This window comes from Halorubrum persicum, from assembly GCF_002727125.1.
In the GTDB taxonomy this organism is placed as follows: Archaea; Halobacteriota; Halobacteria; order Halobacteriales; family Haloferacaceae; genus Halorubrum; species Halorubrum persicum.
The window spans coordinates 1-48231 of sequence record NZ_NHOA01000145.1 but is presented as its reverse complement, the minus strand read 5'-3'; the positions used below and the strand labels follow the sequence as shown (position 1 = coordinate 48231).

48 protein-coding genes, 1 tRNA gene and 2 pseudogenes are annotated in these 48231 nt (G+C 69.5%); 27 read left to right on the top strand and 24 right to left on the bottom strand.

The genetic code is table 11. The features are described 5' to 3' along the window. Positions 1–67: 67 nt before the first annotated feature. The 4 genes and pseudogenes from DJ69_RS15680 to DJ69_RS19245 all read left to right on the top strand — a co-directional run bounded on the left by DJ69_RS15680 (position 68) and on the right by DJ69_RS19245 (position 2317). Entirely contained in the window at positions 68–703 is a 636-nt protein-coding gene (locus tag DJ69_RS15680) for a PH domain-containing protein (RefSeq protein WP_099256464.1), read from the top strand. Between the two features lie 4 nt (positions 704–707). Continuing rightward, a complete protein-coding gene (locus DJ69_RS15675; RefSeq protein ID WP_180271844.1) occupies positions 708–1379 on the top strand; it encodes a PH domain-containing protein in 672 nt (223 codons plus the stop codon). A gap of 241 nt (positions 1380–1620) precedes the next feature. Further along, entirely contained in the window at positions 1621–1980 is a 360-nt protein-coding gene (locus DJ69_RS15670; protein WP_099256462.1) for a hypothetical protein, read from the top strand. Between the two features lie 3 nt (positions 1981–1983). Then, positions 1984–2317, top strand: a pseudogene (locus DJ69_RS19245) (hypothetical protein). 243 nt (positions 2318–2560) lie between these two features. Here the strand turns inward: DJ69_RS19245 and DJ69_RS15660 are convergent. Further along, entirely contained in the window at positions 2561–4246 is a 1686-nt protein-coding gene (locus tag DJ69_RS15660; RefSeq protein ID WP_099256461.1) for a Na+/H+ antiporter NhaC family protein, read from the bottom strand. A gap of 242 nt (positions 4247–4488) precedes the next feature. On the opposite strand from DJ69_RS15660, the gene asd reads away from it, so the two are divergent. The 3 genes from asd to DJ69_RS15645 all read left to right on the top strand — a co-directional run bounded on the left by asd (position 4489) and on the right by DJ69_RS15645 (position 6510). Then, positions 4489–5535 (top strand): aspartate-semialdehyde dehydrogenase, encoded by a 1047-nt coding sequence (asd, locus tag DJ69_RS15655; protein ID WP_099256460.1) that lies wholly within the window; start codon positions 4489–4491, stop codon positions 5533–5535. 69 nt (positions 5536–5604) lie between these two features. Continuing rightward, entirely contained in the window at positions 5605–5811 is a 207-nt protein-coding gene (locus DJ69_RS15650; protein ID WP_099256459.1) for a hypothetical protein, read from the top strand. Positions 5812–5883: 72 nt separating this feature from the next. Further along, positions 5884–6510 carry a class I SAM-dependent methyltransferase gene (locus tag DJ69_RS15645; protein ID WP_099256458.1) on the top strand — a complete coding sequence of 209 codons (627 nt, stop codon included), beginning with the start codon at positions 5884–5886 and terminating at the stop codon, positions 6508–6510. 22 nt (positions 6511–6532) lie between these two features. On the opposite strand, the gene DJ69_RS15640 is transcribed toward DJ69_RS15645, so the two are convergent. Further along, the gene (locus tag DJ69_RS15640; RefSeq protein WP_099256457.1) at positions 6533–8515 is read right to left on the bottom strand and encodes a 3-hydroxyacyl-CoA dehydrogenase/enoyl-CoA hydratase family protein; all 1983 of its coding nucleotides are present in this window, start codon (positions 8513–8515) and stop codon (positions 6533–6535) included. Between the two features lie 126 nt (positions 8516–8641). Between DJ69_RS15640 and DJ69_RS15635 the strand changes: the two genes are divergently transcribed. Beyond that, a complete protein-coding gene (locus DJ69_RS15635) occupies positions 8642–9238 on the top strand; it encodes a DNA-3-methyladenine glycosylase family protein (RefSeq protein ID WP_099256456.1) in 597 nt (198 codons plus the stop codon). A 15-nt stretch (positions 9239–9253) separates the two neighbouring features. Here DJ69_RS15635 and DJ69_RS15630 read toward each other — a convergent pair whose 3' ends face one another. The 7 genes from DJ69_RS15630 to DJ69_RS15600 all read right to left on the bottom strand — a co-directional run bounded on the left by DJ69_RS15630 (position 9254) and on the right by DJ69_RS15600 (position 13951). Continuing rightward, entirely contained in the window at positions 9254–9610 is a 357-nt protein-coding gene (locus tag DJ69_RS15630) for a nuclear transport factor 2 family protein (RefSeq protein WP_099256455.1), read from the bottom strand. Continuing rightward, positions 9607–10812, bottom strand: coding sequence for a potassium channel family protein (locus DJ69_RS15625; RefSeq protein WP_099256454.1), 1206 nt, complete (start codon positions 10810–10812; stop codon positions 9607–9609). Before DJ69_RS15625 ends, DJ69_RS15630 begins: the two co-directional genes overlap by 4 nt. 68 nt (positions 10813–10880) lie before the next feature. After that, complete coding sequence (locus tag DJ69_RS15620; RefSeq protein WP_099256453.1) at positions 10881–11414, bottom strand: hypothetical protein; 534 nt, start codon at positions 11412–11414, stop codon at positions 10881–10883. 12 nt (positions 11415–11426) lie between these two features. Further along, positions 11427–12365, bottom strand: a complete 939-nt coding sequence (gene mch, locus DJ69_RS15615) for a methenyltetrahydromethanopterin cyclohydrolase (protein ID WP_099256452.1) — start codon at positions 12363–12365, stop codon at positions 11427–11429. 35 nt (positions 12366–12400) lie between these two features. Then, positions 12401–12745: a hypothetical protein gene (locus DJ69_RS15610; RefSeq protein ID WP_099256451.1), complete on the bottom strand. Its 345-nt coding sequence runs from the start codon at positions 12743–12745 to the stop codon at positions 12401–12403. A 54-nt stretch (positions 12746–12799) separates the two neighbouring features. Beyond that, entirely contained in the window at positions 12800–13321 is a 522-nt protein-coding gene (locus DJ69_RS15605; RefSeq protein ID WP_099256450.1) for a hypothetical protein, read from the bottom strand. Positions 13322–13399: 78 nt separating this feature from the next. Further along, positions 13400–13951, bottom strand: a complete 552-nt coding sequence (locus DJ69_RS15600; protein WP_099256449.1) for a hypothetical protein — start codon at positions 13949–13951, stop codon at positions 13400–13402. Positions 13952–14062: 111 nt separating this feature from the next. On the opposite strand from DJ69_RS15600, the gene DJ69_RS15595 reads away from it, so the two are divergent. Next, positions 14063–16732 (top strand): AAA domain-containing protein, encoded by a 2670-nt coding sequence (locus DJ69_RS15595; RefSeq protein WP_099256466.1) that lies wholly within the window; start codon positions 14063–14065, stop codon positions 16730–16732. A 12-nt stretch (positions 16733–16744) separates the two neighbouring features. Here the strand turns inward: DJ69_RS15595 and DJ69_RS15590 are convergent, their stop codons facing one another. Both DJ69_RS15590 and DJ69_RS15585 read right to left on the bottom strand, forming a co-directional pair. Next, positions 16745–17461: a DUF47 domain-containing protein gene (locus tag DJ69_RS15590; protein WP_099256448.1), complete on the bottom strand. Its 717-nt coding sequence runs from the start codon at positions 17459–17461 to the stop codon at positions 16745–16747. A 105-nt stretch (positions 17462–17566) separates the two neighbouring features. Next, the gene (locus DJ69_RS15585; protein ID WP_099256447.1) at positions 17567–18610 is read right to left on the bottom strand and encodes a phosphoribosylaminoimidazolesuccinocarboxamide synthase; all 1044 of its coding nucleotides are present in this window, start codon (positions 18608–18610) and stop codon (positions 17567–17569) included. A gap of 195 nt (positions 18611–18805) precedes the next feature. Between DJ69_RS15585 and DJ69_RS15580 the strand changes: the two genes are divergently transcribed. Further along, on the top strand, positions 18806–19396 hold the full coding sequence (locus DJ69_RS15580) for a tRNA (cytidine(56)-2'-O)-methyltransferase (RefSeq protein WP_099256446.1): 591 nt from the start codon (positions 18806–18808) through the stop codon (positions 19394–19396). 7 nt (positions 19397–19403) lie between these two features. Here the strand turns inward: DJ69_RS15580 and DJ69_RS15575 are convergent, their stop codons facing one another. Next, positions 19404–20918 carry an ATPase domain-containing protein gene (locus DJ69_RS15575; RefSeq protein WP_099256445.1) on the bottom strand — a complete coding sequence of 505 codons (1515 nt, stop codon included), beginning with the start codon at positions 20916–20918 and terminating at the stop codon, positions 19404–19406. A gap of 89 nt (positions 20919–21007) precedes the next feature. On the opposite strand from DJ69_RS15575, the gene DJ69_RS15570 reads away from it, so the two are divergent. Then, positions 21008–22492, top strand: a complete 1485-nt coding sequence (locus DJ69_RS15570) for a PAS domain-containing protein (protein WP_099256444.1) — start codon at positions 21008–21010, stop codon at positions 22490–22492. Between the two features lie 23 nt (positions 22493–22515). On the opposite strand, the gene DJ69_RS15565 is transcribed toward DJ69_RS15570, so the two are convergent. Further along, positions 22516–23577: a hypothetical protein gene (locus DJ69_RS15565; protein ID WP_245851738.1), complete on the bottom strand. Its 1062-nt coding sequence runs from the start codon at positions 23575–23577 to the stop codon at positions 22516–22518. A 138-nt stretch (positions 23578–23715) separates the two neighbouring features. Between DJ69_RS15565 and DJ69_RS15560 the strand changes: the two genes are divergently transcribed. The 8 genes from DJ69_RS15560 to DJ69_RS15525 all read left to right on the top strand — a co-directional run bounded on the left by DJ69_RS15560 (position 23716) and on the right by DJ69_RS15525 (position 31253). After that, positions 23716–24240 (top strand): transcription factor, encoded by a 525-nt coding sequence (locus DJ69_RS15560; protein WP_095637752.1) that lies wholly within the window; start codon positions 23716–23718, stop codon positions 24238–24240. Further along, entirely contained in the window at positions 24240–24935 is a 696-nt protein-coding gene (locus DJ69_RS15555) for a DUF2110 family protein (protein WP_099256443.1), read from the top strand. Before DJ69_RS15560 ends, DJ69_RS15555 begins: the two co-directional genes overlap by 1 nt. 3 nt (positions 24936–24938) lie before the next feature. Continuing rightward, positions 24939–25706 (top strand): DUF5803 family protein, encoded by a 768-nt coding sequence (locus DJ69_RS15550; RefSeq protein WP_099256442.1) that lies wholly within the window; start codon positions 24939–24941, stop codon positions 25704–25706. A 68-nt stretch (positions 25707–25774) separates the two neighbouring features. After that, positions 25775–26470 (top strand): competence/damage-inducible protein A, encoded by a 696-nt coding sequence (locus tag DJ69_RS15545; RefSeq protein WP_099256441.1) that lies wholly within the window; start codon positions 25775–25777, stop codon positions 26468–26470. 221 nt (positions 26471–26691) lie between these two features. Continuing rightward, positions 26692–27852, top strand: a complete 1161-nt coding sequence (locus tag DJ69_RS15540) for an ATP-NAD kinase family protein (protein ID WP_099256440.1) — start codon at positions 26692–26694, stop codon at positions 27850–27852. 208 nt (positions 27853–28060) lie between these two features. Then, the gene (locus tag DJ69_RS15535) at positions 28061–30283 is read left to right on the top strand and encodes a CDC48 family AAA ATPase (RefSeq protein WP_099256439.1); all 2223 of its coding nucleotides are present in this window, start codon (positions 28061–28063) and stop codon (positions 30281–30283) included. Positions 30284–30360: 77 nt separating this feature from the next. Further along, a complete protein-coding gene (locus DJ69_RS15530; protein WP_099256438.1) occupies positions 30361–30894 on the top strand; it encodes a DUF5815 family protein in 534 nt (177 codons plus the stop codon). A 143-nt stretch (positions 30895–31037) separates the two neighbouring features. Beyond that, positions 31038–31253, top strand: a complete 216-nt coding sequence (locus DJ69_RS15525; protein WP_099256437.1) for a hypothetical protein — start codon at positions 31038–31040, stop codon at positions 31251–31253. 25 nt (positions 31254–31278) lie between these two features. Here the strand turns inward: DJ69_RS15525 and DJ69_RS15520 are convergent, their stop codons facing one another. Continuing rightward, positions 31279–32316, bottom strand: coding sequence for a S66 family peptidase (locus tag DJ69_RS15520; RefSeq protein ID WP_099256436.1), 1038 nt, complete (start codon positions 32314–32316; stop codon positions 31279–31281). 158 nt (positions 32317–32474) lie between these two features. Here DJ69_RS15520 and carB point away from each other — a divergent pair, with 158 nt between their 5' ends. After that, positions 32475–35696, top strand: a complete 3222-nt coding sequence (gene carB, locus DJ69_RS15515; protein WP_099256435.1) for a carbamoyl-phosphate synthase large subunit — start codon at positions 32475–32477, stop codon at positions 35694–35696. A gap of 33 nt (positions 35697–35729) precedes the next feature. Here carB and DJ69_RS15510 read toward each other — a convergent pair whose 3' ends face one another. Next, positions 35730–36299, bottom strand: coding sequence for a nitrous oxide reductase accessory protein NosL (locus DJ69_RS15510; protein ID WP_099256434.1), 570 nt, complete (start codon positions 36297–36299; stop codon positions 35730–35732). 105 nt (positions 36300–36404) lie between these two features. Between DJ69_RS15510 and DJ69_RS15505 the strand changes: the two genes are divergently transcribed. From DJ69_RS15505 to DJ69_RS15495, 3 genes are read left to right on the top strand one after another with little or no spacing between them, the layout of a single operon-like run. Continuing rightward, entirely contained in the window at positions 36405–38546 is a 2142-nt protein-coding gene (locus DJ69_RS15505) for a NosD domain-containing protein (RefSeq protein ID WP_099256433.1), read from the top strand. Continuing rightward, complete coding sequence (locus tag DJ69_RS15500) at positions 38539–39396, top strand: ABC transporter ATP-binding protein (RefSeq protein ID WP_099256432.1); 858 nt, start codon at positions 38539–38541, stop codon at positions 39394–39396. The genes DJ69_RS15505 and DJ69_RS15500 overlap by 8 nt, the downstream gene beginning before the upstream one ends. Then, positions 39393–40256 (top strand): copper ABC transporter permease, encoded by an 864-nt coding sequence (locus tag DJ69_RS15495; protein WP_099256431.1) that lies wholly within the window; start codon positions 39393–39395, stop codon positions 40254–40256. Before DJ69_RS15500 ends, DJ69_RS15495 begins: the two co-directional genes overlap by 4 nt. A 134-nt stretch (positions 40257–40390) precedes the next feature. Here the strand turns inward: DJ69_RS15495 and DJ69_RS15490 are convergent, their stop codons facing one another. Continuing rightward, positions 40391–40738 (bottom strand): DUF7471 family protein, encoded by a 348-nt coding sequence (locus DJ69_RS15490; RefSeq protein WP_099256430.1) that lies wholly within the window; start codon positions 40736–40738, stop codon positions 40391–40393. A gap of 113 nt (positions 40739–40851) precedes the next feature. Here DJ69_RS15490 and DJ69_RS15485 point away from each other — a divergent pair, with 113 nt between their 5' ends. Both DJ69_RS15485 and DJ69_RS15480 read left to right on the top strand, forming a co-directional pair. Beyond that, entirely contained in the window at positions 40852–41355 is a 504-nt protein-coding gene (locus tag DJ69_RS15485) for a winged helix-turn-helix transcriptional regulator (protein WP_099256429.1), read from the top strand. Between the two features lie 168 nt (positions 41356–41523). After that, on the top strand, positions 41524–42186 hold the full coding sequence (locus tag DJ69_RS15480; RefSeq protein WP_099256428.1) for a DJ-1/PfpI family protein: 663 nt from the start codon (positions 41524–41526) through the stop codon (positions 42184–42186). Positions 42187–42222: 36 nt separating this feature from the next. Here DJ69_RS15480 and DJ69_RS15475 read toward each other — a convergent pair whose 3' ends face one another. From DJ69_RS15475 to DJ69_RS15445, 8 genes are all read right to left on the bottom strand, one after another. Then, the gene (locus DJ69_RS15475; protein WP_099256427.1) at positions 42223–42696 is read right to left on the bottom strand and encodes a universal stress protein; all 474 of its coding nucleotides are present in this window, start codon (positions 42694–42696) and stop codon (positions 42223–42225) included. A gap of 72 nt (positions 42697–42768) precedes the next feature. Next, positions 42769–43071, bottom strand: a complete 303-nt coding sequence (locus DJ69_RS15470) for a hypothetical protein (RefSeq protein WP_099256426.1) — start codon at positions 43069–43071, stop codon at positions 42769–42771. Further along, entirely contained in the window at positions 43068–44108 is a 1041-nt protein-coding gene (locus DJ69_RS15465; protein ID WP_245851736.1) for a helix-hairpin-helix domain-containing protein, read from the bottom strand. Before DJ69_RS15465 ends, DJ69_RS15470 begins: the two co-directional genes overlap by 4 nt. Positions 44109–44366: 258 nt before the next feature. Continuing rightward, a complete protein-coding gene (locus tag DJ69_RS15460) occupies positions 44367–44759 on the bottom strand; it encodes a hypothetical protein (RefSeq protein ID WP_099256425.1) in 393 nt (130 codons plus the stop codon). Beyond that, positions 44749–45279 (bottom strand): hypothetical protein, encoded by a 531-nt coding sequence (locus DJ69_RS15455; RefSeq protein ID WP_245851735.1) that lies wholly within the window; start codon positions 45277–45279, stop codon positions 44749–44751. The genes DJ69_RS15460 and DJ69_RS15455 overlap by 11 nt, the downstream gene beginning before the upstream one ends. Positions 45280–45418: 139 nt before the next feature. Next, positions 45419–45946 carry a hypothetical protein gene (locus tag DJ69_RS15450; protein ID WP_099256423.1) on the bottom strand — a complete coding sequence of 176 codons (528 nt, stop codon included), beginning with the start codon at positions 45944–45946 and terminating at the stop codon, positions 45419–45421. A 25-nt stretch (positions 45947–45971) separates the two neighbouring features. Further along, positions 45972–46112, bottom strand: coding sequence for a hypothetical protein (locus tag DJ69_RS18555; protein WP_180271843.1), 141 nt, complete (start codon positions 46110–46112; stop codon positions 45972–45974). A 172-nt stretch (positions 46113–46284) separates the two neighbouring features. Next, positions 46285–46358, bottom strand: a tRNA-Tyr gene (locus DJ69_RS15445). 140 nt (positions 46359–46498) lie between these two features. Between DJ69_RS15445 and DJ69_RS15440 the strand changes: the two genes are divergently transcribed. Together DJ69_RS15440 and DJ69_RS15435 are read left to right on the top strand one after the other, a co-directional pair. Then, on the top strand, positions 46499–47407 hold the full coding sequence (locus DJ69_RS15440) for a hypothetical protein (RefSeq protein WP_099256422.1): 909 nt from the start codon (positions 46499–46501) through the stop codon (positions 47405–47407). Positions 47408–47523: 116 nt separating this feature from the next. Further along, positions 47524–47646 (top strand): annotated as a pseudogene (locus tag DJ69_RS15435) (FAD-dependent oxidoreductase); the annotation flags it as partial. Between the last annotated feature and the right edge of the window lie 585 nt (positions 47647–48231).

Below are 48231 nucleotides of genomic sequence, written 5' to 3'. Positions count from 1 at the left end.
CAGCTTATCTGAACACTACCTTTCTGATAGCCCTAATTTATATTTAGATCGATATTAATCGTGGCATATGGTACCGTCACCCGATTGGCTCTCGCTCGATGAGGGGGAGGACGTCGTCTGGAGTGGACAGCCGCGGCTGCGACGGATCGTCTCGAACGTCGTGACGTTCGTCGTCTGGTCGCTGGCGGCGTTCGCGGCGGCGTTCGTTCTCACCGCCGTGCTGAACGTCGATCTTCCCGTCCCGGATCGGGCGGTGTGGGCCGTCGCCGCCCTCTGGGCGCTGCTTCAAGCCGTCAGTCCCGTCCGGGCGTACCTGCGAACGAAGAACACCGACTACCTCCTCACCGACGAGAACGTGTATAAGAAGACCGGCGTCTGGTCGGAGAACGTCACCCGAATCGGCGTCGGCGACGTCCAGAACACGCAGTTGAAAAAGAGCTTCTTCGGGAACGTCTTCGACTACGGGACGATCCTCCTCAGCACGGCCGGCGGGAGCGGCGTCGAGATGTCGATCGAGGATCTCGACGACCCCGACGAACTCCGCACCGAACTCCGGTCGAGGATCTCCCGGACCAGCGACGGGAGCCGGGATGGACCCGGAGAGGGACACGGCGGCCTCGATCCCGAAACGGTCGGAACTCTCGTCGACGAGGCGACGGAACTGCGCAAAACCGCGGAAACCATCGAGCGACGCCTCCAATAGACCCATGGCAGACCCGACTACCCAATCCGACGCCCCCGGATCGACGCCGACCGACCAGCCGGTCCCCGAGTGGCTCTCGCTCGAGGAGGACGAGGAGATCCAGTGGATAGGCGAACCCGTTCCGGTCAGCATCGTCGGGACGGCCGTCTGGGGAGTGGTTCTCACGGTCGTCCTCATCGGCTTTCTCATCCTGCTCATGCTGCCGTTTTCGTGGCTCTCGCTGAAGAACACCGACTACGTGGTGACCAACAAGTCCCTGTACGTCAAGAAGGGAATTTTGGGAACGAACATCGAGAGCGTCGGCCTCGACAAGATTCAGAACACCGAGTACAGCCAGTCCTTCTGGGGGAAGCAGTTCGGCTTCGGCAGTATCGATATCAGCACCGCCGGAAGTTCCGGCGCCGAGATCAGTTTCCAGAACGTCGAGGACGCCCGCGGCGTCCGAGAGACTATCTCCGGGATGGTTAGCGAATACGGCGCGGAACACCGGCGGTCGAGTCCGACGGGCGACGAGACGACGGACCCGGCCGTCGCCGATACGGCCGACCGGATGGAGGAACTGGTGGAGGAGCTTCGCGGCACGCGGCGAGCCATGGAGCGGATAGAGCAGCACCTGAGCGAGGAAGGAGAAACGTCGGTCGACGACGCCCCTTCCGCCGAAGACGCGGGGGACTGAGCCTCCCGGCCGCGTTTCGGTGTGTCGGGGGCCTGTCAGGGGCCCGGGAGCGGACGCTCGCTGTCGGCTTGTCGGCACGCGGAACGCGGAGCGGTCTAGCGCGGCCGCTCGCGGATCGCGGAAATGTCGTCCGCGACACTACCGGGCGAGAATCTACTTGTGGGCGTGGTGAAAGTGAACCGAAGATCAGCGACTTCGGCACAGCAGTACATTCATTACTTCAGCACACTAAGTACTGGATATGCCCGTTCGTATCGAGGAATTCGAAACAGGCGACCTACCAGACGGCCCGAGCGTCCCCGAGCAGATACTCGTCCACCTGTATGCGAATCAAGACAAAGCGTTCACCCGGTCGGAAATTGCGACCGGAATCGATGAAGACCCGAACACAGTCGGAACCGCTCTCTCCCGGTTGAAGCAGCGAGATCTCGTCAGACACAAAGGAGAATACTGGGCGATAACCGAGGATCTGAATCGTGTACAGGATGCGTACGATCTCCATACAATAACGGAACAATTCGACGACGAGGACGGGGGCATCAATCCGGACGAATGGGACGCCGTCGCTCCGGACGAACCACACCCGAGTGAACGGGATTAATAAATGCAACCGGAGCGAGGAGATGTCGTTCGGAGTTCTGATCCGTTCAAACTGGGCGAAGAGCGCCAGCGTCCGTGGTTGATCGTCAACAATGACTCCCACCCGTTCGGCGACGAGCAGTTCCTCGCGGTTGCCATCTCGACCAAGGAGTACGAAGACTCTCTCTCTCTCGTTGGAGTCCGACGTGTGGGAAGTCGGCAGTGTTCCGCGCGAGTCGTTCGTCTCTCCGTGGGCAGTCCACTCACCGCGAAGCGAAGACCTGGTAGCGTGGCAGGGCCGTGTTACTGACGAATTCGTCGATGCCGTCGTTGACGAGATCGAGACGTATCTCCGGTAGATACGGAGTGTCGCCCGCGACACTAACGACCGGTCTCATCTCCGGCGGCGTGCCGCGTCGACCGGGAAACCCTCGTGGCGGGCGGTCGCCTGCGCGGCGACGGGCGGGTCGCGTCAGCGACCGTATGTGACGCGCCTGGGTTCTCCGCGCGGTCATCGCTCCCATCGGGGAGTACTCGGGCGGGGGCTGAGGGCGCGCGTCCCCGGATAGCCGCCGACCGTGGTTAAAAGGTCCGTTGCGCGGTCACTCCTCCTGTTCGGCCCCGCCGACGACCGGCCCGTCGCCGTCGTCCGCCTGCGGCTCCGAGACCGACACGGGATCGATCCCCCGCCGAGCGGCGTCGAACTCGGAGAGGAGGTAAACGAGCGCGACGAGCAGCAGGACGCCGATCGGGAGCAGCACGAACGGCGAGATCCCGAAGAATCCCCACACGAGCAGCAGCGCCACCGAGACCATCGCCACGGTGACCGCGTAGTAGATCTGGGTGCGGACGTGGTCGATGAGGTCCGCGCCCGTGAAGGTCGCTGACAGCACCGTCGTGTCAGAGATGGGTGAGCTGTGGTCGCCGAAGATCGCCCCCGAGAAGATGACGCCGACCATGACCGCGACGAGGGTGTGTCCCTCCGCGCCGCCCCCGGTGATCTCCCAGGCGATGGGGACGGCGATGGGCGTCATGATCCCCATCGTCCCCCAGGAGGTTCCCGTCGAGAAGGCGATGAAGCCGGCGACGATCAGCACGAGCGCGGGGAGGACGGGCTGCGGGACCGTTCCCACCGTCGCCTCGGCGACGTACTGCCCCGTCTCCAGCGCGGAGATGACCTCGCCGATCCCCCACGCGAGCACGAGGATGGACACCGCGGTGAGCATGATCCCGAAGCCGTCGACCGCGTACTCCGTCGCCTCGCCGAACCCGAAGATCCGGTAGGCCCTCCCGAGCACGAACCCGGACAGCACCATCCCGAACGCGCCGATCATCAGCGCGGTCGCGAAGTCGGCCCCGATGACCGCGCTCCACAGGCGGTCGCCCGCGCTCCCGAACTCGGCCGCGAGCAGGTCGGACAGAAAGCCGGTCGGCGCGAACCCGCCCGACCAGAACGCGGTCGCGACCGTGACGACGATCAGGACGGCGACCGGCGCGAAGAAGTTGATCAGCCGCGTCGTCGACGCCGGCGGCTCGCCCAGCTCGCCGGCCACGTCCTGCATCGGCACCGCCTCGTCGCGGGTGACCTTCCCGCTCGTCCACGACCGGTGTTCGGCCGTCAGCATCTCCCCGTAGTCGCGGCCCCACAGCACCACGATGGCGACCATCGCGACGGCGAGGATCGCGTACATGTTGAACGGGATCGAGGCGAGGAACACCTCGAAGGTGCTGGGTCGGTTCGCCTCGGCGACGCCCGCCTCCGCGTACCCCTCGTCGATCAGCGACAGCTGGAACGCGACCCACGAGGAGATGCCCAGCGTGGCGACGGGCGCGGCGGTGGAGTCGACGATGTACGAGAGCTTCTCGCGGGAGATGCGGAGCTGATCGGAGACGTCCTTCATCGCCGAGCCGGCGATGGCCGTGTTGGCGTAGTCGTCGAAGAAGAGGACCAGCCCGAGGACCCACGCCGCCAGCCCCGCCTTGCGCTGGGTGTCGAGGCGTTCGGTCGCCCAGTCGCGGACGGCGTAGGTCCCCCCGAGGTTCCACACCATCGCCACGCCGGAGCCGAGCAGCAGCGTGAACACGAGAATCGTCGCCTGGAACCCGTCGTCGGCGATGATCGCCGCGACGATCCAGTCGAAGGTCTGGACGATTCCGAGACCGCCCGTGTAGATAACGGCTCCCGACCAGATTCCGAGGAACAGCGACAGGATCGCCTTGCGAGTGGCGACCGCCAGCGCGATGGCGAGCAGCGGCGGCAGGATCGAGAGCGCTCCAAACTCTGACATGGCGCGAAGATACCGTACACCCGTATTTAAAACGTGTTAACCAGCGGAGTCGGCCGCTCGCGGCCGACCGGAGCGCGGTGGCCGGCGACTGAACGGCGCCCATCGGTGGCGGTTCGTCGGGGACCCGGCGCCGTCGGCGACGGGTCGCGATCGAGTCGACAGGGAGGTGCTGTCGTTACCCCGCCCGGCGGAATCGGCGCGTATCCGAACGCACTTACGTCCCTGTGACCGACCCACGTGCAATGTCTGTACGAGTCGGCATCCTCGGTGCCACCGGCGCCGTGGGTCAGCGGTTCATCCAGTTGCTCGACGACCACCCGACCTTCGACCTCGCCGCGGTCACCGCCAGCGCGGACAGCGCGGGCAAGACCTACCGCGAGGCCGCCAAGTGGCGCGTCGACACCCCGATCCCGGACGACGTCGCCGAGATGGAGGTCACGGAGACGACGCCCGCTGGCGTCGCGGACGCCGACGTGGACCTGCTCTTCTCGTCGCTCCCCTCCGGCGTCGCGGCCGAGGTCGAGCCGGCGTTCTTGGAGGAGGGATACGTCGTCTCCTCGAACTCCTCGAACGACCGCATGGCGATGGACGTACCCCTCACCATCCCCGAGATCAACCCCGGACACCTCGACCTGATCGAGGTCCAGCGCGACGAGCGCGGCTGGGACGGCGCCCTCGTGAAGAACCCCAACTGCTCGACGATCACGATGGTTCCCACGCTCGCCGCCATCGACCGGTTCGGGCTGGAGAGCGTCCGCGTCTCCACCCTGCAGGCCGTCTCGGGCGCCGGCTACTCCGGCGTCACCTCGATGGAGATCATCGACAACGCCATCCCGCACATCGGCGGCGAGGAGGACAAGATGGAGACGGAGTCGCGCAAGCTCCTCGGCGAGTTCGACGGCGCGCAGGTCCGCCTCCACGGCGCCGACGTGGCGGCCTCCTGTAACCGGATCCCGACGCTCGACGGCCACCTGGAGAACGTCTTCGCCGAGTTCGCCGAGGACCCGTCGCCGGCGGACCTCCGCGAGGCGATGCGGTCGTTCGAGGGCGCCGGCGACCTCCCCAGCTCGCCCGACCAGCTGATCAAGGTGTTCGGCGAGGACGAGCCGGAGCGCCCGCAGCCCCGGCTCGACCGCACCTACGCCGACGGGATGGGGATCGTCGCCGGCGGCGTCCAGACGACCGACGCCGGCGCGAAGTACAACTGCCTCGCGCACAACACGATCCGCGGCGCCGCCGGCGCCTCGCTGCTCAACGGCGAGCTGCTCGTCGAGGAAGGCTACGTCTGAGGCGCGGCCCCGGCCGAGACGGACCCGACCACCAACCACTTTCTCCTCCGCGTACCGGCTACGGCCGCTGTGTCGGAGACGACCCGATCCCTCCGCAGGGGCGTCGCTCTGCTTCTCGTCCCGCTGTCCGGGGCGACGGCGCTCCCCGAATTCGTCGAGCCCGCGCTGCCCGGGCTCTCTGACCTCCTCGGCAGCGCGCTGTTCGTCGCCGCCGTCTGCTATCTCGCCGGCAGCGTCGGCCGGCAGGTGGCCGCGGCGGCCGACACCGCGCTGTAGCCGGCGGAGCGTCAAAAACCCAGATCGCGACGACCGAAGGCTTCAACAGTCGCGTCCCGGTAGCCGGGAGTCATGGTCGACAAAAACGTCGTCCGTCGCGGGTACGACGAGCTGGCGGAGGCGTACGCCGCGGACCGGAACGAGGACGGGCGCGGGCGCGAGGTCCTCGCGCAGTTCCGCCGAGGGCTCCCCGAGTCGGCGCGCGTCCTCGACGCCGGCTGCGGACAGGGTACGCCGGTCCTCCGGGACCTGAGCGGGTCGACGACCGCGACGGGGGTAGACGTATCGCGCGCGCAGTTGGAGCTGGCCGCGGACCGGGTCCCCGACGCGGCGCTCGCGCAGGGAGATATGGCGGCGCTGCCCTTCGACGACGGCGCGTTCGACGCGGTGACGGCGTACCACTCGCTGATCCACGTGCCGAGCGACCAACACCAAGCGGTCGTCGACGAGTTCGCTCGCGTCCTCGCCGACGGCGGCCAACTGCTCTGCTCCGAGGGACCGGCCGAATGGCGCGGGACGAACCCGGACAGGCTCGACACGGGCGTCGAGATGCAGTGGCACATCGCGGGCGCCGAGGCGACGCGAGACCAGCTTCAGAGCGCCGGCTTCGCGATCGAACGGGAGTGGGAGGTCGGCGACTCGCTCGACGAGGGCGAGGACGCCCGGTGGACGTTCTTCGCGGCGCGAGTGGAAGGGTAAGGCGGCGGAGAGCGACGGACCCTTACTTGCCTTCGAACTCGGGCTCGCCGTCGCCCATGAACGCCGTGACCCCCTCCATGAGGTCGTCGGTGTTCATCACGTGGCCGAAGCCCATCGCCTCCACCTCGAGGCCGGCCTCGGCGTCGGTGCGGCCGGCGTGCATCGCGCGCTTCGTGTACGTCTGGGCGATCGGCGGGCCGGCGGCGAGCGACTCGACGAGCTCCCACGCGCGCTCGTCGAGCTCGTCGTCCGGGACCACGTCGTTGAGGAAGCCGTACTCCGCCATCGTCTCCGCCTCGTAGCGGTCGGCGGTGAAGATGATCTCCTTGGCGCGCCCCTCGCCGACGATGCGGGCGAGGCGCTGGGTGCCGCCCCACCCCGGGAGCAGCCCGAGGTTGTGCTCCGGCTGGCCGAGCTCCGAGCGCTCGGAGGCGATCCGGAGGTCGGCCGCGGTCGCGAACTCCATCCCGCCGCCGAGACAGTAGCCGTCGATGGCGGCGACCACGGGCTTGTCGGAGTCCTCCAGCTTCCCGAACGTCTGCTGGCCCTGTCGCGAGAGCTCGACCGCGCTGATCGGCTCAGCGCCCCCGGCGGCCATGCTCTGTACGTCGGCGCCCGCGGAGAACGCGCGGTCGCCGGCGCCGGAGAGGAGGATCGCCCGCACCTCGTCGTCGGCATCGAGCCGGTCGATCGCGTCGGCGAGGTCGTCGAGCAGCTCCCCGCTGATCGTGTTCATCCGGTGCGGGCGGTCGATCTCGACGTGCCCGACGCGGTCCTCGACGGTGACGTTGAGCGTGTCGTAGCCGGCGGGCGCGTCGCCGCCCTCGTCGTCGGCGTCGCCTCCGTCGTGGAAGCCGCCCGCCTCGGCGGCCTCGCGGAGGTAGTCGGTCGCCTCGTAGCGCTCCTCACCGGTCTCCTCGTGGAGGTCGTCGAGCACGTCGACGAGGTCGGCGAGTCCCTCGTTGTCGGCGAGCTTCGCGGGGCCGTCCGGGAAGCCGGCGCCGAGCATCACCGCGCGGTCGATCGCGGGCGCGTCGGCCACGTCGTTCCCGACGAGCCCGGCGACCTCGTTGGCCATCACGGCGAGCAGGCGCCTGCGAACGTCGGCGTCGATCGCGTCCGACGGGATCTCCGCGCCGCCGTTCTCGTAGTCGTAGAACCCCGACCCGGTCTTCTTCCCGAGCTCCTCGGCCTCGACCTTCTCGACCAGCAGCGGGCAGGGTCGGTACGCCTCGCCGAGCACCTCGTGCATGTACTCCAAGACGTGGTACCCCACGTCGATGCCGACCTGGTCGGCCAGCTCGAACGACCCCATCGGGAGACCCATGTCGAACTTCGTCGTGGAGTCGACCGCCTCCATCGTCGCGTCGCCGGACTCGACGATCCACGCGGCCTCGTTCATCAGGGGGACCAGGATCCGGTTGACGATGAAGCCGGGACTGTCCTTCCGGACGCGGACGGGGGTCTTCCCCATCGACTCCGCGAGCCCCTCGATCAGTTCGAGGGTGTCCTCGGAGGTGTGTTTCCCGGAGATGACCTCGACGAGGTCCATCCGCACCGGCGGGTTGAAGAAGTGCATCCCGCAGAAGCGCTCGGGCCGGTCGGTGACCTCAGAGAGCTCCGTGATCGAGAGGCTGGAGGTGTTGGTGACGAAGACGGCCTCCTCGGGCGCGTACTCGACGACCTCGTCGTACACGTCCTTCTTGATCGGCATCTTCTCGGGGACGACCTCGATCACCACGTCGGCGTCCGCGAGCGACGCTTCGAGGTCGACGAAGGCCTCCACGCGGTCGAGCGCGGCCTCGGCCTCGTCGTCGCCGATCCGGTCCTTCTCGGCGAGCTTGTCGAGCGACCACTCGATCTGGTCGTAGCCGTCCTGTACGAACTCCTCTTCGATGTCCCGCAGCGCCACGTCGTAGCCGGCGAGCGCGGCCACCTCCGCGATGCCGTGCCCCATGTTTCCGGCGCCGAGAACCGTTACGCGCTGGACGTCTTCGAGCTGCATACCGTCACGGTCGGAACGATAATGGTTGAACGTTTCCATCTTCCAAACGGAAAACGTACTGTAAGTTTATACCCGTGCGCCTCCCGGGAGAAACTGACTCCCGTCTCCGGGCCCGACTACCCCCGCATGAACGAGCGAGTCGCGGCGACCCTGCGCGAGGACCCGACGATGGCGCGGCTGATCGACCGGCACGGCCCGCTGCGGGTCGAGCCCGCCGGCGACGAGTTCGCGCGCCTCTGTACCTCGATCGTGAACCAGCAGCTCTCGACCGCCTCCGCGTCGGCCATCCACGAGCGGTTCCTCGACGCCCTCGGCGGCGACCCGACTCCGGAGGAGGTGCTCGCGGCCGACGAGGGCCGGCTCCGCGAGACCGGGCTCAGCGGCACGAAAGTCGAGTACCTGCGCGAGGTCGCCGCGGCCTTCCGCGACGGGGACCGCGATCTCACGCGGGAGGGGCTCGCCGACGCGAGCGACGAGGAGGTCGTCGCCGCGCTCACCGAGATCCACGGGGTCGGCGAGTGGACCGCGCGGATGTACCTCATCTTCGCGCTGGGCCGCGAGGACGTGCTCCCGCTCGGCGACCTCGCGGTGCGGAAGGGGATCGAACAGGTGTACAACGACGGCGGGGAGCTGACCCGCGCGGAGATGCGCGAGATCGGGGCCGCGTGGCGACCCTACCGCAGCTACGGGACGCGGTACGTCTGGGCCGAGTACGAGTCGTAGCCGGTCTGGCGCGTGCTACTCCCCGTCCGCCCCGGCGTACGTCTCCAGCGCCGCGAGCCGCCCCGCTTCGACCGAGAACACGTCCACGAACGCGAACACCTCGTCGCCGTCGGCGTCGAGCAGCCGACCCCGGACGGCGACGCCGGGGCCGGTGGGGTACACCGCGTCGACCGCGTGCGACGTGTCGGTCATCGGGCGCTCGTCGCGCATGAACGCGACGAACCGGTCGCGCCCCTCGAAGGTGCGGTCGGGGCGCCGCTGGACGAAGCCTGGGGCGAGCAGGCCGGCGAGGCGGTCGTACTCGCCGGCGTCGAGCGCGTCGTAGTACGCGCGGACGAGCCGAGCCGGGTCGTCGGTCTCGGGCCCCGTCACGCCGCGAGCGCCTCGAACTCCTCGGCCGAGGTCCGGGTCCCCTTCGCGAGCACCGCGTCGCCGGCCCGGAGCGTGGTGTCGATGTCGTGGCCGATGAGCCACCCCTCGTCGGGGCGCCGGATCGCGATGACGCTCGTCGAGATGTCCGTCGCGGGGATCCCCTCCTCCACGGCGGTGCCGTCGAGGGCGCTCCCCCCGCCGATCACGGTCCGGGTGATGATCTCGTCGGACTGCTGGACCGCCATCTCCACGACCGGGTGGACGCCGATGTCGCGCATGACGCCCTCGGTGATCTCCAAGGCGGCGTCGGATATCTCCTCGGTCGCGACGCCGAGGTGGATCAGCCCGCGCAGCGAGACGGGGTCGTCGGCCTCGCGGGCGGCCCGCAGCGTCCACGCCTCGAACCGCGACTGGAGCGCGTCGACCTCGATCTCGAGGTTCGACACCTCCTCCGCGAGCGCCTCGTTGTCGAAGAGGACGGAGCCGTACGCCAGATCGACCGCCAGCTCGGAGAGGTTCTTCATCAGTACGATGGAGTCGACCGCGCGCTCCAGGTCGTCGATGGCGGGCTCCGGGGGCTCGCTCGGGTCGAACGGGTCGCCGGTCAGCGTCGGGTGCACGTCGGCGACGCCCGTCTCGGGGCCGCGGAGGAGCGTCACGTCGCCGGCCTCGATCCGCGTGGTCGGGCCGGGGTTCAGGATCCAGTCGTCGTCGCGCCGGATCGCGATGACGCGCACGCCGGTCACCGACTCCAGGTCGATGTCCTTCAGCGTCCGTCCCGCGTACGCCGAGTCGGGCGAGACGGTGGCGCGGACCAGCGTCTCGACGCCCTCGGTGAGCGCGCCGCGCATCGCCTCGGGGAGGCCGATCTCCTCGGTGACGATCTTGGCGATGTCGCCGGCGGCGTCGGAGATCTTGTCGGCCGCGCCGACCACGCCGAGCACCGGCGCGAGGGTCTCGGCCTCGTCCGGGCTCCGCGCCGCGAGCATGAGGCTCATTCGCGCGCGCATCTGGAGCACGTCCATCCGGTGTTCGAGCTCGACGACCTCGTGGGCGATCGTCGGGCTCCCGTGGAGGACCGCGGAGTACGACAGGTCGATCAACAGCTCGGCGGTGTCTTTCATCTCCACGAGCAGGTCCTTCACGCTCGTCGGCTCGTACCGGACCCGCAACGGCCCGTCCCGCCCGTCGAATCGTCCCATGGGGGTACCTCTCCGGCTCCGAGTAAAAGGCTTGTTACGCTTCGCGTCAGCGCCGGAAACCCGTCGATTCAGGCGGCGTCGCCCGCGACGTAGGCGACCGACTCCGGCTCCGAATCCCCGCTGTTCCCCGGCTCGATCGCCTCGGCGAGGTCGACGAGGGCGAGCCACCGGAGGAGCCTGTCCGCCCGATCCCGCCACGTCGCCTCCCAGTTCGGGTCGCGGGCGCGGTCGTGGCGGGGCACCGACTCCCGGGTCGCCGCGAACAGGTCCGCGGGGGTGAGGGGCTCCTCGGGCGAGGCATCTCTGAGGGCGGCGAGCGCCTCGGGAACGAGAAGCACTCCCTCGCGGAGCCCCTCCCGAACGCGTTCGGGCGTCGGCTCCGCGTCGGCCCTGACGAACCCGCGGGGCGTCTCCCGAGCCAGCCCGAGCGCGCGCAGGAACGCCAGCCAGTCGTTCGCGGTCTGCCGGTCGGGGAGCCCCCGCCGCTCGCGGAGTCGGGCGCAGCAGTCGTCGGTGCTCCCCGGGACGAGCGGCACCGCCCGCTGGAGCGCGCGGAGCTCGTCGAGGGAGTCGGGGAGTTCGGGGACGGGTTTGAGACGCATCGCCGGGCCGTCTCAGCGGTAGCCGAACGACTCCGCCAGCAGCTCCTCGTCCGTCTCGCCGACCGTGTAGACGGGGCCGTCGACGACGTCGACGGTGACCGTCGCGGGGGCGAAGACGCGCTCGTCGACCTCGTAGAAGTCCCAGCCGGCGTCCTCGAACACCTCGACGAAGGGCGTCCCGTACTCCTCGCGGGCGGTCGAGACGATCTGGTCGAAGCGGTCGTCGTCGCGCGCGACCTGCAGGTGGACCTCCCCGCCGTACGCGAGGGCGTCGTTCGTCCGCCCCATCGCCAGATCCTCGTCGCGGGTGGCCGGGGCCATCGGCGCCGAGCCGGAGGCGTGGAGCACGTCGGTCGGCTCGTAGCCGAGCTCCAGCAGGCGGAAGACCGCGAGCTCCGCGGCGCGGGCCGCGGTGGCGACCGAGCCCGCGGTCGAGCCGGTCGCGTACGCCGGCAGGAACACGCCCTCGGCGTCGACCTCGGCGAGGTCGGCGACGTGCTCGGCGACCTCCTCGGTCGGGAGCGTCGTCGACTCGACGGCGAGCGTGGCGAACTCGGAGGAGTCGTAGTAGCCGACCCGCTCGAACTCGGCCTCCTGTCCGACGAGCGCTCGGGCCGGCCCCGAGCCGAGCCCCTCGAAGCCGGAGTCGAACTCGAGCTCCCAGCCCGCCTTCTGCGAGCAGAGCAGCGCGATCGCCGGGTGGTCGGTCGACAGTTCGACGTACTGGCGCGGCGCGCCCGCGACCTCGCCCATGCGGGTGCGGAGGTTCGCGAGGCCGGCGGTCTGGATCTCGGCGAGCAGCAGCCCCGCCTCGACGCCGCCCGCGGCGTCGACGCCGAAGTCGACGACGGTGGCGCCGTTGTCCAGCTCGTAGCCGACGACGTCGAGCTCGCCGGCGAAGTCGAGCGCCTCGTCGACGAGCTCGATCGCGGTCCGGTTGATGCTTTCCATGCCCGGTCCTTCTCGCTCCCGCAGTAAGTGGTTTGTCAGTCGTCCGCGTCGGCGTCGACGGCGTCGTCGCCGACCGGTTCGACGTGGAAGAGATACCCCTCGTACGCGGCTTCCACGTTCGCCGGCGACTCGTCGGCGGTGTGGTCCGCACAGAGGAACGCGGTCGCCTCCACGGCGCCCGCGCCGGTCTCCTCCTGATACCGCTCGGTGACCGAGAACGCCACCGGCTCGGAACAGCCCCGACGGTGGCATTCGGTCGGCGGGTCTGCGACCGGCTCTGGCTCGTCGCCGCGCTCTCGGGCCTCCGAGATATCTCGTCGAATTCGTCGGCGCTCCTCGTCCCGCGCCTGTTTGTCGCGTCCCGATTTGGTGTCCGCCATACCCCTCCGTCACGCCTCAGCGACATAATGCTACGGTCGCGGAGGGTGGTGGCCTTACCAGAAGCCGCCGTCCGAGCCGTCGGGCCCGGACGGCCCGCTCGGTCCGCGCGGCCCGCTCGGGCGGGGATCGGGATCGATCTCCACCAACTCCGACTCGGATCGCGGCTCGACCTCGCGGCCCGCCTCGTAGCGCACGAACGAGAGGTAGAAGGGCTCGCCGCAGCCGACGCCGTCAGGGTTCGGCTCCCGGTACGGCTCGTCGCCGCCGACGTCGCCGCCGCGCACCCCGTCGAGCGGGTCCCAGTCGACGCCGTCGCTCTCGCCGCAGACGAACCGGACGCCGTCGGCGTCACTCGCATCGTCGTCGCGTTCGTCGTCGCTCCCGGCGTCCCCCGCGGCGTCGGTGTCGCTCCCCGCGTCGCCCTCACCGTCACCGTCGAACGGGGCCGTCGGGTCGACGTACGACCACCCCTCGAGGGGGTACGGCGTCACCGACTTGTCCGCGAGGTACCCCTCGCGCGCAAGTTCGACGAGCGTCCCGCAGTGCGGACAGTAGTACGTGACCGGGTAGCTCATGCGGATCGTACGGTCGTCACTTATAAATGGCCGTCGGCGGACGAGTCCCGGATTTCGAGCCGGCGTTGTACGCCCGGATCAGTGGAACCCGCGGTCCACGTCGTCCTCGTCGATCAGGTCCTCGAGCTCGGACGAGAGGAGCTCCTCGGCCTCCTCGAAGGTGTCGGAGAGGTCGTCGAGCTCGTCGGGGCGGCCGTCGAACTCGTAGTCCATCGGGCCGAACGCCGGCGAGTCGACCGCCTCCATCACGTCTTCGAAGAGGTGATCGGGGCTCGTGGGCGCCTCCGCGTGGACCTTCAGCGTCTCGCGCAGCCGGGTCGCCACGTCCTCCGCCTGCGCCTCGTCCTCGGGCGGCGACTGCACCGCGAACCGCCCGGGCGACTCGTCGTTCGGGAGCAGGGGGTCGAGCTCGTCGTCGACCCGGCGGGCGACGCGGGTTCCCACGCCGCGGAGGTCGCGGGGGTTCTTCGCGTACGTCTTCAGGTGGTAGACGCCGACGCCCGGGTGGCCGAAGTAGAGGTCCTCGCCGAGCCCGCCGCGCCTGGAGCCGGCGACCGCGCGCCAGCCGTCGGGGTCGGTCGAGTCGCTCGCGACCTCGGCGAGGATGTCGTCCCAGTCTCGCACGCGCATGTCGGCGTCTGCTACGCGGCAGCGGCCCATGACGGTGTCGGTCCCGGTCAGCCGGAGCCGAGTCGGTCACCCCACCGACAGCGCTTTTCGAGGGCGCCGCCGATGACGGCCGTGAACGTTCGGGGGCCGATCCTCTCCGTCGGAGAGGCGCGGACGGTGTCGACGTCGTACGGCGACCGCGAGCTCCGCGAGATCCGGATCCGGCCCGACCGCGGTGCGGGCGACGCCGTCGACGTGACGCTGTGGGGGAAGTGGACCGAGACCGCCGAGCACGCCGAAGCCGGGATGGAACTGCTCGTCACCGACGCCGAGGAGGACGAGTTCGGCGGCGAGACGGGGTACGCCACCACCGGCGACTCGTGGGTCGTGCTCGAGCCCGACTTCCTCGTCGACGTGACCGGGATCCGGTCGTGGGTGCAGTGCCCGCGGATGTACTACCTGAACAAGCTCTCCGGGATCCCGCTGAACTACCCCGTCGTCAAGGGGACCGTCGTCCACGAGGTGTTCGGCGACCTGCTCCGCGGGATGGAGCTGGAGGCGTCCGTCGCCGACCGCGTCGACGAGGCGGGGCTCGAGCTCGGGCTGTTGGGGTACGAGCCCGAGGAGGTCGCCGACGAGGTGCGCCGGAACGCCGCCGCGATCGAGGGGTGGCTCTCGCAGGGGACGCTGACCGACGAGGACACGTGGCGGTCGGAGTTCACCCTCATCTCGCCGACGTTCGGCCTGAAGGGACGCGCCGACGCGCTCCGTCGCGGGACCCCCGTCGAGCTGAAGACCGGGAAGAACACCAAGCGGGAGCCGCGCTTCCACGACAAGATTCAGGCGGCGTGTTACGCACTGATGCTCGAGGAGCGCGGCGTCGACCCGGACATCGGCACGCTGCTGTACACGAAGAACACCGCGCTCGACCGCAACGAGGCGACCGGCGATCTGGCGCCCGCCAAGGAGTTCTCGGTGGGCCGCGGCCTGCTGGAGTTCGTCGTCCGCGAGCGCAACGCCCTCGCGGCGATGGAGTGGCGGGCGCTCGGCGACCCCGGCGAGCGCCCCACCGTCCCGACGGGGTACGAGGCCGACGCCAACTGTGAGTACTGCTTCGAGCAGGACACCTGCATGGTCGTCTCCGGGCGGCTCGATCAGGAGTCGAAGGCGGGATCGGTCGGGAGCCCGGTCCCCGACGAGGAGCGCGACTACTTCGACCGCTTTTACGTCGCCCTCGAAGAGGAGCGCCGCGAGACCCACGCCGAGTACCGCAAGCTGTGGGAGCAGACCCCCGAGGAGCGCGCCGCGGACGATCGGGCGCTGATCGACCTCGAACCGGTCTCCCAGACGGAGATCGACGACGCCCGGTGGGAGCTTCGCGCCCGAAAACCGGGCGACGCCGTCTCGAAGCTCCGCGAGGGCGACGTGGCGCTCGCGAGCGACGGCGACCCCGTGACCGGCCACGGCGAACTCGGTCGGATCACCGCGCTCGACGGCGACGAGGTCGTCGTCGAGACCGACGAGCCGGTCGCGCTCCGGCGGCTCGACGTGTACCCCTCCGAGATCTCGGTCGACCGCTCGCTCNNGAGCGAGCGGCGCAAGGACGTGCTGTTCGGGCGGCGCGAGCCGGCGTTCCGGGACCCCGACGACCGCCCCGCGGACGCCCCCGACGCCTACATCGACAACAACGGCGCGCAGAACGAGGCCGTCGAACTCGCCGTCAACGCCGAGGACTGCGCGCTGATCCACGGTCCGCCGGGTACCGGGAAGACGTACACCATCGCCCGGACGATCCGCGCGCTGGTCGCCGAGGGGAACCGGGTGTTGCTCTCGGCGTTCACCAACCGCGCGGTCGACAACGCCCTCGAGGCGCTCCGCGATCAGGGGTTCGACGACGTGCTCCGAGTCGGGACCGAGACCGGCGTCCGCGGCGACATGCAGGACGTGCGGCTCGTCCAGCGCGGCGACCCCGACGCGAAGGCCGCCGAACTACGCGACGCGCCGGTCGTCGCCGCCACCACCGCCGCCTGCGGCTCCCGCGTCCTCCGCGAGTGCGAGTTCGACGTGGCGCTCGTCGACGAGGCCTCCCAGCTCACGGAGCCGGGGACCCACGCCGCGATCAACCGCGCGGACCGGTTCGTGCTCGTCGGCGACCACGAGCAGCTCCCGCCGGTCGTGCGCGCGGAGAACGACCTCCAGACATCGCTGTTCCAGCGGCTCATCGAGACGTACCCCGACGCGAGCGTCATGCTCGACCGCCAGTACCGGATGAGCCAGCGCATTCAGGCGTTCGCCTCCGCGGAGTTCTACGACGGCGCGCTCCGCCCGGCGACGCCAGAGGTGGCCGGGCAGACCCTCGGCGACCTCGGCGTCGACCTCGACTCCCTCGCGCCCGAACTCGCCGGCGGCGTCGACTTCGTCGATCCCGACGGGAGCCGCGACGGCAACCGGAACGTCCGGGAAGCGGAGCGCGTCGCGGCGATCGTCGACGCCTACGTCGCCGCCGGCGTCGACCCGGACGACATCGGCGTGATCGCCCCGTTCCGTGCGCAGGTCGCCGAGATCGGCCGGCGCACCGCGGTCACCGTCGACACGGTCGACCGCTTCCAGGGCTCCTCGAAGGAGGTGATCGTCGTCTCGCTGGTCGCGACCGGCGGCCTCGACGGGCCGATATTCGAGGACCACCGGCGCATGAACGTCGCGCTCACGCGGGCGAAAAAGCAGCTGACGCTGGTCGGCGACGCCGACGCGCTCGCCTCGGAGCCCTTCTACGAGCGCCTGCTCGACTGGGCGCGGCGGTGAGCGACTCGCCGATCAGTTCTCGTCCGTTTCGGGGCTCCGCTCGGCGACGATCCCCGGCTCCTTGCTGGCGATCACGACGATCCGGTCGGTGAGGTCCTCGATCGTGTTCGCGAGCTCGTCAAAGAGGATCGCGATCTCGCGGTAGACGAGCGGCTGATCGACCGCGTCCTCCGCGAACGCGGACTCGATGGCGGCGTTGCGGAGCTCGTCGCACTCGCTCTCCAGCGCGCGGATCCGCGCTATCCCCTCGGTGAGCGTCGCGGTGGCGTCGCTCCGCGCGAGCCCGCGGACGAACCCCTCGACCACGTCGCCGAGGATCACCGTCATCTCGGCGATACGGGTGGCCATCTCGCGCATGTCCCGGAACGGGGGGACGGCGGCGTCGGGGCGCATCATCGCGATCTCTTGGACGATCCGCTCGGTGTGGTTCGGAACCACGTCGAGCTCGTTGTAAAAGTCGAGCAGCGCCGACTCGTTGAAGTTGATTCGGGTGTTGAGCAGGCCGATATCGTCGGGGCCGGCGTCGGTGATCGTCCCCCTGATCTCCCGGACCCGGTCGTCGCACTCGCTTTCGAGCGCGGCGATCTCGTCGACCGTCTCGCGGAACTCGTCGTCGCTCGCGTACTCGTCGAGCGCCCGCGGAAGGAGGGCGACGCAGTCGTCGATCTGGTCGAGGTACGCGACCGTCTGGGTTTCGAGCCGTTCCCCGAAGCTTGCGTCGGTGGACATGTGGCGACCCACGCGCGTCGGCGGTAAAGAGTTTCTCTCGCGTTTCGTCGATCGTGAGGGTTCTCCCGGGCGTTCTCCGGGCGATCGGCGACCCTCTCGTCGGGACTACACTCCGTCGGCCGCGTCGAGCGCCGCGTCGATGTCGGGGGCGTCGAACCACTCACGGTCGGTGTACGCGTTCGTGCCGGCCGCGTACAGGTCGGCGACGGCGTCGACGACCGCCGGCGGAAGCGGGTCCGGGTCGGGCTCGCAGAGCTCGCGCCAGTCGTCGATGTCGCGGTCGGCGACCGCCGCTTTCGCCTCTTTCACGGCCTCGACCCACGCGGGGTCGTTGGTCTTGTACCACTGCCGGACGACCTCCTTCGAGATCCCTCGCCCGCCGTAGGAGAAGCGGTTCTCGTCGAAGGTGCCGACCACGTCGGCGACGCGGAGCTCCCCGTCGACGTACAGGCACTCGATCTTCCCGTCCTCGTGGACGAACCCCGCGTCGTCGGCGCGCTCGGTCACGATCCGGTTCACGTCGCGCGCGAGCGATTCGAGGGCGTCGATCTCGGCGACGCCGGCGATCCGGTCGGCCTCGTCTCGGGTGAGGTAGCGGTCCTGCTGCTCGTACTTCGTCGAGAACTCCACGACCGGCTCGGGGAGATCGACCGGCTCGTCGGGCCAGTCGTCGAGCCCGAGCGCCGCGTCGAGCCCGAAGTCGGCGGGATCGGTGCGCCGCCGCAGACTGGACCCCACCGGAACCCGGTTCCGGAAGACGATCTCCAGCGGGACGAGGTAGTTCTCGCCGCCCGCCGCGTGGAAAGCGTCGTAGTCGTACCCCGCGTCGGGCCCCTCGTACGGGAGGTCGGGGACCTGCGTCAGGTCGATCGCCATCTCCGCCGGCGCGGCGGACGCGTCGGGGAGCGAGACGATCTCGCCCGAGTCGGGATCCGCGACGCCGCGGTAGTGCGTCGGGACGCCCGCCGCCTCCAGCAGTTCGAAGTTGAACGCGCCCATCGTACAGAGGCTCGCGCCCTTTCGCGGGATCGCGTCCGGCATCTGTCCCCAGTCGAACACCGAGTAGGCGTCGGTGAAGACGAACCGGCCGCGGCCGAGCGAGCCGGCGGTCGCGGGGTCGTCGACGCGGAACTCCTTGACGCTCGTCATACCTCATCCGGCGACCGCCTCCCCCATGAATCTTTCACTTACGTGGTCACCTCGATCGCGTTTCAGCAAAAACGATCCACGGTTGTGTTGTAGAACGTCCGCGAGTACGGTCGCGCTCGTCTCGGGTCGGCGTCGCCTCTCGGGCGCCGCGGTCGCATCGAAAGGACCACGCCGTTCGCGGGCGCACGACCGACCATGAACGATGCGCGCGAGGTCGTCGTCCTCCGGTACGGCCACCGTCCCGGACGCGACGACCGCATGACGACGCACGTCGGGCTCACGGCCCGGGCGCTCGGTGCCGACCGGGTGGTGTTTCCCGACAACGCCGGGCAGTCGGCGGAGACGGTGCGAGACATCACCGACCGGTTCGGCGGCCCGTTCGGGGTCGAACTGCGCGACGACCAGACGGCGATCGTTCGGAACTGGGAGGGGACGGTCGCGCACCTCACGATGTACGGCGAGCGCGTCCAGGACGTGGAGGGGGACGTTCGCGAGGCCGTCGCCGGCGGCGGCGACCTCCTCGTCGTGGTGGGCGGCGAGAAGGTGCCGTGGGAGCTGTACGAGCGCGCCGACTTCAACGTGGGCGTGACGAATCAGCCGCACTCCGAGGTCGCCGGGCTCGCGGTCTTCCTCGACCGGCTGTTCGAGGGCGCGGAGCTCGACCGCGAGTGGGAGGACGCCGACCGTCGGGTGATGCCGGAAGCGACCGGGAAGACGGTGGTCGACGCCGGAGACGACGGCTCGGAACCCGGGGACGGCGGTCCGACGACCGCGGACCGCGACTAACCGCCTCTCACTCGTCGGCGTCGCGCCGCCTCGACCGCCGCCCCGGTTCCCGCTCCGGCTCCCGCTCCGGCTCTCGATCGACGATCTCCGGCGTGCCGCTCAGGATACCGCGGAGCCGCGACATCGGCTCGCCGACGGTGATCCCGTGTTCCGTGATCCGGAACTCGCGGATCGTCCGCTCGAAGTCGCTCGTTCGCTTTTTCAACACCCCGATCGCCTTGCGGAGCTCGCCGCCGACCTCGAGGTGCCGGAGGAAGACGATGTTGTCGGCGAGGTAGCTGATGTTCTCCATCGTCGCGTGGAACTCCCCCGTCACGTTCCGCGTCTCGTCGACGAAGATGCCGGTGACGCCCGCGTTCTTGAGGTACCGACCGAGCGCGTGCATCTGCTGGAGCATCTGCTCCTCATCGCCGCGCAGCGTCAGCCGGTACCCGGAGATGCCGTCGATCATGACGATGTCGGCCCCCTCCTCCTCGACCTCGTCGCGGACCATGCGGGCGAACTCCTGTGGCGACCGCTCTAACGCCTCCACCTCCGTCACCTGAAGCGTTCCCTTCGCCAGCATCTCGTCGACGGGGATGTTGACCGCCCGCGACCGGGCGAGGAACGTCTCCCTGTTCTCCTCGAACAGGTAGATGACCGAGCGCTCTCCCCGCCCCGCGGCCTCCTTCATGAACTGCGTGCTGAGGGTCGTCTTTCCGACCCCGGTCGGTCCGCTCACGATGGTGACGGTGCCGCGTTCGATCCCGCCGTGAAGCAGCTCGTCGACCTCCGGGATCCCCGACGAGATCTGCTCGAACTCGAGGGTCCCGTCCCGCGTCCCGGGCTGGAGCGCGGGGTACACCTCGATGCCCGCGTCCGTGATCCGGTAGGCGTGGTCGCCGCTCTGCGTCGACGACCCGCGGAACTTCGGAACGCGGACCGTCTTGCCGTACTCCGCCGCGTCGAGCTGGATCGTCCCGTCGGTGATGAACTCGAGGTCGTCCGTCGGCAGCGACGGGGTGTTCTGGACGGTGAACAGCACCGTCACCTCCTGGTCTTTCAGGAACCGCATGAACCCGACCACCTGCTTTCGGAACTGGTAGTCGTCGGACAACAGGAAGCGGAGCTGCGTCAACGGGTCGACGACGACGCGGTCGGGATCGACCGCGGTCACGCCGTCGACGATCTTCTCGGTCAGCGGCTCCCGCTCGACCTCGGCGGCCTCGAACACCTCGTACGAGTCGTCGTCGACGAACACGTCCGCGCTCGGACTCAGGTCCAGGAACTCGATCGCGTCGGTGTCGAAGCCGAGCGCCGCGGCGTTCTCCTTCAGGTCGCGGATGTCCTCTTCGAGGTTGATGAAGAGCGCCGTCTCCCCCTCGTCGATCCCCTGCTGAAGGTAGTGAAAGCCCAACATCGTCTTTCCGCTCCCGGCCTGCCCGCGGACCATGTAGCTCCGCTCCGGAACGAGGCCCCCCGACAGCACCTCGTCGAGCCCCGCGATACCGGTCGAGGCGCGCTCGGCGAGTGGCGTTGACATACGGCCCACTCCGGACGGAGGGTAGTTAATGGGTTGGAAGGCGTTCAATGGATACCTCTTAGTGGTCGCGTGGCGTCCCTCTAAGAGACATGCCCCCTGGCCCTGTGGGGACCGCCACCGGCGCCCCCTCCGGCGAACCGCTGGAACCGGACGAGGAGGTCCGGATCCTGCTGTTCATGCAACCGGGGCGCGACCGCGACCTGGTGGCCGATGCGCTCGGCGAACGCTATCAGATCGAGACGGGGGTCGAGCCGTCGGCGGTCGAGTCGGCGTTCGACTGCTGTATCTTCGACACCGAGACGTTCGTGCGGGTCGCCGAAGCGATCGAAGCGCGACGAGAGCGCGCGTCGCCGGCGTTTCTCCCGTTCGTGCTCTTGGCGAGCGGCGACACCGCCCGGGAGACGACGGAGGCCGCGTGGGACCGCGTCGACGACATCATCGAGCTCCCGGTGCGCAGGCGGGCGCTCCGAACCCGGATCGGGAATCTCATCGAGCGACGGTACACGACCCTCCAACTCGCCAACCGCGAACAGCGGCTGTCGGCCGCCATCGAGGAGCTCCGGAAGAAGGAGCAGGCGATGGACGAGGCGCCCATGGGCATTACCCTCGCGAATCCGGGGGAGGAGAACAACCCGCTGACCTACGTCAACGAGGAGTTTGAGCGGCTCACCGGCTACGGCCCGGAGATGCTCGGGAAGGACTGCCGATTCCTGCAGGGCGAGGAGACGAGCCCCGCGACGACGGCGGCGATCCGCGAGGCGATCGACGACGAGCGCCCGATCTCCACCGACATCCTGAACTACCGCGCGAACGGACAGAAGTTCTGGAACCGGCTCATCGTCGCGCCGATCCACGACGAGGACGGTGACGTGACCCGGTTCGTCGGCTTCCAAATGGACATCACGGACCGGAAGATCCGGGAGCGACGGCTGGAGGTGATGAGCCGGGTGCTCAACCACAACCTCCGGAACAAGATGAACCTCATCGAGGGGTACACGGATCTGTTGCGGGGCGACCCCGACGAGGAACAGCGACAGAAGTCGCTCGAGGTGATCAGGGAGACGACCGACGACCTGATGGGGATCGCGGAGGCGGTGCGGAAGATCGAACACACGTTCTCGGGATCCGAACTGGGCGAGGCGGAGGTCGATCTACGCGACCGGTTCTCCGAGCTACTCAGCCAGATGGCCGACCAGTACCCGGACGCGACGTTCGAGCTCTCGCTCCCCGACGACGACTCCCTCTCCGTGAGCGTGGTGGGGCTCCAGACGGCCATCGAGGAGGCCGTGGAGAACGCGGTCAAGCACAACGACGGCCCGAACCCGACCGTCTGGATACGCGTCGAGCGCCGCGACGAGGAGTGGATCGAGATCGAGATCGAAGACGACGGACCGGGCATCCCGGAACACGAGACGCACGTCCTCGACCGGGGCGAGACCTCGCTGAAGCACGCGGACCGGCTCGGGATCTGGCTGATGTACTGGGTCGTGAACAAGGCGGGCGGGGAGTTCTGGGTGGAGTCGTCCGAGGGGAACGGAACGCTTCTCCGGATGACCGTCCCGGCGCATCCCTGACCGCGCGCGTCGCCGACCCCGGGCTACAGCGTCCGTTTCGACCGGAGCCGCGCGAGACGCACCCGCGCCTCCTGCCGGCTCGTTCCCCGCACGCGGCCCGTCTCGGCGTCCGCCATCGAGACGAGGGAGAGGCGATCGAGGAGCGGCGGCCAGTCGGCGGCGCCGGCGGCGTCGCTGGCGAACGCGACCGCGTTGCCGAGCCCGTCGCGCTGGGGCGCCCCGGCCCGCGCGACCGCGCCGTCGGCGTCCCGGCGCCCGCCCGCGACGTAGAGGCGGTCGCCGACGGCGGCCGGAATCCACGCCGGCAGGAGGAGGATCCAGAGCGCGACCCCCGCGATCGCGTACGCCCACGACGGGATCCGCTCTCGCTCCGGCTCGTACCCGTGGATCCGGTTGACCCGGCGGTCCGCCGCGGTCCGTTCGCCGCGCCGCCCGACGAGCAGGGTCGCGAGGAGGGCCATCGTCTCGACGGCTCCGAGCGCCGGGAGCAGCGCGGTCGCGACGAGCGCCTCTCGGGTCCGGAGTCGGACGAGCGCGTGGCGGAGGGCGGCGTCGCGGTCGGCTTTCGGCAGCGAGAGCAGCCGCGTCGAGACGACGAGCCGCGCCCCGCGATACCCGTCGGCGACGGCGACGTTGGCGGCGTCGGCGCGGACGACCGTCACGTCGGGGGCGTCGACGCCCACCTCGCCTGCGAGGGTCGCGACGCGGTCTGCGACGAAGTCGGCCGGGCGGTCGTCGAGCTCGGACTCGGGGAGCCGCGCGATCCGGCGGTCCACGACGATCGGACCGCAGAGCGCGGAGCCCCCGAGGCCGACGACGACGGCGGCGAGGAGCCCCCCGACCGCCCCCGGACCCGCGACGTTGAGCCCGGCGGGCCCGAGGAGGGCGGCGACGGGAACCAGCGGGACTGCGGCGAGCAGGACGGGAACCGAGAGGAGCGCGAGCGCGCCGACGGCCCGACGGATCCGCGTTTTCGGCGGCCGGGAGCCGGTCTCGTCCGGGGCGTTCGGGGCGGCCGGCTCGCCGGATCCCGACGACCCCGCCGGTGAGCCGGACTCGTCCCCCGTATCACCGGTCGCTGTCATACGACCGTGTCGTGTCACACGCGGGGTAAAGCTTTGCCGGAGGCGATAGCGCAATCCGGTTTCTACGGAGGCGATCGTGGACACCGATGACCGCACCTTTCGGAGCTTTTAACCCGGTTCCTCCATCAGATCCACGTAATGGCTTTTGAGGATCTACTGAACGACCCCGTCATCCAGAAGTACCTCCACGAGCTGGTGGGGCCGACGGGGATGCCGGTCGCGGCCGCGCCGCCCGACGGCGAGGTCACCGACGAGGAGCTGGCGGAGGAGCTCGGACTGGAGCTCAACGACGTCCGACGCGCGCTGTTCATCCTGTACGAGAACGACCTCGCCACCTACCGCCGGGTGCGCGACGAGGACTCGGGGTGGCTCACGTACCTCTGGACGTTCCACTACGACAACATCCCGGAGAACCTCGAGGAGGAGATGTACCGCCTGCTCGACGCCTTAGAGGAGCGCGAGGAGTACGAGCGCACCCACGAGTTCTACCTCTGTGAGGTGTGTTCGATCCGCTTCGAGTTCGGCGAGGCGATGGACTTCGGGTTCGAGTGTCCGGAGTGCGGCTCCCCGCTGGAGTCGATGGACAACGACCGGCTCCGCGAGGCGATGGGTCAGCGCGTCGAGGAGCTTCGTGACGAACTCAACGCGGACGTGACGGGCTGATGGTCGTCCTCGCAACAAAGTGCTACGTCGAGGGCGACGCCCGCGACCGAGCGCTCGACGGCATGCACTCGCTGGTCGCCAACGACATCGGCGAGCTCGACGTCGACTGGCACGTCGGCGTCCGCGACGACGACTTCGTGCAGGCGGACGTGAGCGGCGAGGACGCCGCGGTCGCCCGAAACGTCCTCGCGGAGACGTGGGGCGAGATCGTCGCCCACGACGAGGGACTGACGGCCGGTGAGGAGTACGTCGGTACCCTCGAATCGTGGGACGGCGACGGGTTCGTCGTCGACGCCGGCGTCGACGTACGGATCCCCGCCGACGAGATCGGCCTCGGGCGGGGGTCGCCCGAACAGGTCGTCGAACGCTTCGGGCTGGTCCAACACCTCCCCGTGGGGTTCGTCTACGGCGGCGACGTTGGCGACCCCGACTCCGAGCCGAGTCGGCTGGCCGACGCCGAGCGCGACCGCCTGTACGACTGGCAGCGCGGCGACGGCCGCCTCAACGTCAACTCGGCGACGCGGGGCGAGGTCCGCGCGACCGTGAACCGCGCGGGCCACGCGCAGGACATCGTCACGGTCGAGCGGCTGGGGCTCTTGGAGCAGAGCGTCGTCTGCACCGAGAACACCGACCCGCCGGGGCTGTTGGCCGCGATCGGCTCGTACCTCCCGGCCGAGATGCGCTGCGTCGTCTGACCCGTGAACCGACGTTTCGCCCTCGCGATCGCGGTCGTCGCGCTGTTGGCCGTCAGCGCCGGCTGTCTCACCTACGTCAACGACGGCGGCGACGTCGCGAACGAGACGCTCGACGCCGAGCCGCCCCACGCGTACGACTTCCAGACCAACCGCGACGCGGCGATCAACCTGTCGACGGGGACGCAGTACACCGTCGTGTACAACGTCTCCGGCGTCGACGAGATCCGGTTCTATCGGCAGACCCCGTACGCGGGCGACCAGCCGTTCGAGTTCGAGGCGTTCCGGTACCAGTACGCCGACGGCGAGGTGGTCAACGGGACCGAGTTCCGCGCTCGCGGCGGCGAGATCGAGCGCACCCCCGACGAGACGTGGGTCCGGTTCGGCGAGGAGATGGAGGGCGGACGGATGGCCCTCTCGGCGACGGGGTCGCCCCGCCGGTTCTCCACGCTCACCTACGTCGAGGGGTCGTACGCGGTGACGCTGCCGCCCGGGTTCAGCACTGATATGCCGATCGTCGGGCACGTGTCGCCGCGCGCCCACGAGATCGAGATGGTCGACGGCCGCGACCGGATCACGTGGGACTCCGTCACGAGCGGGTCGGTCGTGGTCCAGTCGTACCGGGAGACCGACCTGCTCGTCTTCGGGGTGATCCTCGTGATCGCCGCGATCGCCGCGATCGTCGGGACCGCGTACTTCCGGCGACAGCTGGAGACGCTCCGCGAGCGACGCCGGCAGATGGGGTTGGGCGTGAACGAGGACGACGAGGAGTAAGCCGACCGCCGGCGGGGGCCGCCCCGTCGACTGACGCCCTTTTTCAGTGCGCGACGCCTTGTGCGGGTATGGACGCCGCAATCGTCACCGTCGGGGACGAGCTCCTCGTCGGCGATACCGAGAACACGAACGCGACGTGGCTCTGCGGCCGGCTCGCCGACCGCGGCGTGACGGTCCGTCGGGTGACGGTCGTCCCCGACGAGGTCGGCGAGATCGCGCGCGTCGTCAACGAGTACCACGCCGAGTACGACGCCGTGCTCGTCACCGGCGGGCTCGGACCGACACACGACGACGTGACGATGGAGGCGGTCGCGGCCGCCTTCGGACGCGACCTCGCCGCCAACGACCAGGCCGCCGACTGGCTCGCGGAACAGGGGTACAGCGCGGACGACCTCGTCGCCGAAACGACCCACCTTCCGACCGGCTGCCGGCCCCTCTCCAACGAGGCGGGGGTCGCGCCCGGCGCGGTCGTCGAGTCGGTGTACGTCCTGCCGGGCGTCCCGACCGAGATGAAGGCGATGTTCGAGTCGGTCGCCGAGGAGTTCGAGGGGACCCGGACCCACACCGTCGTCGTCGACGTCGACGAGCCGGAGAGCGCGCTGTTAGAGCGGTTCACGGAGCTACAGGAGGCGTTCGACGTGAGCGTCGGATCGTATCCCGGCGAGAGCGTCCGCGTGAAGATCACGGCGACGACCGCCGACGAGGCCGAGCGCGCCGCCGAGTGGGTGCGGGAGCGCTCCGTGTTGGTCGACGCGGAGAACTGAGCCCAGAACGCGGGGATCTAGCGGTAGAGGTACGCGAGCCACATCGCGGTGACGACGAGGCTCGCGACGAGCACGGCGGTGGCGGTCGCGTCGATCGGGAGCGGCTCGACTGGGGCGGCTTCCAGGATCATGGTTCGCGCTTGTTCTGGGGGCATCTTAAGTATTGATTGTCCCGCGGCGAGACGCGGCCCGCTTAAGGGCTCGCCGCCGAACGTCCGGACATGCACGTCGGATTCGTGGTGAACCCGGTCGCCGGGATGGGCGGTCGCGTCGGGCTCAAGGGCACCGACGGGAAGGTGGCGGAGGCGGTCGCCCGCGGCGCGGAACCCCGCGCCCCCGACCGCGCGCGTCGGGCGCTGGATCGGCTCGCGGCGATCGCGTCCGCGGCGCGCGTCACGACCGCCGCCGACCCCATGGGTGAGCGGCTGGTCCGCGACGCCGGCTTCGAACCGGTCCGCGTGATCGACCCGTTCGACGGCGCGGCGCCCGACGCCACGGAGACGACGGCCGAACACACCGCGCGCGTCGTCGAGGGGTTCGTCGGTGGCGCCGGGTCAGACTCCACGGACGCTCGGGACTCCGCGGGCGATCCAGCGTCCGCGGACGCTCCAGAGCCCGTGGACCTGGTCCTGTTCGTCGGCGGCGACGGCACGGCGACCGACGTGGCGACGGCGTTGGAACGGACCGGATCCGCGGTCCCGATGCTCGGCGTCCCCGCCGGCGTGAAGGTGTACTCGTCCGTGTTCGCCGTCTCGCCCGAGGACGCCGCCGAGGTCGCGGCCTCCTTCTCCCGCACCGAGCGCCGCGAAGTGATGGACATCGACGAGGACGCCTATCGCGAGGGGGAGGTCCACCCCGAACTCCGCGCGGTCGCGCGCGTCCCGGTCGCCGACGACCTCCAGTCGTCGAAACAGACCGCAAGCGGGACCGTCGAGTCGCTGGCGGAGGGGGTCGCGGACGACATCCGCGCCAGCGACGAAGCGGGTGTCACCTACGTGCTCGGTCCGGGGTCGACCGTCGGCGCGATCAAGGAGGAACTGGGCTTCGAGCCGTCGCCGATCGGCGTCGACGTGTGGCGCGACGGCGAGGTCCTCGTCCGGGACGGGACCGAGGCGGAGATTCTCGACGCGCTGGGCGAGGAGAACGTGATCGTCGTCTCGCCGATCGGCGGGCAGGGGTTCGTCTTCGGTCGCGGGAACCCGCAGCTGTCGCCGGCGGTGATCCGTCGGTGTGACCTGCGGATCGTCGCCTCGCGGACGAAGCTCGACGACGTGCGGGCGCTCCGGGTCGACACCGACGACCCCGACCTCGACGCCGAGCTCGCGGGGTGGGTGCGCGTCCGCGTCGGCAAGTTCGAGACGCGGATGATGAAGATCGCCTGAGGCAGAAACCCGGCGCCCCGGCGCGCTCGGCGAAGACGGCGAAAACCCGCCCATGCGACGGCGTTTTAAATACGGGTGTCATACCATGCTATATGATGGCACAGATCGCCGGGCCCCCCGCATCGCTCGGGGGAACCGGCGGCGTCGACAGGGGCAACAGGCTTATTCCCGAACCGGGTGCAGTTACGGATAACCCCCGCGAGGAACCATGAACGAAGTCCAACTCGAAGTGGCGAAGGCGTACCCGAACGACTCGGGGCGCGGCATCGCCCGACTCGACCCCGACACGCTGTTGCACCTCAAGCTCTCGCCCGGCGACATCATCGAGATCGAGGGCGCGGAGACCACCGCCGCGAAGGTCTGGCGCGCGGACCGCCAGGACTGGAACACCGACACCGTCCGCGTCGACGGGTTCACCCGCCAGAACGCGGACGTGGGCATCGGCGAGCGCGTGACGATACGGAAGGCGGAGGCCGAGAAGGCCGACAAGCTCGTGTTGGCCCCGCCCGAGGAGGCGTCGGTCCAGTTCGGCTCCGACGCCGCCGGCATGGTGAAACGCCAGATCCTCAAGCGGCCGGTCGTCGAGCGCGACATCGTCCCCGTGATGTCGTCGACGAACCACCCGTTCATGCGGTCGCCCGGACAGGCGATCCCGCTGATCGCGGTCGAGACCGAGCCCGACGGCGTCTGCCTGATCACCGAGGACACCGAGGTCGAGCTCCGCGAGGAGCCGATCTCCGGGTTCGAGAAGACGGGCGGCGGGATCACCTACGAGGACATCGGCGGCCTCCAGTCGGAGATCCAGCGCGTCCGCGAGATGGTCGAGCTGCCGATGAAACACCCGCAGATCTTCTCGAAGCTCGGGATCGAGCCGCCGCAGGGCGTCCTCTTACACGGGCCGCCGGGCACGGGGAAGACCCTGCTCGCGAAGGCCGTCGCCAACGAGACCTCGGCGTCGTTCTTCTCGATCGCCGGGCCGGAGATCATCTCGAAGTACTACGGCGAGTCCGAACAGCAGCTCCGGGAGATCTTCGAGGACGCGAAGGAGGAGAGCCCGAGCATCATCTTCATCGACGAGCTCGACTCGATCGCGCCCAAGCGCGAGGACGTGACGGGCGAGGTCGAGCGCCGCGTCGTCGCGCAGCTCCTGACGATGATGGACGGGCTCGAAACCCGCGGTCAGGTGGTCGTCATCGGGGCGACCAACCGCGTCGACAGCGTCGACCCCGCGCTCCGCCGCCCCGGGCGGTTCGACCGCGAGATCGAGATCGGCGTCCCCGACGAGGTGGGCCGCAAGGAGATCCTCCAGATCCACACCCGCGGGATGCCGCTCTCGGACGACGTGAGCCTCGATCACCTCGCGGACGAGACCCACGGGTTCGTCGGCGCCGACATCGAGAGCCTCACCAAGGAGGCCGCGATGAAGGCGCTCCGGCGCTACCTCCCCGAGATCGACCTCGACGACGAGGAGGTCCCGCCGAGCCTGATCGACCGGATGATCGTCAAGCGCGACGACTTCTCCGGGGCGCTGACGGAGGTGGAGCCCTCCGCGATGCGCGAGGTGCTCGTCGAGCTCCCGAAGATCTCGTGGGACGACGTGGGCGGGCTCTCCAGCGCCAAAGAGCAGGTGCAGGAGTCGGTCGAGTGGCCGCTCACCTCGCCCGAGAAGTTCGATCGGATGGGCGTCGACGCGCCGAAGGGCGTGCTGCTGTACGGCCCACCCGGCACCGGGAAGACGCTGATGGCGAAGGCGGTCGCCAACGAGACGAACGCGAACTTCATCTCGGTCAGGGGGCCGCAGCTGCTCTCGAAGTGGGTCGGCGAATCGGAGAAGGCGATCAGACAGACCTTCCGGAAGGCCCGGCAGGTGAGCCCGACCGTCATCTTCTTCGACGAGCTCGACAGCCTCGCGCCGTCGCGCGGCCAGGAGATGGGGAACAACGTCTCCGAGCGCGTCGTCAACCAGCTGCTCACCGAGCTCGACGGGTTAGAGGAGATGGGCGACGTGATGGTGATCGGCGCCACCAACCGCCCCGACATGATCGACCCCGCGCTGCTGCGCTCGGGCCGGTTCGACCGGCTCGTGATGATCGGGCAGCCGGACCAGGAGGGCCGCGAGCAGATCCTCGACATCCACACGCAGGACACGCCGCTCGCGCCCGACGTGAGCCTCCGCGAGATCGCCGAGATCACGGACGGCTACGTCGGCTCCGACCTGGAGGGCATCGCCCGCGAGGCCGCCATCGAGGCGCTGCGCGACGACGACGACGCCGAGGAGGTCGAGATGAAACACTTCCGGCGCGCGATGGAGTCGGTGCGCCCCACGATCACCGACGACATCCTCTCGTACTACGAGGAGGTCGAACAGCAGTTCAAGGGCGGCAGCGGCAACGCGATCCGCGACACCGGCGGCAAGATCGGGTTCCAGTAGATCGGGCCCGCGCGCGCAGCGACCCGCTCCCCGTCTCGTTCCGCGTCTTTTAACCCCGACAGCGACCAACGACGGGTATGTCCCAGCCGCGCGTCCCCGGCGGTGACGAGAACTCGCTGGAGCTGCCGTGCGGACAGACGATCGCGGCCGGCGAGCTGGACCTGGGGATGCGCGAGTTCGAGTGCGACTGCGGCGAGACGCACGCGGTCGTGATGGACGTGCATCCCCCGGAGCGGTTCCTCCCGGACTTCCTCGTCGAGGTGCTCCGCGAGGCGATCGAGACCACGAGCGAGGAGATGCCGGAGTTCGACACGCCCCACCTCCTCGGCGTCGTGTTAGAGGAGTTCCCGGAGGCCGTCGTCGCGTACGACGCCAGCGAGAACGCCGACGTGGGGTACGCGATGGCGTGGGTGACCGACTTCGACTCGCGCCGGCTCCACGAGATCGTCGTCGAGCTCGTCGTCGAGCTGATGGAACACGCCGTGAGCCACGCCGACGACGACGAGGCGCTCTCGGCGTTCGAAGCGGAGATGGTCGAGTTCGACGTGAGCGAGTTCGTCGAGCAGTACCGCGCCGAGCGCGACCTCGAGGCCGAGGACCCGTACGCCTGAGCGCGGCCCCCCGGCGCCGGTCGAACCCGGCTGCCGATCGGCGCTCAAACCGCCGAGAACGAGCCGCAGAGCGCTCCTGTCAGACGAATGTCCGACTCTTGTCTCACTGAACCCTATATGTCCGGGGACCGTACGTAAGACGTATGAGAACCGGTGAATACGACCGGTACGACCGAATCCGCGGCGTGCTCGCCGAGGCCGAGGAGCCGCTGACGGCGCGGGAGATTCTCGCGCTCGCCGGCGAGTGCGAGGAGATCGACAGTCCCCACCGCGTCGCCACGGTGCTTGGCCGGTGGGCCGAACGCGGCGACATCGAGGTCATCGCGGACCGGCCCTACCGGTACCGACTGGTGACTTGAGGGCCGTTCGAGGGAGCACGCGGAGTCACCCCGACTCGAACCGCAGGGCGCCGTCAGCCGGGTCGAGCGTCGCGACAGCGCCGAGGGGAAGCGGGAACGACGGGTCGGTGTGGCCGAAGTCGTAGCCGAAGCCGGCGGCCGCGTCCGGCGCGTACCGACTGAGCTCGCGAGTGACGACGCCCCTCAGTTCCGCGGGGTACTCGTCGGGGTCCGGGTCCCACGCCAGCGGCGGGGCGTTCGTCCGCGGCCGACCGACGAGGACGCCGTCGAACCGCGACAGGAGCCCGCGCTCGCCCATCGCGCGGAGCGTGTAGCCGACCTCGCGCGGCGGCGGGACGTCCTCGGACGTCTCCAGCGCGAGGACGGCGCCGTCGAGTCGCTCGGGGTCCGGGAGGTATCGATCCGTTTGGAGGTGCCACTTCAGTATCGCGAAGGAGCCGCCCCACACCCGACCGCTGACCGGTTCATCGGGGGCGGCGGCCGGACCGACCCACGTCGTCGGCCCGGAGTTTTCCCGCCACGTCCGCGGCTCCCGCGTCTCGAAGTCGAACCACTCGTCGGTCCACTCCGGGGCCGGTTCGACCGCTCCGATCGACTCCTCGAACAGCGCGCGCCTGAGGTACCGCTCGGTGTAGGGACTGAGCTCGGCGTCACAGACGAGGTCGGGGTGGACGCCGAGCCCATAGCTGACGATCCCGCGATTCCACAGGAACAGCCGGAGGTTGTCGCTGTCGCTGTAGCCGAAGAACCGGGTCGGGTTCGCGGCGAGGATTTCCCCGTCCAGATGCCGCAAGACCCGTATCTGGTCGTCGCCGCCGGTGTACGCCATGACGGCGCCGATCGATGGATCGGCGAACGCCTCCTCGATGTCGGCCGCCCGCGCCGCGGGTGACGCCGGCTCGTCGCGGTCGGGGTCCGCGGTCGGGAGCACGCGCGTCTCGACCCCGAGCGCGGCGAGTCGCTCGCGGCCGACGCGGAGCCGCGTCGCGTCGGCGGGTCGGGAGGGCGCCACGACCGCGAGGGCCTGGTCGTCGTCGAGCGCCGGTGGCGTGGTGAACTCCATCGCGGCGTACTGCGGCCGGCGCCCAGATAAATCGGCCGCGTTCGTGTCACGATGTATCACTCACCATGGGCAGGACTACCTTGCGAAAATCGCAAAGTCGCTGCGAGATTCGTATTCTATCGCCGACCTTATTACGATGAGCGCACTCGGTCGCGGTAATGAGCGAGGACCGGACCATACTACTCATCGGTAGCGGACCGATCCAGATCGGACAGGCGGCCGAGTTCGACTACTCCGGCGCGCAGGCGTGCCGCGCCCTCCAAGAGGAGGGAGCGCGGGTCGTCCTGGTGAACTCGAATCCGGCGACGATCATGACCGACCCGGAGACCGCGGACCGGGTGTACATCGAGCCGATCACGCCGGAGGCGATCTCGGAGGTCATCCGGATCGAGGAGCCCGACGGCGTCATCGCGGGGCTGGGCGGCCAGACCGGGCTCAACGTCACCGCCGAGCTCGCCGAGGAGGGCATTCTGGACGAGTTCGACGTGGAGGTCATGGGGACGCCGCTCGACACCATCTACGCGACCGAGGACCGGGACCTGTTCCGCCAGCGGATGGAGAACCTGGGCCAGCCGGTGCCGAAGTCGACCACCATCTCGCTGGACGAGGGCGAGTCGGTCACCGACTTCGACGAGGCGGCGCTCCGTGAGCGCGTCCAGGGGGCGGTCGACGCGGTCGGCGGGCTCCCCGTTATCGCCCGGACGACGTACACGCTCGGCGGCTCCGGCTCGGGCGTCGTCGACGAGTTCGAGGAGCTCGTCGAGCGCGTCCGCAAGGGCCTCCGGCTCTCGCGGAACAGCGAGGTGCTCATCACCGAGTCCATCGCGGGCTGGGTCGAGCTGGAGTACGAGGTGATGCGGGACGCCGACGACTCCTGTATCATCATCTGCAACATGGAGAACATCGACCCGATGGGGATCCACACCGGCGAGTCGACGGTCGTCACCCCCTCGCAGGTGATCCCCGACGACGGGCATCAGGAGATGCGCGACGCCGCGCTCGAAGTGATTCGGGACCTCGGCATTCAGGGCGGCTGTAACATCCAGTTCGCGTGGCACGACGACGGCACTCCCGGCGGCGAGTACCGCGTGGTGGAAGTGAACCCGCGCGTCTCCCGCTCCTCCGCGCTGGCTTCGAAGGCGACCGGCTACCCGATCGCCCGCGTGACGGCGAAGGTCGCGCTCGGCAAGCGGCTCCACGAGATCGACAACGAGATCACCGGGGAGACGACGGCCGCGTTCGAGCCCGCCATCGACTACGTGGTGACGAAGGTGCCGCGCTGGCCCATCGACAAGTTCGACGACGTGGACTTCGAGCTCGGGACCGCGATGAAGTCCACCGGCGAGGCGATGGCCATCGGCCGGAACTTCGAGGAGAGCCTGCTGAAGTCGCTCCGGTCGTCGGAGTACGACCCGGCGGTCGACTGGGAGGCGGTCGACGACGACGCCTTGGAGAGCGAGTACCTCGAGCGCCCCTCGCCGGACCGCCCGTACGCGATGTTCGAGGCGTTCGACCGCGGCTACACCGTCGCGGACATCGAGGAGCTGACCGGGATCAAGACGTGGTACCTCGAACGGTTCAAGCGCGTCAGCGACTCCGCGCAGGCCGCCCAGAACGGCGAGTTCGCGCAGGCGGCCACCGCGGGGCACACGAACGCCGACATCGCGGCGCTCGCCGGCGGCGGGACCGACGTCGACGCCGTGGAGGCCGACGTTCCCGGCCGGACGTACAAGCAGGTCGACACCTGCGCGGGCGAGTTCGCCGCCGAGACCCCGTACTACTACTCCGCGCGCCAGGCCGAGTTCGAGCGCGGGCCGCTGAAGGGGGACGCCGCGGCCGGCGAGCTGGTCGTCGACAAGAGCGTCGACAGCGTGGTCGTCGTGGGCGGCGGCCCGATCCGGATCGGGCAGGGCGTGGAGTTCGACTACTGTTCGGTCCACGCGATCCAGGCCCTCCGCGAGCTCGGCATCGAGGCGCACGTCGTCAACAACAACCCCGAGACGGTGTCGACCGACTACGACACCTCCGACGGGCTGTTCTTCGACCCGATCACCGCCGAGGAGGTCGCCGACGTGGCCGAGGCGACCGGCGCCGACGGCGTGATGGTCCAGTTCGGCGGGCAGACGTCGGTGAACATCGGCGAACCGCTGGAAGACGAGCTCCGGCGCCGCGGGCTCGACTGCGAGATCATGGGGACGAGCGTCGAGGCGATGGACCTCGCCGAGGACCGCGACCGCTTCAACGTCCTGATGGACGAGATGGGCGTCGCGCAGCCGAAGGGCGGCACCGCGACGAGCGAGGCGGAAGCGCTCGAGCTGGCCCACGACATCGGCTACCCGGTGCTCGTGCGCCCCTCCTACGTCCTCGGCGGACGCGCGATGCGGGTCGTGGAGAGCGACGCGGAGCTCGAAGAGTACATCGAGGAGGCGGTCCGGGTTTCGCCGGACAAGCCGATCCTCGTCGACCAGTTCCTCGACGACGCGGTCGAACTGGACGTCGACGCCGTGGCGGACGGCGAGGACGTGCTGCTCGGCGGCGTGATGGAACACGTCGAGAGCGCGGGCGTCCACTCGGGCGACTCCGCCTGCATGATTCCGCCGCGCTCGCTCGACGACGAGACGCTCGGCCGGGTCCGCGAGGTCACCGAGGACATCGCCCGCGCGCTCGACACGGTCGGCCTGCTCAACGTCCAGCTCGCGGTGACGGGCGTCGGCGACGACGCCGAAAGCGAGGTGTACGTGCTGGAGGCGAACCCGCGCTCCTCGCGGACGGTCCCGTTCGTCTCGAAGGCGACGGGCGTTCCCATCGCGAAGCTCGCGGCGAAGGTGATGACCGACGACCTCTCGCTCTCCGACCTCGACGCCGACGAGCAGATCCCGGAGCACCGCAGCGTGAAGGAGGTCGTGCTCCCGTTCGACCGCCTGCCGGGCTCGGACCCGCGGCTCGGCCCGGAGATGAAGTCGACCGGCGAAGTGATGGGGACGGCCCGCTCGTTCGGCAAGGCGTACGACAAGGCGCAGGACGCGACGAACAAGCCGATCCCGGAGTCCGGCACCGCCGTCGTCGACCTCTCCGCCGACGAGTTCCCGGACCCGGACACCGAGGCCGGCGAGGCGCTCGTCGCGGGGTACGCCGAGCACTTCGAGCTGAGCGAGGCGACGGACCTGATCGAGGCCGCGAAGCGCGACGAGATCGACCTCATCGTCTCGCGCCAGCGCGAGCTGCTCGAGGTCGCGGTGGAGGAAGAGATCACCTACTTCTCGACGCACGCCTCGGCGAAGGCGGCGCTCGAAGCCATCGAGCACAAGGCCGACGACCTCGACGTGATGGCCGTCTCCGACCGGCCGAAGCGCGTCGAGAAGTGGGGCGCCGCGGAGTAGTCCACGGACGGCGTTCGCGATTCGCGGCGGGCCTTACAGCGCCTCGAGCGTCGAGCGCTCGACGTCTTCGGCCGGCATCGGTTCGCCGCCGTACTCGTCGACGAACGCGTCGACGTCGTCGTCGTCGCTGAACGGGATCAGCTCGGGCCCCATTGCGCCGACGACCTCGCTGCGCGCGACGACCGTCAGTTCGGTCGTCTGCGAGAACGCCTCGCTCTCGACGTGCGAGGAGAACATCGTGTCGGACCCCTCCTTGAACACCTCCTGATCGACGAGCGAGTAGTCGGTGAGGAACGTCGCCAGCGGGGTCCGTCCCGCGTCCTCGGCGTCGAACCGGTAGGTGTAGGTGCAGGTGCTGCTGCAGAACTGCCCCGGCCGCCCGCCCTCCGGCTCGTCGTCCTCGAAGTGGACCTGCCCGACCGGGCCGGGGTGGTCCTCGATGATCATGCCGCACTGGTCGCACGCGCGCTCCCCGTCGAGCGAGATCGGGGTGATAGACGCGCTCTCGTCGCCGAGACAGCCGGCGGCGGCGAGCGAGAGCCCCACACCGACTCCGGCGAGCAGCCGCCGACGCGACGCCGACGGGCGCTGGTGTTCAGTCATGCGTAATAGTTACGAAACAACCGTATTAGCTCCTCTGGACCGATTCAGTCTGCCGTTCGAGGAACAAACCAGATCGGCTAAACCCCAGTAGGTTGAACGTACGCCGTGGCAGTTTCCGACCCGTACGGCGATCCGTCTCGGGCGCTCTGGATCGCGCTCGGCGTCCTCCTCCTCGTCGCCGTCGTCGCGACGGCCGGGGCGTTCGCCGCCGACCCCGAGGCCGCCGCGCCCTCGCCGGTCCCCTACGACGACGTGGTCGAGCTCGGGCTCTCCTCCGAGACGGACGCGCTGATGACCGGCTCGGCGCGGATCCCGCGGACCCAAGTCTTCTACTCGCAGCTGCAGTACGTCGTCGGGTACAACGGCGTCGAGTCGTTCGCGGCGGCCCTCGAGGACGGCCAGACGGAACGGCAGTTCGGCTACCCGATTGCCGCCTACGTCGAGACGTTCGACGACGCGCGGCCCGAGACGACCGAGACCGGCCTGTTCGAGTCCGAGTCCGGCGGCGAGTGGACGCCGGCGGCGGCGGCGCTCTACGTCGTCGAGAGCGACGCCCGGAGCCCGGCGGGCGAGACGATCGTCCCCTTCCGCGAGCGGGGCGCCGCCGAGGCGTTCGCGGCCGACCACGGCGGGCGGGTGGTCGACTGGGAGACGGTCCGGCGCCTGTCGTTCGACACAGACTCGGCGGCGACGGTGCGGGCGATGGCTCCCGCGCGGTGGGACGCGGCCGACGGGCGGATCGCGGCCGCCGAGCGCCGCGCCGACCGACCGGTCTCGGTCGTCGTCGGTGAGGACGCACCGACGATCGGGGCGGCGGTCGCCGCCGCGCCGCCGAACACGACCGTCGTCGTCCCCACGGGCACCTACGACGAGACCCTGACGGTGAACGAGTCGGTGACGGTCGCCGGCGAGGGCGCGCGGATCCGCGGCGACGGCAACGGCTCGGTGATCACGGTGCGCGCGCCCGACGTGGCGATCACCGGGATCACGGTCGCCGGAAGCGGGGGGCAGACGCGCGACCCGGAGGCGGCGCGCGCGGGTCGCGAGAGGGAGGGTGAAAGCGAGGTGTGGGACACCAACATCCAGCTCGGCTACGGCCACGGAGACGCCGGGATCCGCGCGATCGGCGCGCCGGGACTCGTCGTCGACGACGTGACGGTCGAGGCGAACGCGAGCGGGATACTCCTCCGCGAGGGCTCCCACGCGGTGATCCGGGATCTCCGCGTGAACGGGACGGAGGAGTGGCAAGACGGATTTATGGGGATCACGGGGATGCAGTCGCGGGTGACGGTGACGGACAGCAGGTTCGAGGGTGGCCGCGACGGCATCTACCTCCACCGCGCCGACGGCTCGGTCGTCCGGAACTCCACGTTCGCGGACAACCGCTACGGGGTGCACCTCATGTACACGAGCGACGCGCTGCTCGCCGACAACGCGTTCCGCGACGAGCTGTACGCCGGTATCACGGTGATGACGCGGCCGTCGGGCAACGCGATCGTCGGCAACGACGTTCGGAACTCCAGCGCGGGGGTCCAAGCCTCGGGGACCCGGGCGTACATCGGGTACAACACCCTCGTCGGCAACGAACTCGGCTTCTCGACCAGCTCGCGAGGGTCGCTGTACGAGCGCAACGTGGCCGCGAACAACGACCTCGGGGCGCGCGCGACCACGGTGGTCCCGTCGAGCCGGGTCGTCGCGAACGACTTCGTCGGGAACGCGGAGCACGCGACCGCCGGCGCGGGCGCGCTCCGCGTCTGGGCCGACGGCGACCGCGGGAACTACTGGGAGGGGGCGAACGTCGGCCCCCACGACCCCGGCGAGCGCGCGTATCGCCCCACCTCTCCGGTCGACGGCGCGCTCCACCGGCACGTCGCCGCCGTCGCGGTGCGCGAGTCGCCCGCGGTCGCCCTCCTCGACCGCCTCCGCGGGACCGTCCCCGGCGCGCGCTCGGGAAGCATCATCGACCCGGCGCCGGCGGCGGCGCCGTACTCGCCGGACAGGCTTGACGCCGCGCTCGCCCCGAACGCGGGCCCGGCCCGCGCCGACTGGCGCACGGAACTGGCCGACCAGCGGGGGGACAGAGACGAGGACGCAGCCATGAACGCACGCCATCGCAACGCGACGGGCGGGGGTATCGGGCCGGAAACGAAGCGCGTCGCCGCCGAGACCGCATCGGCAGGCGCCGGCGCGCGCACGTCGGTTATCGACGCTCACACCGCGGCGACGGAGGGGGCCGCCGATGCCTGACGAGCCCGTCTCGACCCTCTCGGATGTCACCCGGACGTACGGGGGCGTGCCGGTGCTGGACTCGATCTCGCTCGCGATCGATCCCGGCGTTACCGCCGTGATCGGCCCGAACGGCTCCGGGAAATCGACCCTGCTCCGGCTGCTGGTCGGCGCGACGGCGCCGACCACCGGCGAGGTCCGGCACCCCGGCGCGACCGGCCCGAAGCCGATCGGCTACCTGCCACAGCGGGTGCCGTTCCGCGACGGGTTTACGGCTCGCGAGACGCTCGCGTTCTACGCCCGACTCGTCGGCGACGACCCGGACGCGGCGCTGGAGCAGGTCGGGCTCGCCGACGCCGGCGACAGGCGCGTCGAGGCGCTCTCGGGCGGGATGCGACGCCTGCTGGGGATCGCGCAGGCGGTCCTGGGCGACCCGACCCTCGTCGCCCTCGACGAGCCGGCGAGCGGTCTCGATCCGGGGATGCGCGAACGCGCCTTCCGCGCGGCGGCCGAGCGGGCCGACCGCGACACGGCCGTCGTGATCTCGTCGCACGCGCTCGACCTCGTCGACGACCACGCCGACCGCGTCGTGCTTCTCCGCCGCGGGGGCGTCGCCGCCGCCGGGCCGGTGGGCCGCCTGCTCGACGACCACGCTGTCGACGACGTGAGCGGCTTGTACCGCGCCGTGACGGCGGCGGAAGCGCGGACCGGCGCCGAGCGATCCGACGAGGAGGGAGGTGACGGCGACGGGGACACGGGGAGCGACGAGGAGGGAGGTGACGGCGACGGGGACACGGGGAGCGACGAGGAGGAGCGTGACGGCGACGATGCGGAGCCGGACGTTCACGTCACGGGGGTGTCGGAGCGATGACCGGACCGCTCATCGGGGTCGCAACGGTGTTCCGGCGCGAACTCGCGACGGTGGTCCGGACCCCCGGCTACGGCGTGCTGGCGGTGGGGCTGCTCGCCGCCGTCGGCGGCCTCCTCGCGGCGGGCGGCGGGGGCGCCACGGGATTCGTGCCGGCGATCGTCGACCTGCTCCTCCCGACGGAGGCGCTCGTCCCGCTCGCCGCGGTGGTGTTGGGCTACCGCTCGCTGCTCGCCGACGGCGCGAGCGGGGAGCTCGCGGTGATCCGGACGTATCCGGTGCGCGTCGGCGAGTACGTCGCGGGAGTGTTGCTGGCGCGGACGGTCGCGCTCGTCGGGGTCGTCGGCGCTCCGTACGCCGCGGTCGGCGTCGGGGTCTGGCTGACCGCGGCGCCGGACACGGGCATCTTCGCGACCCACACCGGTATCGACTCGCCGCTGCTGTACCTCCGGTTCCTCGCGTTCGTCCTCCTGTTGGGCGCGGCGTACGTGTCGCTCGCGGCCGCGGTCTCCGCGCTCGCCGCGAACCGCCGGAGCGCGATCGCGCTCGGGGTCCTCGCGCTGGTCGCGGGGGTGCTCGGCGGCGACCTCCTCCTGCTCCGCTCGCTCGGTGCCGGAGCGTCTCCGGCGACGATCCCGGGATCGCTCGCGCTCACGCCGAACGGGGCGTTCCGCGGGCTCGTCTTCGAACACGTGATCGGCGTCGCCTTCGCGCCGGAGGGCGAGTTCATCGCGACGGGCCGCGCGGTCGGCTCGCTCGTCGGCTGGACGCTCCTCGGCGCCGTCGTTGCGGGTACAGCGTTGGCGTACGGGAGTCAGGTCGATGCGGCCATCGAGCGCGTTCGCAGCGGGATCGGGGACTGAGAGCGACCCTCCCGGCTTCTCTCGGTCGTCTCGGCCTCCCCCGATCGCTTCGGCTACCCTCGATCGCTCCGACTACCCTCGATCGTCCCGATTCCACCGGCCCTCCGATCACTCCGACCCCACCGCCTTCCTACTCACTTTGAGGTGGCGTCGTCTCCGACGGAGCCCGGAGCGTGCGCGTACACCGCGTAGAGGACGACCGCGGCGATCAGGAAGTCGAGGCTGTGTTCGAGGAAGTGATGAACCGGCATCGGCACGACGCCGAGAACGGTGCCCGCGCCGACGACCGACCGGCCGAGCAGCGCGCCGACGGCGACGCTGATGAGCGCGTACTGCCCGCTCCGACGGCGGTGGTACGCGACGAGGCTCACGAGAAAGAGGACCCCGGTGCCGAGGCCGGCGACGGCCACGACGGCGAGCAGCGGTAGCGACCCCTCTACGCCCCACCCTCCGGCGGTCGCGCTCGCAAGGATCGGATTCACGCTGTCGACTCGTAAGGCAGCGAGCGATAAGAATACATCCCCGGACGCTCCCGCTCGAAGAGAACGCGCGCGGCGGTTTTAAACAGCGCCCCGGTAGATCGGGGTGAGCACCCATGCCGGACACCAGATCCCGGGTCCGCCGACACGTCCGCGACACGCCGGGCGTCCACTTCAACCGGGTGAGCCGCGACCTCGACATCGCCACCGGACAGGCGCAGTACCACCTCCGACGGCTCGTCCGGGACGACGAGGTCGCGGTCGAGCGGATCGGCGGGCGCGCTCACTACTTCGACCCGTCCTTCGACCCGTGGGAGCGGCGGGCGCTCGCCTTCCTCCGGCGGGAGACCGCTCGCGGGATCCTCGTCCGCCTCCACGCCGGCGGCCCGACGCGGCCGGCGACGCTCGCCGACGACCTCGACCTCGCGCGCAGCACCGTCTCGTGGCACGTCTCGAACATGGTCGAACGCGGGATCATCGAGAAGTCGGATGACCGACCCATGCGGCTCTCGCTCGCGCGGCCCGAGCAGACCGCGGCGCTGCTCGACGAGGTGTCGTCGTCGCTCCCGGATCGGATCGTCGACCGCTTCATCCGGACCGTCGACAGCCTGTTCGAGTGAGCGGGTGGCCCTCGGTTGCCGACGGGGGCGCTCGCGCCGTCGAGGCGTTCGCCGACGAGTGACGCGGTTGCGATCGAGGGCGACTTCTCGGGCGATCGCACGGCTTCCGCCGGGGGCGACGGAGTCCGGGGAAACGCCCATGATGACGGGGAGCGTAGGTCGACGACAGTGCACATCGATATTCTGCTGTACGACGGGTTCGACGAGCTCGACGGGATCGGCCCGTACGAGGTGTTCGACTACGCGCTCGGCTACGCCGCGGAGGCGGCGAGCGACGATGCGGACGGCGCGACCGCCGCCGAGCGATCCGGGCACGTCCGGTACGTCACCCTCGACGAGCGCGAGTGGGTCACCGCGAGCCACGGGACGCGGGTCGGCGTCGACGGGGTACTCCCGGATCCGGACGGCGGCGACGCACCCGACCTGCTCGTCGTCCCCGGCGGTGGCTGGTCCGCGCGCAACGAGGACGCGAGCGCCTGGGCGGAGGCGCAGAAGGGCAACGTACCGCGCGCGCTCGACGAGTACCACGCCGCCGGCGTCCGCACCGCAGCCGTCTGTACCGGCGCGATGCTGCTCGCGGAGGCGGGCATCACCGACGGTCGGCGTGCGGTCACTCACGCCTCGGCCGTCGACGAACTCCGCGAGTCGGGTGCCGCGGTGGTGGACGCGCGCGTCGTCGACGACGGCGACCTGCTCACCGCCGGCGGGGTGACCTCGGGGATCGACCTGGCGCTGTACCTCGTCGAGCGGGAGTTCGGCGAAGCGATCGCCGACCGCGTCGCGACCGTCATGGAGTACGAGCGCCGCTACGAGATCGCCGACACGGAGTGAGCCGGAGCGGAGCGCGGGCCGCGCCGACGGGGTCGGTCAGTCGCCGCCGTCCTCGGGGAGCGGCGGATCGTCGGTGCCGTCGCCGGCCTCGTTGGTCGTGGTGTCGCCGTCGGCGTCGACCGTGATGACGGTGCAGTCGAGCTCGTCGCGGAGGTACGCGTCGATGTCGGGGTCGGAGAGGAGTTTCTGTACCATGCGGCGCCACCGCCCGGCCTGCTTCGAGCCGATGACGACCACGTCGGCGCCCTCGGCGACGACCTCTTCGAGGATGGTCTCCTCGACGAGGAACCCCCGGCGGACGACGTACCGCGCGCGGTCGAGCCGGCCGATCCGCTCTTCGACGGCCCGTTTCAGGTCGCTTCGGGAGACCCCACCGGAGTTCTGGTAGAGGTCAACGTGGAGGATCGTCAAGTCGGCGTCGCGCTCCTCGGCGACGCGAACGGCCTCCCGCAGCGTCGCCTCCGAGTGTGACGACGGCGGGAACCGGACCGGCACCACGACGAGAGTCATGTCCGGAGGGTTGCGGACGGAGGATGAATACGCTGTCGGTGCGACTGACGCGACTGAGAATCGGAGGCGCCGTCACCCCATCGGGACGCCCGTGACCGCCGCGAACTGCTCCGGATCGAACCGGATGCCGCCGACAGTGTCGATCCACGGGAGCCGACCGAGTCGCCGGGCGCGGCCGTGCGGGAGGCGAACGATGGCGAACCCCGACTGATGGTGGAGCACGAGCCGGCCCGCCGTGCCGACCAGCCCGAGCAGTCCGGTAACGAACGCCTCGTGGGCGACCCCGTCCCGCCGCTTCACGAAGAAGAACCCCTCCGACTCGGGGTCCGGTCCGGCGACCTCGATGGACGCACCGAACCGCTCCGCGACGCTCATGGGTCACCCGCCATCCGGGTCGCTTCCTCGATCCACCCCTCGGTCCGGCTCGTCGACGCACGGGTGATGTCGGCGACGACCTCCGGGTCGAGTGCGGCCAGCTGGGCGACGTTTCTGACGCCCTTCTCGCGGAGTCGGTCCGCGTACGTCGGCCCGATCCCGGACACCTCTTCGAGCGCGACCGGCTCGCCGCGGGCGCCGAGCCGCTTTTGGAGCGCGGCGATCTGCTCGACCGGTAGCGACAGCTCCGCCGCGATCGCCTCCGGATCGAGCGAGACCAGCGATTCGAGGTCGGTCACGCCCGCGCGGCGGAGTCGCTCGACCACCGCGGCGCCGTTCTCCGGGGCGACGTCGATGATCGCCCGTCTGAACGCCTCCATGCGGGCCCGCTCGTCTTCCGGCTCGGGCGACTCCGCGGGGGCGGTGTCGTCGTCCGGGTCCGGGGTCGGCGCCGCGTCGGACTCGTTCGGAGAGTCGGGGTCGCTCGGTGACTCCGATTCACCGGATGAATCCGGTTCGCCCGATGCGCCTGTCTCCCCGTCCGATGTTCCTGCCTCCTCGCTCGACGCCGCGGAGAGCACGAGATCGACCGGCGCTCCGGGCTCGGCGACCGCGTAGGGGTCGGGGAACTGCTCGACGACGGTGCCCGGTGCGGTCGCCGGCTCGACGACGCGCTCGACCACGCCGACGGACAGATTGGCCGCGGCGAGCCGGCGCGCCGCGGTCTCGTGCGACAGCCCCCCGAGGTCCGGCACGTCGCCGTACGTCGTCGCGGCGTCCTCGGGCTCCCCTCGCGGCGCACGCAGTCGGAAGGAGACCTCGCTGAGATTCGCCGACGCCGACGACTCGTCCAGCGACGGCAGGTGCATCCGGATCCCCTCGTCGGTCTGGATCACGTTCGTCTTGAGCGTGAAGTCCACGTCGTCGACGCGGTAGCGCTCGCTCTGCAGGTCGTCGTCCACCTCTTGGAGCGCCGCGCCGAGGTTCGAGAAGACCTGCTTCGGCTTCCACCGCCGGGCGCTGCGCCTCCAGTTCACCGACGCGTTCTCGGAGTGCCTCCCGCTGTGCCTCGACCTTCGAGAGCCGGCGCTCCAGGGCGGTCCGCTCGCTTTGAACCGCTAACACGTCGGTCTGCAGGCGAACGAGCGACTCCTGTTGGTCCGTGACCAGTCGCTCGACCGCCGCCCGCTCGACCGTCTCGAACTTGGCGGCGTCGACCTGCGGTAGCTCTTCGAGCTGGAACGTCTCCGCGAATCGCGCCGTGTCGGCGTTGAACGCGGAGCGGTCGCGATCGCTCATGGGTTACGGGACTCCGGCGGGACGGGGGCGATGCGGAGCCGCACCTCGCTGGCGATCTCGGCGTCCACGTCGTACTCGTCGCTGACGCGGTGGTTCAGCGGAACGGCGGTCACGGTCGGCTTGTACGCGCGGACCTCGTTGGTCTCCGGATCGCGGACCTCCTGCCCCTCGATCGACAGCGTCATCTCCAGGTCGGCTTCCACGTCGGCGAACCTGAGCCACGACGCGTCGAGGTCGTACGCGAGGCTCCCGTCTTCGATGTCGCGTTCGATCGACCGCTGGACGGCCATCGACCGGCGGTCGAGCTCCTCTTGCCCCTCGGCGACCGAGAACGCGACCGTCCGGATGAACTCCTTGAGCGGTCGCGCAAGCCACTCGTCAGTCGGCACGTTCGCCTCCGTCGGCCCCGTCGGTCGCTGACCCCGTCTCCGCGGATCCGGTCGCCGCCGGCATCGGGGTGGGTTCGAGCCGCGCCGTGAGGCGGGCGTTCGCGCCGGCCTCGCGGTCGACGGTCCGGCGATCGATCACGGACTGCGTGCCCGCTCTGAGACCGAATCCCCCCGCGGCATGCTCGGATTCCGGTTCGGCTCGGTCCGACTGACTGCGTTCGGTGGTGCGAACGTCGACCTCGACTTCGATCGTCGCGTCGCTGAACTGGTACCGGGCAGGCGTCAGTCCGACGTCGAGCAGGGATCGCCGCTCCGCCGTCGCGGTGTCCGTCGTGACCGTTCCGTCCGGCGTGACCGTTCCGTCCGGCGCGACGGTGCGAGTCAGCGTCGGCGCGACGTCGACCTCCGTCTCTGCGAGCGTCGTGAGCGTCTCCGCGGCGTGGGCGTCGAGCGCGGTCTGGGCGTCGGCGACGCCCTCCGCGAGCAGGTAGACGAGGTCGTCGAACGGGAGGTCGGCCACCTCCCGTCGGCCCGACCGAGCGGGGGCGATACTGCGCGGTGGTAGGTGATGTGCTCGTAATGGCATGGGTCTGGGTGCCGCACTCCGTCCGCCGTGCGGATGCGTGCGAAGACGCACGCGCGGAGCGCGGCGGGTCCGATCACTCCGTCTCCTCGTCGTCGGTCTGTCGCTGGTCGACGGTCTCGACCTCCGGGAAGAGGTACGGCGGCTCCGGGACCGGAACCAACGTGGTCTTCAGCTTGCTCGTCCCGTGGACCTCCTTGCCGAACTTCCGGTTGTGGCTCACGTCGGTCTGGATGCTCCCGCCCCACAGGCCGAACCCCGCGTGCGCCTCGGCGCTGACGTCGATGTTCGTCTCGCGCTCGCTCGTCGTCTTGATGTCCATCTCGACCTCGATGATCGCCTCCGAGAACTGGTAGAAGGTCGGGAACAGCCCGGCCTGCAGCAGCGAGACGTCGATCGGTGTCGCGGAGGAGTAGGTGACCTCGCCCTGCGAGTCGATCGTGCGCGTGATCGCCGGCACGACCTCGATCTCCGTCTCGGCGAGGATTTTCGCCACCTCGACCGAGTTCATGTCCAACTGGTTCTGTGCGTCCGCGATACCCTGACCCATACTCGCGATCATCTCAGGGAACGGTACGTCGAGTAGCTCCTGTCCTACAGACATTCTTAACTAATTAACGTAATAGATATTAAATAGGTATGTAAGAAATTGGAGAACATGTTGCCGGGTTTGCAGAGCAATCGGTCCGCTCGCGCTCGATCTCGACCGAGTCGCCTTCCACGTCGACAGCGATCGCGATCTCCTCGTCGCTGTCGCGCTCGGCACTCATGCCGCACCTCCTTGCACTACAAAATTCGCATGACTGTGAGGGGGTCGTTGGCAGCCTCGTTGCACTCCGGTTTTTCGAGGCGTCTTCTGAAAACGCGGACTCCCGTCTCACGTCTTCTGAAGTCCAAGAACGCTAATTCCGGTGTACACCCGGAATCAACGGTTGATTTCAGTCCGCCCTCCCCGAATTGAACGGGGGACAAGTCGATCTACAGTCGACTGCTCTACCAAGCTGAGCTAAGGGCGGTTACCGTATTCTACCCGCCGGATTCGACTTAAGGGTTCCCTTTCAAACCGAGTGTGATCCGCAGTACCGCGGACGGGTCGGTGCCCCGTGCCACCCCCGTCTCGCGCGGTTTTTAAGTCGCTCGCGGCGGGAGCGAGGGTATGGCCGACGGCGACGACAGACAGGCGACGTTCGGGTCGGACGGGAGCTTGGAGACCGACACGACGCCGGACGCGACCGGCGAGAACGACTTCGGCGAGGAGAAGGCGGCCAACGAGACCGACGGCGGCTACAGCCGGTACGTCGTCTCCAGCCTCCTCCAGAAGGCGGTGCGCCGCTCCGACGAGGAGGTCGCCGCGTGGGCCGCGTGGGAGCTGGCCCGCTCCGGCTACGCGTGGAACCTCTGGGACCGCCTGAACCTCTACGTCGTCGAGGACCTCCGCGCGGGCAGCGACGTGGCGCTCACGATCGAGCGCTACGAGGAGCTCGCCACCGAGCGCTGGGAGCCCGCCGAGTGGAAGGGACGGCTCTGCGCGATCCACGCCGCGCTGGCGGCGGCCCGTGCGCAGTCGACCCGCGAGGGGCCCAACGCCGACGAGTACTTCCGAGCCGTCGCCGATGTCGGCGCGGAGGCCCGCGAGCGCGGCGAGGAGCCCGCCCACGACTTCCCCGTCGGCGACCTCGAACCCGGCGGCGAGTTCGACGCGATCTTCGACGGCCACACCGGCGAGGGGTCGAAGCTGGGGCGCGGCACGCGCTTCTTCAAGACCCGCGGCGCGCGGGTCGGCCCGGAGGGCGAGGGCGAGCACAGCGCCCGCTGGCAGCGCCTCGCGATGCTCCTCGACGACGAGCGCGACTACGACGCGGCCGAGCTCGACCGCGCGGTCGAGCCCGTCGACCCGGACGACCCGTGGCACGAGCCCGAGCAGATCGGCGACGAGGCGGACAAAAACGACGCCGACGGAAGTGATCGAAACGACACCGACGAGGCGGACCGAGACGATGCCGACGAGAGTGATCAGAACGACGCCGACGACTCGCGCGGGTCGCTCTCCGACTTCTCGTCGTAGCTCTCGGCGGTCTCCGTCTCGGAAACTGTACCGTCGGCAACGACGCGCGTACTGAGTACCGCACCCGCGTCACCGGTTCCGCCAACGCTTATGAACCTATAATGAGAGTTACTACCATGTCAGACGTTGCAATCGTCGGCGGCGGACCGGCCGGGCTCAGCGCGGGACTGTTCGCGGGCAAGAACGGGCTCGACGCGGTCCTGTTCGACACCGACGACACGTGGATGCATAAGGCGCACTTTGGTATGCTTTAACGTTCAATAAGTAAAAACAGCCTCTCTGATTAGTTGCTACAGTAAGGACAAAATACCGTCTAGTACCACAGAGTGAGATAAGTAATCTTATTTCCAAATCCTAGTACCACATTCTATTTCACCCTAAAATCACCATATGGCAGGGGGATAACGGATATATCCATACTTTATTACGTAAAAAATAGCCTACAAATGACTAGGATAGTATCACATATCAGAGACAAACCCAAATTACAGGTATTATGTTGATGAGGATAACACAAGATAAGCAAAATCTATCTGAATCACGTCGAAGGTGGATCGCTCTGATTGAAGGGTAGGGGGATAGGGGGATAGATCGTTATCCAGAGCGATTGAAGCTCATTTCTCATTCAGAGCCTAGCTGATACACTCTCTTACCTCTCACATGGATATAGTGCTATTAGATTACCCTCTCTCGCGTCTTTCAGGTAGGTAAGTGGTTTTGTACCTTTAGCAGAGAAAACGCTAAGAGAGTCATTCAGTTTAGTCTCTAAGAGGATAGACGGATCGCTAAGAGATTGATTGATTAAAGAATAGCAAAAGACTAAG

Coding starts and splice junctions, on each gene's coding strand:
- DJ69_RS15560 (WP_095637752.1), top strand. CDS start 23,716: ATGGCTTTTGAGGATCTACTGAACGACCCCGTCATCCAGAAGTACCTC.
- DJ69_RS15660 (WP_099256461.1), bottom strand. CDS start 4,246: ATGTCAGAGTTTGGAGCGCTCTCGATCCTGCCGCCGCTGCTCGCCATC.
- DJ69_RS15640 (WP_099256457.1), bottom strand. CDS start 8,515: ATGCAGCTCGAAGACGTCCAGCGCGTAACGGTTCTCGGCGCCGGAAAC.
- DJ69_RS15520 (WP_099256436.1), bottom strand. CDS start 32,316: ATGGAGTTCACCACGCCACCGGCGCTCGACGACGACCAGGCCCTCGCG.
- DJ69_RS15530 (WP_099256438.1), top strand. CDS start 30,361: ATGTCCCAGCCGCGCGTCCCCGGCGGTGACGAGAACTCGCTGGAGCTG.
- DJ69_RS15450 (WP_099256423.1), bottom strand. CDS start 45,946: ATGTCTGTAGGACAGGAGCTACTCGACGTACCGTTCCCTGAGATGATC.
- DJ69_RS15675 (WP_180271844.1), top strand. CDS start 708: ATGGCAGACCCGACTACCCAATCCGACGCCCCCGGATCGACGCCGACC.
- DJ69_RS15470 (WP_099256426.1), bottom strand. CDS start 43,071: ATGAGCGTCGCGGAGCGGTTCGGTGCGTCCATCGAGGTCGCCGGACCG.
- DJ69_RS15555 (WP_099256443.1), top strand. CDS start 24,240: ATGGTCGTCCTCGCAACAAAGTGCTACGTCGAGGGCGACGCCCGCGAC.
- DJ69_RS15625 (WP_099256454.1), bottom strand. CDS start 10,812: ATGGGACGATTCGACGGGCGGGACGGGCCGTTGCGGGTCCGGTACGAG.
- DJ69_RS15565 (WP_245851738.1), bottom strand. CDS start 23,577: ATGACAGCGACCGGTGATACGGGGGACGAGTCCGGCTCACCGGCGGGG.
- DJ69_RS15540 (WP_099256440.1), top strand. CDS start 26,692: ATGCACGTCGGATTCGTGGTGAACCCGGTCGCCGGGATGGGCGGTCGC.
- DJ69_RS15485 (WP_099256429.1), top strand. CDS start 40,852: ATGCCGGACACCAGATCCCGGGTCCGCCGACACGTCCGCGACACGCCG.
- DJ69_RS15535 (WP_099256439.1), top strand. CDS start 28,061: ATGAACGAAGTCCAACTCGAAGTGGCGAAGGCGTACCCGAACGACTCG.
- DJ69_RS15475 (WP_099256427.1), bottom strand. CDS start 42,696: ATGACTCTCGTCGTGGTGCCGGTCCGGTTCCCGCCGTCGTCACACTCG.
- DJ69_RS15525 (WP_099256437.1), top strand. CDS start 31,038: ATGAGAACCGGTGAATACGACCGGTACGACCGAATCCGCGGCGTGCTC.
- DJ69_RS15510 (WP_099256434.1), bottom strand. CDS start 36,299: ATGACTGAACACCAGCGCCCGTCGGCGTCGCGTCGGCGGCTGCTCGCC.
- DJ69_RS15500 (WP_099256432.1), top strand. CDS start 38,539: ATGCCTGACGAGCCCGTCTCGACCCTCTCGGATGTCACCCGGACGTAC.
- DJ69_RS15545 (WP_099256441.1), top strand. CDS start 25,775: ATGGACGCCGCAATCGTCACCGTCGGGGACGAGCTCCTCGTCGGCGAT.
- DJ69_RS15575 (WP_099256445.1), bottom strand. CDS start 20,918: ATGTCAACGCCACTCGCCGAGCGCGCCTCGACCGGTATCGCGGGGCTC.
- DJ69_RS15600 (WP_099256449.1), bottom strand. CDS start 13,951: ATGCGCGTGCGAGACTGGGACGACATCCTCGCCGAGGTCGCGAGCGAC.
- DJ69_RS15580 (WP_099256446.1), top strand. CDS start 18,806: ATGAACGATGCGCGCGAGGTCGTCGTCCTCCGGTACGGCCACCGTCCC.
- DJ69_RS18555 (WP_180271843.1), bottom strand. CDS start 46,112: ATGAGTGCCGAGCGCGACAGCGACGAGGAGATCGCGATCGCTGTCGAC.
- DJ69_RS15590 (WP_099256448.1), bottom strand. CDS start 17,461: ATGTCCACCGACGCAAGCTTCGGGGAACGGCTCGAAACCCAGACGGTC.
- DJ69_RS15585 (WP_099256447.1), bottom strand. CDS start 18,610: ATGACGAGCGTCAAGGAGTTCCGCGTCGACGACCCCGCGACCGCCGGC.
- DJ69_RS15610 (WP_099256451.1), bottom strand. CDS start 12,745: ATGGCGGACACCAAATCGGGACGCGACAAACAGGCGCGGGACGAGGAG.
- DJ69_RS15645 (WP_099256458.1), top strand. CDS start 5,884: ATGGTCGACAAAAACGTCGTCCGTCGCGGGTACGACGAGCTGGCGGAG.
- DJ69_RS15605 (WP_099256450.1), bottom strand. CDS start 13,321: ATGAGCTACCCGGTCACGTACTACTGTCCGCACTGCGGGACGCTCGTC.
- mch (WP_099256452.1), bottom strand. CDS start 12,365: ATGGAAAGCATCAACCGGACCGCGATCGAGCTCGTCGACGAGGCGCTC.
- carB (WP_099256435.1), top strand. CDS start 32,475: ATGAGCGAGGACCGGACCATACTACTCATCGGTAGCGGACCGATCCAG.
- DJ69_RS15670 (WP_099256462.1), top strand. CDS start 1,621: ATGCCCGTTCGTATCGAGGAATTCGAAACAGGCGACCTACCAGACGGC.
- DJ69_RS15495 (WP_099256431.1), top strand. CDS start 39,393: ATGACCGGACCGCTCATCGGGGTCGCAACGGTGTTCCGGCGCGAACTC.
- DJ69_RS15635 (WP_099256456.1), top strand. CDS start 8,642: ATGAACGAGCGAGTCGCGGCGACCCTGCGCGAGGACCCGACGATGGCG.
- DJ69_RS15680 (WP_099256464.1), top strand. CDS start 68: ATGGTACCGTCACCCGATTGGCTCTCGCTCGATGAGGGGGAGGACGTC.
- asd (WP_099256460.1), top strand. CDS start 4,489: ATGTCTGTACGAGTCGGCATCCTCGGTGCCACCGGCGCCGTGGGTCAG.
- DJ69_RS15570 (WP_099256444.1), top strand. CDS start 21,008: ATGCCCCCTGGCCCTGTGGGGACCGCCACCGGCGCCCCCTCCGGCGAA.
- DJ69_RS15440 (WP_099256422.1), top strand. CDS start 46,499: ATGGCCGACGGCGACGACAGACAGGCGACGTTCGGGTCGGACGGGAGC.
- DJ69_RS15620 (WP_099256453.1), bottom strand. CDS start 11,414: ATGCGTCTCAAACCCGTCCCCGAACTCCCCGACTCCCTCGACGAGCTC.